This window comes from Leeuwenhoekiella aequorea (assembly GCF_004104375.1).
In the GTDB taxonomy this organism is placed as follows: domain Bacteria; phylum Bacteroidota; class Bacteroidia; order Flavobacteriales; family Flavobacteriaceae; genus Leeuwenhoekiella; species Leeuwenhoekiella aequorea.
This window is the reverse complement of record NZ_QOVM01000005.1, coordinates 1-57,671: the sequence shown is the minus strand read 5'-3', so window position 1 is coordinate 57,671 and position 57,671 is coordinate 1. Positions and strand designations below refer to the sequence as shown.

General features: G+C 35.8%; 56 protein-coding genes, 3 tRNA genes and 1 pseudogene (1 of these 60 running past the window's edge). 38 read left to right on the top strand and 22 right to left on the bottom strand.

Features of this window, described 5'->3' with window-relative positions; genetic code table 11:
- The 3 genes from DSM00_RS11400 to DSM00_RS11390 all read right to left on the bottom strand — a co-directional run.
- On the bottom strand, window positions 1-130 hold the 5' end (the start) of the coding sequence (locus DSM00_RS11400) for an inorganic diphosphatase (RefSeq protein WP_128758147.1). Its footprint begins 398 nt before the window's first position; only the first 130 of its 528 coding nucleotides appear in the window; it begins with the start codon at window positions 128-130; the stop codon falls past the left edge of the window.
- A gap of 161 nt (window positions 131-291) precedes the next feature.
- A complete protein-coding gene (locus tag DSM00_RS11395) occupies window positions 292-2,784 on the bottom strand; it encodes a DUF5686 and carboxypeptidase-like regulatory domain-containing protein (RefSeq protein WP_128758146.1) in 2,493 nt (830 codons plus the stop codon).
- Window positions 2,785-2,962: 178 nt separating this feature from the next.
- A complete protein-coding gene (locus tag DSM00_RS11390; protein WP_128758145.1) occupies window positions 2,963-3,940 on the bottom strand; it encodes a pyruvate dehydrogenase complex E1 component subunit beta in 978 nt (325 codons plus the stop codon).
- 195 nt (window positions 3,941-4,135) lie between these two features.
- On the opposite strand from DSM00_RS11390, the gene DSM00_RS11385 reads away from it, so the two are divergent.
- From DSM00_RS11385 to DSM00_RS11370, 4 genes are all read left to right on the top strand, one after another.
- On the top strand, window positions 4,136-4,882 hold the full coding sequence (locus DSM00_RS11385) for an electron transfer flavoprotein subunit beta/FixA family protein (RefSeq protein WP_128758144.1): 747 nt from the start codon (window positions 4,136-4,138) through the stop codon (window positions 4,880-4,882).
- 56 nt (window positions 4,883-4,938) lie between these two features.
- Window positions 4,939-5,907: an electron transfer flavoprotein subunit alpha/FixB family protein gene (locus tag DSM00_RS11380; protein ID WP_128758143.1), complete on the top strand. Its 969-nt coding sequence runs from the start codon at window positions 4,939-4,941 to the stop codon at window positions 5,905-5,907.
- Window positions 5,908-5,991: 84 nt separating this feature from the next.
- Window positions 5,992-6,600: a bifunctional nuclease family protein gene (locus DSM00_RS11375; protein ID WP_128758142.1), complete on the top strand. Its 609-nt coding sequence runs from the start codon at window positions 5,992-5,994 to the stop codon at window positions 6,598-6,600.
- A 6-nt stretch (window positions 6,601-6,606) separates the two neighbouring features.
- Window positions 6,607-8,022: a NupC/NupG family nucleoside CNT transporter gene (locus DSM00_RS11370; protein WP_128758141.1), complete on the top strand. Its 1,416-nt coding sequence runs from the start codon at window positions 6,607-6,609 to the stop codon at window positions 8,020-8,022.
- Here DSM00_RS11370 and DSM00_RS11365 read toward each other — a convergent pair whose 3' ends face one another.
- On the bottom strand, window positions 8,023-8,418 hold the full coding sequence (locus tag DSM00_RS11365) for a hypothetical protein (RefSeq protein ID WP_128758140.1): 396 nt from the start codon (window positions 8,416-8,418) through the stop codon (window positions 8,023-8,025). It lies immediately after the preceding gene.
- A 102-nt stretch (window positions 8,419-8,520) separates the two neighbouring features.
- Here DSM00_RS11365 and DSM00_RS11360 point away from each other — a divergent pair, with 102 nt between their 5' ends.
- The 5 genes from DSM00_RS11360 to DSM00_RS11340 all read left to right on the top strand — a co-directional run bounded on the left by DSM00_RS11360 (window position 8,521) and on the right by DSM00_RS11340 (window position 12,331).
- The gene (locus tag DSM00_RS11360) at window positions 8,521-9,372 is read left to right on the top strand and encodes a thymidylate synthase (protein WP_128758139.1); all 852 of its coding nucleotides are present in this window, start codon (window positions 8,521-8,523) and stop codon (window positions 9,370-9,372) included.
- Window positions 9,373-9,389: 17 nt separating this feature from the next.
- A complete protein-coding gene (locus DSM00_RS11355; protein WP_128758138.1) occupies window positions 9,390-9,803 on the top strand; it encodes an energy transducer TonB in 414 nt (137 codons plus the stop codon).
- 82 nt (window positions 9,804-9,885) lie between these two features.
- A complete protein-coding gene (gene egtB / locus DSM00_RS11350) occupies window positions 9,886-11,049 on the top strand; it encodes an ergothioneine biosynthesis protein EgtB (RefSeq protein ID WP_128758137.1) in 1,164 nt (387 codons plus the stop codon).
- Between the two features lie 12 nt (window positions 11,050-11,061).
- Entirely contained in the window at window positions 11,062-12,033 is a 972-nt protein-coding gene (gene egtD, locus DSM00_RS11345) for an L-histidine N(alpha)-methyltransferase (RefSeq protein WP_128758136.1), read from the top strand.
- A gap of 16 nt (window positions 12,034-12,049) precedes the next feature.
- Window positions 12,050-12,331 (top strand): DUF427 domain-containing protein, encoded by a 282-nt coding sequence (locus DSM00_RS11340; protein ID WP_128758135.1) that lies wholly within the window; start codon window positions 12,050-12,052, stop codon window positions 12,329-12,331.
- A 23-nt stretch (window positions 12,332-12,354) separates the two neighbouring features.
- On the opposite strand, the gene DSM00_RS11335 is transcribed toward DSM00_RS11340, so the two are convergent.
- Together DSM00_RS11335 and DSM00_RS11330 are read right to left on the bottom strand one after the other, a co-directional pair.
- Window positions 12,355-12,645 (bottom strand): isoamylase early set domain-containing protein, encoded by a 291-nt coding sequence (locus DSM00_RS11335; protein WP_128758134.1) that lies wholly within the window; start codon window positions 12,643-12,645, stop codon window positions 12,355-12,357.
- Between the two features lie 197 nt (window positions 12,646-12,842).
- Window positions 12,843-13,913: an aminotransferase class V-fold PLP-dependent enzyme gene (locus DSM00_RS11330; protein WP_128758133.1), complete on the bottom strand. Its 1,071-nt coding sequence runs from the start codon at window positions 13,911-13,913 to the stop codon at window positions 12,843-12,845.
- A gap of 58 nt (window positions 13,914-13,971) precedes the next feature.
- Here DSM00_RS11330 and DSM00_RS11325 point away from each other — a divergent pair, with 58 nt between their 5' ends.
- The 4 genes from DSM00_RS11325 to fabD all read left to right on the top strand — a co-directional run bounded on the left by DSM00_RS11325 (window position 13,972) and on the right by fabD (window position 16,570).
- Complete coding sequence (locus tag DSM00_RS11325; RefSeq protein WP_128758132.1) at window positions 13,972-14,397, top strand: 2TM domain-containing protein; 426 nt, start codon at window positions 13,972-13,974, stop codon at window positions 14,395-14,397.
- Window positions 14,398-14,401: 4 nt separating this feature from the next.
- On the top strand, window positions 14,402-14,893 hold the full coding sequence (locus DSM00_RS11320; RefSeq protein WP_128758131.1) for a dihydrofolate reductase: 492 nt from the start codon (window positions 14,402-14,404) through the stop codon (window positions 14,891-14,893).
- A gap of 129 nt (window positions 14,894-15,022) precedes the next feature.
- Window positions 15,023-15,523 (top strand): pyridoxamine 5'-phosphate oxidase family protein, encoded by a 501-nt coding sequence (locus tag DSM00_RS11315; protein WP_128758130.1) that lies wholly within the window; start codon window positions 15,023-15,025, stop codon window positions 15,521-15,523.
- Between the two features lie 165 nt (window positions 15,524-15,688).
- Window positions 15,689-16,570: an ACP S-malonyltransferase gene (gene fabD, locus DSM00_RS11310; RefSeq protein WP_128758129.1), complete on the top strand. Its 882-nt coding sequence runs from the start codon at window positions 15,689-15,691 to the stop codon at window positions 16,568-16,570.
- 64 nt (window positions 16,571-16,634) lie between these two features.
- On the opposite strand, the gene DSM00_RS11305 is transcribed toward fabD, so the two are convergent.
- The 4 genes from DSM00_RS11305 to DSM00_RS11290 all read right to left on the bottom strand — a co-directional run bounded on the left by DSM00_RS11305 (window position 16,635) and on the right by DSM00_RS11290 (window position 19,383).
- Window positions 16,635-16,871, bottom strand: a complete 237-nt coding sequence (locus DSM00_RS11305; protein ID WP_128758128.1) for a hypothetical protein — start codon at window positions 16,869-16,871, stop codon at window positions 16,635-16,637.
- A 235-nt stretch (window positions 16,872-17,106) separates the two neighbouring features.
- On the bottom strand, window positions 17,107-17,325 hold the full coding sequence (locus DSM00_RS11300) for a hypothetical protein (RefSeq protein ID WP_128758127.1): 219 nt from the start codon (window positions 17,323-17,325) through the stop codon (window positions 17,107-17,109).
- Window positions 17,326-17,370: 45 nt separating this feature from the next.
- Window positions 17,371-18,120: a TIGR03915 family putative DNA repair protein gene (locus DSM00_RS11295; RefSeq protein WP_128758126.1), complete on the bottom strand. Its 750-nt coding sequence runs from the start codon at window positions 18,118-18,120 to the stop codon at window positions 17,371-17,373.
- Window positions 18,121-19,383, bottom strand: coding sequence for a putative DNA modification/repair radical SAM protein (locus DSM00_RS11290; RefSeq protein WP_128758125.1), 1,263 nt, complete (start codon window positions 19,381-19,383; stop codon window positions 18,121-18,123).
- A gap of 98 nt (window positions 19,384-19,481) precedes the next feature.
- Between DSM00_RS11290 and DSM00_RS11285 the strand changes: the two genes are divergently transcribed.
- Window positions 19,482-20,249, top strand: a complete 768-nt coding sequence (locus DSM00_RS11285) for a LexA family transcriptional regulator (RefSeq protein ID WP_128758124.1) — start codon at window positions 19,482-19,484, stop codon at window positions 20,247-20,249.
- A 51-nt stretch (window positions 20,250-20,300) separates the two neighbouring features.
- Here the strand turns inward: DSM00_RS11285 and DSM00_RS11280 are convergent, their stop codons facing one another.
- Together DSM00_RS11280 and DSM00_RS11275 are read right to left on the bottom strand one after the other, a co-directional pair.
- A complete protein-coding gene (locus DSM00_RS11280; RefSeq protein WP_128758123.1) occupies window positions 20,301-20,540 on the bottom strand; it encodes a hypothetical protein in 240 nt (79 codons plus the stop codon).
- Window positions 20,541-20,550: 10 nt separating this feature from the next.
- On the bottom strand, window positions 20,551-20,766 hold the full coding sequence (locus DSM00_RS11275; RefSeq protein ID WP_128758122.1) for a hypothetical protein: 216 nt from the start codon (window positions 20,764-20,766) through the stop codon (window positions 20,551-20,553).
- A 153-nt stretch (window positions 20,767-20,919) separates the two neighbouring features.
- On the opposite strand from DSM00_RS11275, the gene DSM00_RS11270 reads away from it, so the two are divergent.
- The gene (locus DSM00_RS11270; RefSeq protein WP_128758121.1) at window positions 20,920-21,576 is read left to right on the top strand and encodes a DUF2461 domain-containing protein; all 657 of its coding nucleotides are present in this window, start codon (window positions 20,920-20,922) and stop codon (window positions 21,574-21,576) included.
- Here the strand turns inward: DSM00_RS11270 and DSM00_RS11265 are convergent.
- On the bottom strand, window positions 21,558-22,799 hold the full coding sequence (locus DSM00_RS11265) for a 3-deoxy-D-manno-octulosonic acid transferase (protein WP_128758120.1): 1,242 nt from the start codon (window positions 22,797-22,799) through the stop codon (window positions 21,558-21,560). The genes DSM00_RS11270 and DSM00_RS11265 overlap by 19 nt on opposite strands.
- Window positions 22,800-22,985: 186 nt before the next feature.
- Here DSM00_RS11265 and DSM00_RS11260 point away from each other — a divergent pair, with 186 nt between their 5' ends.
- A complete protein-coding gene (locus tag DSM00_RS11260) occupies window positions 22,986-24,116 on the top strand; it encodes a DegT/DnrJ/EryC1/StrS family aminotransferase (RefSeq protein WP_128758119.1) in 1,131 nt (376 codons plus the stop codon).
- 70 nt (window positions 24,117-24,186) lie between these two features.
- Here the strand turns inward: DSM00_RS11260 and DSM00_RS11255 are convergent, their stop codons facing one another.
- On the bottom strand, window positions 24,187-24,744 hold the full coding sequence (locus DSM00_RS11255) for a nitroreductase family protein (RefSeq protein WP_128758118.1): 558 nt from the start codon (window positions 24,742-24,744) through the stop codon (window positions 24,187-24,189).
- Window positions 24,745-24,994: 250 nt separating this feature from the next.
- On the opposite strand from DSM00_RS11255, the gene DSM00_RS11250 reads away from it, so the two are divergent.
- Window positions 24,995-26,956 carry an OmpA family protein gene (locus tag DSM00_RS11250; protein WP_128758117.1) on the top strand — a complete coding sequence of 654 codons (1,962 nt, stop codon included), beginning with the start codon at window positions 24,995-24,997 and terminating at the stop codon, window positions 26,954-26,956.
- Between the two features lie 65 nt (window positions 26,957-27,021).
- Here the strand turns inward: DSM00_RS11250 and DSM00_RS11245 are convergent, their stop codons facing one another.
- Complete coding sequence (locus tag DSM00_RS11245) at window positions 27,022-29,688, bottom strand: AsmA family protein (protein WP_128758116.1); 2,667 nt, start codon at window positions 29,686-29,688, stop codon at window positions 27,022-27,024.
- Window positions 29,689-29,705: 17 nt separating this feature from the next.
- The gene (locus DSM00_RS11240) at window positions 29,706-30,398 is read right to left on the bottom strand and encodes a queuosine precursor transporter (RefSeq protein WP_128758298.1); all 693 of its coding nucleotides are present in this window, start codon (window positions 30,396-30,398) and stop codon (window positions 29,706-29,708) included.
- Between the two features lie 127 nt (window positions 30,399-30,525).
- Here DSM00_RS11240 and folK point away from each other — a divergent pair.
- Window positions 30,526-30,918 (top strand): annotated as a pseudogene (gene folK, locus DSM00_RS15760) (2-amino-4-hydroxy-6-hydroxymethyldihydropteridine diphosphokinase); the annotation flags it as partial.
- Between the two features lie 57 nt (window positions 30,919-30,975).
- Window positions 30,976-31,653, top strand: coding sequence for a deoxynucleoside kinase (locus tag DSM00_RS15755; RefSeq protein WP_317127841.1), 678 nt, complete (start codon window positions 30,976-30,978; stop codon window positions 31,651-31,653).
- 8 nt (window positions 31,654-31,661) lie between these two features.
- On the opposite strand, the gene DSM00_RS15605 is transcribed toward DSM00_RS15755, so the two are convergent.
- Both DSM00_RS15605 and DSM00_RS11230 read right to left on the bottom strand, forming a co-directional pair.
- Entirely contained in the window at window positions 31,662-31,793 is a 132-nt protein-coding gene (locus DSM00_RS15605) for a tetrahydromethanopterin S-methyltransferase subunit G (protein ID WP_206633804.1), read from the bottom strand.
- Between the two features lie 124 nt (window positions 31,794-31,917).
- Window positions 31,918-32,457: a TrmH family RNA methyltransferase gene (locus tag DSM00_RS11230; protein WP_128758114.1), complete on the bottom strand. Its 540-nt coding sequence runs from the start codon at window positions 32,455-32,457 to the stop codon at window positions 31,918-31,920.
- Between the two features lie 170 nt (window positions 32,458-32,627).
- On the opposite strand from DSM00_RS11230, the gene mutS reads away from it, so the two are divergent.
- The 19 genes from mutS to DSM00_RS11135 all read left to right on the top strand — a co-directional run bounded on the left by mutS (window position 32,628) and on the right by DSM00_RS11135 (window position 53,791).
- The gene (gene mutS, locus DSM00_RS11225) at window positions 32,628-35,249 is read left to right on the top strand and encodes a DNA mismatch repair protein MutS (protein WP_128758113.1); all 2,622 of its coding nucleotides are present in this window, start codon (window positions 32,628-32,630) and stop codon (window positions 35,247-35,249) included.
- A gap of 91 nt (window positions 35,250-35,340) precedes the next feature.
- Window positions 35,341-35,412: transfer RNA gene (locus DSM00_RS11220), tRNA-Gly, on the top strand.
- A 44-nt stretch (window positions 35,413-35,456) separates the two neighbouring features.
- A tRNA-Leu gene (locus tag DSM00_RS11215) sits at window positions 35,457-35,540 on the top strand.
- Window positions 35,541-35,664: 124 nt separating this feature from the next.
- Complete coding sequence (locus DSM00_RS11210; RefSeq protein ID WP_128758112.1) at window positions 35,665-36,264, top strand: hypothetical protein; 600 nt, start codon at window positions 35,665-35,667, stop codon at window positions 36,262-36,264.
- A gap of 78 nt (window positions 36,265-36,342) precedes the next feature.
- Window positions 36,343-38,781 carry a zinc-dependent metalloprotease gene (locus DSM00_RS11205; RefSeq protein ID WP_128758111.1) on the top strand — a complete coding sequence of 813 codons (2,439 nt, stop codon included), beginning with the start codon at window positions 36,343-36,345 and terminating at the stop codon, window positions 38,779-38,781.
- A 208-nt stretch (window positions 38,782-38,989) separates the two neighbouring features.
- On the top strand, window positions 38,990-39,436 hold the full coding sequence (locus DSM00_RS11200) for a ferritin-like domain-containing protein (protein ID WP_128758110.1): 447 nt from the start codon (window positions 38,990-38,992) through the stop codon (window positions 39,434-39,436).
- A 136-nt stretch (window positions 39,437-39,572) separates the two neighbouring features.
- A complete protein-coding gene (locus DSM00_RS11195) occupies window positions 39,573-40,019 on the top strand; it encodes a ferritin-like domain-containing protein (RefSeq protein WP_128758109.1) in 447 nt (148 codons plus the stop codon).
- A gap of 200 nt (window positions 40,020-40,219) precedes the next feature.
- On the top strand, window positions 40,220-44,602 hold the full coding sequence (gene dnaE, locus DSM00_RS11190) for a DNA polymerase III subunit alpha (protein WP_128758108.1): 4,383 nt from the start codon (window positions 40,220-40,222) through the stop codon (window positions 44,600-44,602).
- A 1,009-nt stretch (window positions 44,603-45,611) separates the two neighbouring features.
- Entirely contained in the window at window positions 45,612-45,962 is a 351-nt protein-coding gene (trxA, locus tag DSM00_RS11185) for a thioredoxin (RefSeq protein WP_371457763.1), read from the top strand.
- Window positions 45,963-46,170: 208 nt separating this feature from the next.
- The gene (locus tag DSM00_RS11180; protein ID WP_128758107.1) at window positions 46,171-46,716 is read left to right on the top strand and encodes a ClpP family protease; all 546 of its coding nucleotides are present in this window, start codon (window positions 46,171-46,173) and stop codon (window positions 46,714-46,716) included.
- Between the two features lie 64 nt (window positions 46,717-46,780).
- Window positions 46,781-47,710 carry a DUF58 domain-containing protein gene (locus DSM00_RS11175; RefSeq protein WP_128758106.1) on the top strand — a complete coding sequence of 310 codons (930 nt, stop codon included), beginning with the start codon at window positions 46,781-46,783 and terminating at the stop codon, window positions 47,708-47,710.
- A gap of 114 nt (window positions 47,711-47,824) precedes the next feature.
- Window positions 47,825-47,898 (top strand) — tRNA-Asp (locus DSM00_RS11170).
- Between the two features lie 250 nt (window positions 47,899-48,148).
- Window positions 48,149-49,369 (top strand): site-specific integrase, encoded by a 1,221-nt coding sequence (locus DSM00_RS11165; RefSeq protein WP_317127840.1) that lies wholly within the window; start codon window positions 48,149-48,151, stop codon window positions 49,367-49,369.
- A 304-nt stretch (window positions 49,370-49,673) separates the two neighbouring features.
- Window positions 49,674-49,961: a helix-turn-helix transcriptional regulator gene (locus DSM00_RS11160; RefSeq protein ID WP_128758105.1), complete on the top strand. Its 288-nt coding sequence runs from the start codon at window positions 49,674-49,676 to the stop codon at window positions 49,959-49,961.
- A gap of 145 nt (window positions 49,962-50,106) precedes the next feature.
- Complete coding sequence (locus DSM00_RS11155; RefSeq protein WP_317127839.1) at window positions 50,107-51,156, top strand: VapE domain-containing protein; 1,050 nt, start codon at window positions 50,107-50,109, stop codon at window positions 51,154-51,156.
- A 254-nt stretch (window positions 51,157-51,410) separates the two neighbouring features.
- Window positions 51,411-52,265 (top strand): toprim domain-containing protein, encoded by an 855-nt coding sequence (locus DSM00_RS11150; protein ID WP_128758103.1) that lies wholly within the window; start codon window positions 51,411-51,413, stop codon window positions 52,263-52,265.
- Window positions 52,266-52,353: 88 nt separating this feature from the next.
- Window positions 52,354-52,650 carry a mobilization protein MbpA gene (gene mbpA / locus DSM00_RS11145; protein ID WP_128758102.1) on the top strand — a complete coding sequence of 99 codons (297 nt, stop codon included), beginning with the start codon at window positions 52,354-52,356 and terminating at the stop codon, window positions 52,648-52,650.
- Window positions 52,647-53,474, top strand: a complete 828-nt coding sequence (locus tag DSM00_RS11140) for a relaxase/mobilization nuclease domain-containing protein (RefSeq protein ID WP_128758101.1) — start codon at window positions 52,647-52,649, stop codon at window positions 53,472-53,474. The genes mbpA and DSM00_RS11140 overlap by 4 nt, the downstream gene beginning before the upstream one ends.
- The gene (locus DSM00_RS11135) at window positions 53,471-53,791 is read left to right on the top strand and encodes a DUF6730 family protein (RefSeq protein ID WP_028376708.1); all 321 of its coding nucleotides are present in this window, start codon (window positions 53,471-53,473) and stop codon (window positions 53,789-53,791) included. The genes DSM00_RS11140 and DSM00_RS11135 overlap by 4 nt, the downstream gene beginning before the upstream one ends.
- A 307-nt stretch (window positions 53,792-54,098) precedes the next feature.
- On the opposite strand, the gene DSM00_RS11130 is transcribed toward DSM00_RS11135, so the two are convergent.
- The 4 genes from DSM00_RS11130 to DSM00_RS11115 all read right to left on the bottom strand — a co-directional run.
- Window positions 54,099-54,359, bottom strand: a complete 261-nt coding sequence (locus tag DSM00_RS11130; protein WP_206633803.1) for a hypothetical protein — start codon at window positions 54,357-54,359, stop codon at window positions 54,099-54,101.
- Window positions 54,360-54,410: 51 nt separating this feature from the next.
- Window positions 54,411-54,686, bottom strand: a complete 276-nt coding sequence (locus DSM00_RS15775; RefSeq protein WP_394365802.1) for a HipA N-terminal domain-containing protein — start codon at window positions 54,684-54,686, stop codon at window positions 54,411-54,413.
- A gap of 394 nt (window positions 54,687-55,080) precedes the next feature.
- Window positions 55,081-55,920 (bottom strand): outer membrane beta-barrel protein, encoded by an 840-nt coding sequence (locus tag DSM00_RS11120; RefSeq protein WP_164916325.1) that lies wholly within the window; start codon window positions 55,918-55,920, stop codon window positions 55,081-55,083.
- Between the two features lie 44 nt (window positions 55,921-55,964).
- On the bottom strand, window positions 55,965-57,671 hold a 1,707-nt coding region (locus DSM00_RS11115; protein WP_128758099.1), incomplete at its 5' end, for a T9SS type A sorting domain-containing protein.

Here is a 57,671-nt window from a genome sequence, read left to right as displayed (position 1 = left end):
ACATCATTGAAGAAAAAATCATACGGTCATATCGTATTTTTTTCAACTTAAAATCATACTCATACTTATTACGACTACCCTTCGGTATTTCGATAAGAACGTCAAATGCTGAAATTTGCTCTGTTGTCATGCTATTATATATTTTTTCTATTGTTTTTTTACGTAAAATAGGCTGCAAAAATAGACCAAATGAGAAGCTACGACAAACAAATCTTCTAAAAGTAACATCTAGTTAACCAGCAAACTACTTTTTACATCAAACTAATACTCTCACTATCACATTGCTTAATTTTAGAACGAAAATTCAAGTGCTCCAGTTACCCCAAACTTACGTGCATCTGGCACTTCTAAATAGTTTCCTCTAAAATTAAAATCAATTCGAAGTATTTTTAAAATATTACCCACTCCAAAGCTATATTCATAGTACGGTTTAGAATCTGGCGCGATATATCTTATATTAGAAGCATTGATAAGTTGGTTTTCATTTGAAATTTCTCCCCAAGCACCTCTAAAACCAATTATCTCACGTAGATTTAATTTCTTAAGTAGCGGAATTTTACCAAATAATCTTCCTCCAAAGTTATGCTCCAGGTGAAGCGTAGCATACGTATCTGTTACAAATTCATAATAATTCAACTGCGGAAATGTCCCGTATATTGAAAATAGATTTTGATTACCAGGAATAACACTCAACAAGCCTAATGGCACTTCACCAAAGGTTTTACCGGCCTCGATTGTAGAACTAAACGTACCTAAACCACCCATTCTCCACGGTTGACGATACGAGAACTGAAGCTTCTCGTAATCAAAATCACTATTAAAGAGACCTTCAACTCCTTTAGTATAACCTAAAAATAGGGTTGGAAACCATTCATTACTGGTAGTGCGCTCAACCCCGTATCCTGAGGTACGTTTACCCGGTTCAAATATTGCACTCAGTACAAGTTCTGTTTGCTTTACTTCAGAGGCAATTTCTGTTTGTGAAAAGTCTGTAAAATAATCTAAGTTAAATGTTGGTGATGCAGATTTTAAAGTTCTGTATGACATATCAGACCGTATAATCAAATTCTTTAAAAATTCTGCCTCAATTGCAAAATTGGCAAGTTTGAGACTCGTAAGTTGGTCGTTGTTTCCTACAGTAACTAAAGATGATGAAGCTAGATTTCTTCCTAATACATCTGTTGAGGTTGTTAGACTTGCGGCTATCTGCTCAATATCTTGTCTATATCCTCCAGAAACTATAAGTCTTGCCTTATTGTCTAGTAGGATTTTACCCGAAATACCGAATTTAAATTTGTCATCTTTAAAACCATATGCGCCAAAACCTTCTAGCCTCCAAGGATCATTTTGGTCAAAATATGTTCTTGCACCTAATCGCACTCGTAATCCTTCTACATCATTAAAGCCAAGGGCAGAAAATACAGGGCCAATATCTAGATTTGCTTTATCCCATTCATAATATCCACTTACCAGAACGGCTCCCGCATCATATAAACGCTGAAATTTAGGAACCTTCTTAAGCGAATCGAGCATAACGTATACCCCTTTTTCATCTTTGCTTAAAGGTTCAAGACGTTTTTCTTCCCAAAAATCATCTCCTTTAGTATATACATCCTCGTCATATTTAGAAACTCGCTCATCATAAACTTTTTCATCTAGTTTCTTATCAAATGTATAGTTGTCATAAAGTGTAGTACGCTTTCCATAGATTCCACGACTTCCTTCTTTTTTCCGAAGTGAGAAATCTGAAAGAAAATAATCACGCGTTATTAAGAATACCGAGTCATTAAGCACATCATACTCCTGCTCAATGTAGATCTCTTTTACCCAATTGATATTGGCACTTTTATTAACCTGCAGGTTTATTTCTTTAATTGCCCAGGTTGTATCATTTACCCAAAAATCTCCTTTAAATGTGAGTTCGTTAGAGCGTCTTGGATAATATATAATATTATAGCACCACTTGTCTTTTATAAATGTACTGTCTGCAAGTACATAGTTATAGGTGTCGATACCTGTTGTTGACAAAGGACTCACAAAACTCTTATCAAAAAACTTAAGGTAGTTGTCATATATATTAAACTCATTATAGAGCTCTTGAATAAAAGCTATTAAAGTTTGATTTGTACTAAAACCACTATTTCTATTGCCTTCTAATTCCTCTTTTTCTTTCCCCAGAATATTGTCTCCGTAAACTTTACTGCTACGTTCATTTATAAAAATGGGCAAATAGGTCTTTCCAGTAATTCTAGAAGTATCCATCTGATCAAAAATAAACTCCATCTTGTTAAAGATTTTGCTATTTATCAATGCACTATCAATAGTGTTGAGATCAAATTCTACCTTCTCATATTTATCATACTGGTATTGTTTGACATTGCTCAAGCCGTTAGATCGTTTATTTTCCCAGATCTTTCTCAAGATATCTATCGCCGGGTTGTTCTTTTTAGATTGTTTACCTGTATAAATTACAACCTCACTAAGACTTTCGGTTTCTTCACCAAGAGTGATTTTTAAATCATAATTAACCTTTTGCGGCAACGCTACTTCTTTAGACTGAAAACCTACAAAAGACACCTTTAAACCTGTATAGGTAGCATCTGATTGAATATAAAAACGTCCATCCTCATTAGTAATTGTTCCTTCTGTAGAACCTGCAAACACAACATTTGCAAAAGGTATAGGGCTACCGGCATCATCATAAACTATCCCTCCTGCCTTAGTCTGACCTATAGTTAGTACAGGAAGAAGGACAAGTAATAATAAGATTAAAATTCTCTTCATAAATGGTATAAGTAGGTCTCTCTTGGGGAGCGTCTAGCACTTTTTACAGGGCTAATTAGTACTATATATACGGCAATTTTACCGCACGAGTTTTATTTGTCGCAAAATGGAACTTTTATTAACAAAAAAAGCTTCATTAATCAGAGATTAATGAAGCTTCAAAGATAATTGTAACAGTCTATCTGTAAAGTACTTTTTTCACAGCTTTAACAACGTCATTACTATTAGGAATCCATTCTTTTAAAAGTCCCGGTGAGTAAGGCGCAGGAGTATCTGCCGTGTTTATTTTTACAATAGGAGCATCCAGATAATCAAATGCTTGCTCTTGTACTTGATAAGTAATTTCTGTAGAAACATTCCCAAAAGGCCAAGCTTCTTCAAGAATTACTAATCTATTTGTTTTTTTCACAGATTCAAGAACTGTGTTAATATCTAAAGGTCTTACCGTACGTAAATCGATAATTTCACAAGATATTCCTTCTTTTTCTAATTCGTCTGCGGCAGTATAAGCCTCTTTGATAATTTTACCAAAAGATACTATAGTAACGTCCTTACCCGCTCTTTTGATATCTGCAACACCTATAGGAATAAGGTAATCACCTTCTGGAACTTCTCCTTTATCACCATACATCTGCTCACTCTCCATAAAAATAACTGGATCATCATCACGTATAGCCGCTTTAAGTAGACCTTTTGCATCTGCTGGGTTTGAAGGCACAATAACCTTAAGTCCCGGAGTATTTGCAAACCAACTTTCAAATGCTTGTGAGTGTGTTGCTCCTAATTGCCCTGCTGAAGCAGTAGGACCTCTAAAAACGATAGGACAATTAAATTGACCTCCAGACATCTGGCGTATTTTTGCCGCATTGTTTATAATCTGATCAATTCCTACTAGTGAGAAATTAAATGTCATATATTCTACAATAGGACGGTTACCGTTCATAGCACTACCTATGGCAATACCGGCAAAACCAAGCTCAGAGATAGGAGTATCAATCACGCGGTCTGGACCAAACTCGTCTAGCATACCTTTTGATGCTTTATATGCACCATTATATTCTGCTACTTCTTCACCCATAAGGTAAATGGTGTCATCCCGACGCATCTCTTCACTCATGGCCTCGCAAATGGCTTCCCTAAATTGTATTGTTTTCATATATTAAAGTGGATGTAATAATACAGTTAAATCAAGTAAATTCCCCAAATTTGAAGGGGTAGCAAAAATAGCAATTAAATCAACCTAAAAGAATTTGATTTAACTAAAATTTGTTATGCGCGCATAGTAAATTTCAAATATTAATGCTTATTTTCGTATCGCAAACGAAATAGTTACTCTAAAAAGAAATAATATATGAAAATATTAGTGTGCATCAGCCACGTACCTGATACGACTTCCAAGATCAACTTTACAGACAATGACACGCAATTTGACACTAATGGTGTTCAATTTGTAATAAATCCTAATGATGAATTTGGGTTAACCCGAGCAATGTGGTTTAAAGAAAAACAAAATGCTACAGTAGATATCGTAAATGTTGGGGGCGCAGAAACAGAACCTACACTTCGTAAAGCCCTAGCAATAGGTGCAGATTCTGCTATACGTATAAATACAGAAGCACTAGATGGTTTTCAAGTAGCAAAAGAACTAAGTGTAATTGCTAAAGAAGGTAATTACGATTTAATAATTGCCGGTCGTGAATCTATAGATTACAATGGAGGTATGGTACCGGGAATGCTTGCCAGTTTAATAGGCGCAAGTTTTATAAATACTTGCATTAGTCTGGAGATAGAAGGCGATTCTGCGACTGCCATACGAGAAATTGATGGTGGTAAAGAGACTGTAACTGCAAAGCTTCCTCTGGTAATAGGTGGTCAAAAAGGTCTTGTAGAAGAAAGTGATCTGCGTATTCCAAATATGCGTGGAATTATGATGGCTCGTAAAAAACCTCTAGATGTAAAAGAACCACAAGGAGCTTCTACAGAAACTAAAGCGGTTTCATTTGAAAAGCCGGCTCCTAAAGGTGCTGTAAAATTAATTTCTCCAGACAATTTAGATGAGCTTATAGATCTCCTTCATAACGAAGCAAAAGCTATTTAAAAATCGAGATGAATTAAAAACTACTTTTCATTAACCGGAAAGAAAAAATTAAAAATATGTCAGTTTTAGTATATACAGAAGCAGAAGAAGGAAAGTTTAAGAAGACCTCCTATGAGGTTGTGAGTTATGCGCGAGGCATAGCAGATATGATGAATACTACAGTTACAGCAATCGCTGTTAACGCAGATAATATATCAGAATTAGGTGCATATGGCGCAGACAAAGTATTGCATATCAAAAACGATAAATTAAATGCTTTTAATGCAAATGCCTACGCCAAAGCAATTGCACAAGCAGCTAACCAGGAAAGTTCTAAGGTGATTGTAATAAGCAGCAGTGCTAATGCAAAATATCTTGCACCATTGCTTGCTATGGATTTAAATGCAGGATACGCTTCTAATGTTGTTGCTCTTCCTGAAAGCGCATCACCATTTACCGTTAAACGTACTGCGTTTACAAATAAAGCATTTAATCACACCAAAATTACTACCGACATTAAAATTGTAGGTCTTTCAAAAAATAGCTTCGGAATCAAAGAATCGCAGAAAGATGCTTCAGAAGAATCTTTTGAACCTAGTTTAAAAGATGCACAATTTGATGTTGAAGTTAAATCGGTAGACAAAGCAAAGGATAAGGTTACCATCGCAGATGCAGAAATTGTTGTGAGTGGTGGCCGCGGATTAAAAGGTCCAGAAAACTGGTCTATGGTTGAAGAAATGGCAGATATATTAGGAGCAGCGACAGCTTGTTCTAAGCCGGTTTCTGATATGGGATGGAGACCACATAGCGAGCACGTAGGACAAACTGGGAAACCCGTTGCGTCTAATTTATATATAGCTATTGGAATTTCCGGAGCTATTCAACATTTGGCAGGAATTAACTCTTCGAAAGTTAAAGTGGTTATCAATTCGGATCCTGAAGCGCCGTTTTTTAAGGCAGCAGACTACGGTATTGTAGGTGATGCATTTGATATTGTACCCCGACTTAACGAAAAACTAAAAGAGTTTAAAGCTAATAACTCATAATTTAGTACTTTCGGCAATTCAAAGGGCTGTTTAAATTTGGATACTTGTCCTCTTTTAAACAGCCTTTTTATATTTTTGCAACTTATGAGTTTAGTGCGTTTAAATATTAAGGGAATATCGTATAGCCAGACACAGAATGGCGCGTACGCTTTAATTCTAAGTGAAGTTGACGGCGACCGGAAACTACCCATAGTTATAGGTGCTTTTGAAGCACAATCAATTGCAATTGCACTTGAAAAAGAAATCTTGCCTCCACGCCCACTCACCCATGATTTATTCAAAAACTTCGCAGATCGATTTGAAATCAATGTGAAGCAGGTAATTATCCACAAACTAGTGGATGGTGTATTTTACAGTAGTATTATATGTGAGCGTGATACTATTGAAGAAGTTATAGATGCAAGAACCAGCGATGCGATTTCATTAGCATTGCGATTTAATGCGCCCATATTTACTTATAAGAATATTTTAGACAAAGCTGGTATTTTCCTCAAAGGTTCAGAATCAGAGCAAGATGGATTTGAGGATGATTTACTGGTAGATCAACTTATCATTGAGGATGATCCTGTAGAAAGTAATAATTATAAAAAAATGTCACTGAGTGAACTCAACACGTCACTTGATGAAGCAGTAGCTGCAGAAGACTATGAAGCAGCAGCAAAAATACGTGATGAGATTTCTAAACGCAATTAACTATAGATGCGAAAATTACTTTCTTACCTCTTTATTTCTTTGATTTCTATTTACGGCGCGATTGGCCAGACAGTTGAAGAAATCTTACCCGTTGCTGAAGCTAAAACCCTTATACCCAATTCAGGATTTTCATTTGATAGTTTGTGGCGAGGTGTTTTAGGAATGGTTTCTTTATTATTAATTTCTTACCTGCTAAGCGCTAATAGAAAAGCTATAAACTGGAAAACCATTGGAGTTGGACTTACCGCTCAACTTTTACTCGCGTACGGTGTATTAAAAGTTGAATTTGTTCAAAATCTTTTTGAGTTCGTAGGTAAAATCTTTGTCAAAATCTTAGAGTTTACTGCTGCTGGAAGTGAATTTCTTTTAGGCGGAATGATGGACACTGAAAGCTATGGATTTATATTTATATTTCAAGTTCTTCCCACAATCATCTTCTTTTCAGCCCTTACATCTGTATTATTCTATTTAGGTGTTATACAAATAGTGGTAAAAGGAATGGCCTGGGTACTTACGAAGTTAATGAATATTTCTGGAGCTGAAAGCTTATCGGTTGCAGGTAATATTTTTCTAGGTCAAACTGAAGCTCCATTAATGATTAAGGCCTATTTAGAGCGAATGACCCGTTCTGAAATACTATTAGTTATGATAGGCGGTATGGCCACTGTTGCGGGAGGTGTTCTTGCTGCATATATAGGATTTCTTGGAGGGGATGACCCTATTGCCCGATTAGAATTTGCACGTCATTTATTAGCTGCTTCTGTTATGGCAGCACCAGGCGCTATTGTTATTTCAAAATTACTTTACCCGCAGCAACAACCTATTGATGCGCGAGTAGAAGTATCTTCAGATAAAATAGGTTCAAATATTCTGGACGCAATTGCAACAGGAACAACAGAAGGACTTAAGCTTGCTGCTAACGTAGGTGCGATGTTACTTGTTTTTGTTGCTTTTATTGCAATGATAAATTACGGATTCAACAAAATAGGTGAAGTAACCACTCTTAATAGCTTCTTAGCAGCATATACTCCTTATGAGAGCTTCTCTATCGAAGCGATTTTAGGAACTATTTTCGCTCCTCTAATGTGGCTTATAGGTGTTGCCACAGAAGATGTTATGCTCATGGGGCAACTTCTAGGAATTAAACTTGCTGCCAGTGAATTTGTAGGATATATACAATTAGCAGATCTTAAAAACCCTATAAACGATATTAGCTTTACCTATCAAAAGTCTGTTATAATGGCAACTTATATGTTATGCGGTTTTGCAAATTTCGCATCAATAGGTATACAGATTGGAGGAATAGGATCGTTAGCACCGGGACAACGCAAAACGCTTTCAGAATTTGGTCTAAAAGCGGTTATAGGTGGAACGATAGCATCATTATTGTCTGCTACGTTAGCCGGAATGCTTATTGGATAATTAAAAGGTTAATGCCCATTCTTTAGCTGCATCAAAAGTTTCAAAGAATGCGAACGACCCTTCAAAATAACTTTGCTCTTTAATGAGCTGCTGTCTTCTCTCATCACCGTTAGGAGAAACAATAGCCAGACCCTTCATTTTATGAAGATCTAGAGATTCCATTATTTCAGAATCAAATTGTGTATTTAATCCGCGTTCAGATATCAGAACATACTTCTGATTGCCATAAAACTTATTAACTGCATTTACGATCTCTAAAGCCTTTTCTTTAGAAACTAGTTCGAGATCTTCATTGAAAAGACAATGCACAAAAGTGTCATAAAATGTAACCTGTGCAAATGAGTACGTCTTTGTATTATTAATAGTCATATGATACGAATAAGTTATCAAGCTCAAAAGTACTTATTTTACTTAATTAAATTTTAGAAAATTTTAACTTATTAACGATTTTTCAAATTTGCTATTCCTATTTTTGAAAACTGATAAAATTTAGACTCCATGAAGCAGTATCATGCGCTTGCAAAACACATTCTTGAAAATGGCATCCAAAAAGGTGATCGTACTGGTACAGGTACTTTGAGCGTATTTGGTTATCAAATGAGATTTGATTTAAGTGAAGGATTTCCAATGGTTACAACCAAGAAATTACACCTCAAATCTATCATATACGAGCTATTATGGTTCTTAAAAGGAGAGACTAACGTGGGTTATCTTCAAGAAAATGGGGTACGCATCTGGAATGAGTGGGCAGATGAGAATGGCGATTTAGGACCTGTCTATGGTCATCAGTGGCGTAATTGGGCTAGCGAAGAGATCGATCAAATTAAAGAAGTCATTGAGACGCTTAAAACAAATCCTAACAGCAGACGTATGCTTGTAAGTGCCTGGAATCCTAGTGTACTTCCAGATACTTCAAAGTCATTTTCAGAAAACGTAGCAGCTGGGAAAGCAGCATTACCTCCTTGTCACGCCTTTTTTCAGTTTTATGTTGCACCAGCAGACTCCAATAGCGAGGATAAGCGACCACGACTATCCTGCCAATTATATCAACGCAGTGCAGATGTATTTCTTGGGGTTCCTTTTAATATAGCATCTTACGCATTATTTACGATGATGATTGCTCAGGTTTGCAATTACGCACCGGGTGATTTTGTACATACCTTTGGTGACGCGCACATCTACAATAATCATATTGAGCAACTAAACTTGCAATTGAGCCGAGAAATACGCACCTTACCGACAATAAAGCTTAATCCTACTATCAAGGATATCTTTGATTTCAAGTTTGAAGACTTCACACTCGAAAATTATGATCCACATCCTCACATAAAAGGAGCGGTTGCCATCTAAACATATAATTAATAATTATGAAAGCTATTTTTTTTACGCTATTCCTCACTATTTGTTCAATTTCATATGCTCAGGAGGGAATTACCGTGTCGGGTAATTCGATCTCTATCACAGAAATACCTCCAATTTGGCCAGGTTGTACCGGGAACGCAATTGAGAAAAAAGCTTGTTTCAAGAAAGAGTTAGTCAATCACGTGATTAGTAATTTTCAATTTCCAGAAGGTTATAAGAAAGGAAGCGTAAAGGAGAAAGTAATTGTGGATTTTGTAATAAATGAAGAAGGCAAGCCACAAATACTTGGGGTAAAAGGCGGAACAAAAATGTTACAAGAAGAAGCTAAACGCAATATCTTAGCTATTCCTCAAATGACACCCGGTCAAGCTGGAGGAAGTCCTCGAGCCATTAAATATTCTATGCCCTTTACGTTTTAACGCCCTGTTAACGCAAGTCTAAAAAACAGCAACACAATATTATTGTAACTTTGAGAATAACCAAAAGTTATCCCTCATTGCTATGATTACCAGTTCTATTGCGCTTTTAGACTTTTTACTAGAAACACGTGAGCACACAGAAACAATTTGCAAACCTCTACAAATTGAAGATTATGTTGTGCAGCCTATTGAAGATGTTTCTCCACCTAAATGGCATTTAGGACACACCACCTGGTTCTTTGAAGATTTTATTCTGAAAAAATTTAAAGATGATTATCAGGTCTATGATGATCATTTTGCTTTTGTATTTAACAGCTATTATGAGAGTATGGGAGCTCGAGTGGTACGCACAGATCGTGGCAATTTATCACGCCCAACGGTTGATCAGGTTTATGCATATCGCAAATATGTTACCAATGCTTTAACAGCATTGCTTGAGGAAAATGACACCGATGAACTTGCACAACTTATTGAGATAGGAATTCACCATGAAAAGCAGCATCAAGAATTACTACTCACAGACATTAAATACATTCTAGGGAATAATCCATTACTCCCAACATATTCAAGCGAATTTCAAGAATTTAAGCTGAATCCCAATCCTGCCGAATGGCTTTCTATACCCGAAGGCATATATGAAATAGGTCACAAGGGTGATGGCTTCAGCTATGATAACGAATTAGGTTTGCATAAGGTATATCTTAATTCTTTTGAAATTAGCAGTAGATTAGTTACTAATTCAGAATATATACAATTCATAGAAGCTGGAGGATATGAAAGTGTTCTGTTATGGCATAGTGAAGGATGGGCTTGGATTAATGATAATGCTATAAAAGCTCCTTTATATTGGCACAAGAATGACAATTATTATGAATACTACGGATTGAATGGCTTACAGAAATTAAATCTCGAGGCTCCCGTTACTCATATTTCTTATTATGAAGCTTTTGCATATGCGCAGTGGAAAGGACTGCGACTACCTACAGAATTTGAATGGGAAGTTGCACAATCGCAATTTGACTGGGGAGAGCGCTGGGAATGGACAGAAAGTGCCTACCTACCCTACCCTAACTATACTAAAGCTCCAGGAGCATTAGGAGAATATAATGGCAAATTTATGGTTAGCCAGAAAACATTGAGAGGCGGCTCTGTAGCCACTTCAAATTACCATACCAGACCTACTTATCGTAACTTTTTTCACCCTCAATTAAGATGGCAATTTACCGGCCTGCGACTTGCTCGTTAATTCTATAAAAAGATGAAATCAAACCAAGAGACAAAGTTTAAAAACACTTTTGAAGAAGAAGTGTACGAAGGATTAACAGCATTCCCTAAATACTTATCCTCAAAGTATTTTTATGACAAAAAGGGTGATAAACTCTTTCAAAAAATAATGGCTCTACCTGAGTATTATTTAACTGAATGTGAACGCACAATTATCGAAGAAAATAAAGCCGATATATCTAACCTATTTTCTGGAGATGCAGGTTTTGATCTTGTTGAATTAGGTGCAGGAGATGGTAAAAAAACTAAAATTTTATTACAAGAATTAATTGAGACCAAGAGAAATTTCACTTATAAGCCTATTGACATTAGTCAAAATGTTCTTGATGAGTTAGAAGAAGATGTTTTAAACAGATGGCCTTCAATAAATATTGAGACCGAGCAGGGAACTTACTTTAATATTTTAAAGAAATTAAGTGAACAACAAAAAGACCGTAAAATGGTCATCGTTGTACTTGGCTCAAACATTGGCAATTTACCTCACAAATATGCCGTCGAATTTTTGACTACCATTAGAAAGTCTATGCAACCGGAAGATCTTTTATTTATGGGTTTTGATCAAAAAAAAGATCCTCAGGTAATTTTAAATGCTTACAATGATTCTCAAGGGGTTACTGAAGAATTTAATAAAAATCTTCTTTCTCGAATTAATGAAGAAATGAACGCAAATTTTGACTTGCAAAAATTTAATCACTGGCCCGTATATGATCCTGAAAATGGAACCACAAAAAGTTACTTAGTAAGTACCGAAGATCAAACTGTAACCCTGCAAAATCTAGATCTTGATATTCATTTTTCAGCCTGGGAAAGTATACACACAGAAATTTCTCAAAAGTATGATGATGTGATTGTAAACTGGCTGGCGCAAGAGGCCGGACTCGTAGTAGAAAAGCAATATTCTGATCCAAAAAATTATTTTACCGATTACATATTCCGAATAAAATAAATAAAAACAATAGCGTATGAAAGCAACATGGAAAGACGTTATTCTAGCAGAAAGCGCTGAGACGATACTTGTAGAGGGTAATCACTACTTTCCTGTTAAAGATGTCTATAAAGAGTTTTTAATAAACTCAGAGACGCATACCATTTGCCCTTGGAAAGGCATTGCAAGCTACTACTCGATAAAAATTGAAGGCGAAATTCTCAAGGACGCCGCCTGGTATTATCCTAAACCAAATATGAAAGCAAAAAATATAGCCAATCATATAGCTTTCTGGAAAGATGTTAGTGTTCACCCTTAGGTAAACACTAACATTTAAAAAATCTATAAAGATAAAATACTGTTCTCTGCACCAGCAAAATCATTCCATCGTGCTCCATCAGCTTCAGGCTCTGTCATCCAATTTTGATCTACAGCATACTTGAACTCATAAGAAGCATCTACTGGTATATTTAATGATCCCTTAAAGGAACCGTTTTTTAATTTTTTAAGTTCAGCCTTTTCCCAATTATTGAAATCTCCTGCCACAGCAACTGTCTTAGCATCTACATTCTCTACCACAAATGTTACCTTACATTCTGGTTTTGATTTTAAGAATTGTTTTGTAATTGACATAACTATTAGTTTTAAGTTTCTTCAAATTTATAAATGATAACTGATAATTTTCCAAGAATCAGACTTTTAGACATATTTTTCCGAATTATAGACGCAATTAAAGTGTTGTTTTTTAATTACTTAATTCGCAAACGTTATCTAAAGAGAATATACTATTATTTTATATAAATATAATTATTAAAAATAAGTCGCGCGTGCTAAATTAACCGTGAAAGCTTCGTTAAATCGTCTTCAGAATTAAAATAATGGAAGCTAACCCGAATACCCGTTCCTCGTTGCGAACAGATTATATTATTCTCAATAAGCTTATTAAAGAGTTTCTGATCTCCTTTAATATTAAAAATTGAAGAATGTTGCGCTCTTTTAGAAATTATAGGATCTACTAGTTTTTTTTCAGAAAACACTTCTATTGCCTTTTGTTTAAGAAGATCAATTTGATTTGTAATTTGATCTTGACCTATACGTTTGATTAATTTAATAGAAGCCTGCAAACTCCCTTGAGCAAGAGTATCAAGATGACCCGGTTCGAGACCGCCAATAAACGAGTCATCTTCTTCTTTAAATGCACCCCTTACAGAGTTGAAGCCAGTTGTTTTCAATTTTAAATTGGAAGCCACCTCGTTTTTTATTAGAAAGAAGCCATTACCATATCCTGCATTCATCCATTTATAGGCGCTGGCTCCTAAAATATCGATACCGCTTTCTTTGAAATTAAAGCTCTCGACACCACAGTACTGTGTACCATCTGCAATAATTATAAGATTAGGATGTGCTTGTTTTAATTCTTTTAAAAAATCAAAATTAACCTGAATACCACTAATGTATTGAACGAGACTAAGACATAGAAAATCTGGTTTTTCCTTTGTCACACATTCAAGTATATTGTTTTCCAAATTTTCATCAATAATCGCATAGCAGGTTTTGAAACCTCGTGATAGCACCGGCCAATTAATTGATGGATAATCTTCTTTAAGCAGCGCAATTTTAGAATTCTTTGGAAGCGCTTCTAACACCGCATTAAAACCTAAAGAAAAGTTGGGGACTAATCCTACCAGAGAGGCGTCACAATTAAAATAGCTCCCCACATCCTTACGTACGCCATCTAAAAATTTATCTTGATCATTTTTCAGCAAGCTTCCCTTTACTAAATAATCAAGATCATGATTTTGTCTAAAGTCGAGCAAAGTTTCTGATAGCAAACCAGATGCTGCCGTATTTAAATGAATGTAATTTGTAGTAACCGGAAACTCTTTTTTTAAGTTTTTCATAGGTGAGATCTGCAATTAAATCTTGTAAATTTGATTTGTAAACAATTTACCTCATCTTATGTTCTCAAAAAAGCAGGAAACAACTAAAATTGATCGTGATCAACGTGAGCTTATAGAATACGCTCAACTACGTGTAAAAGAGAAAAAAAATCTTTTTAGACATTTTGTTATTTTTCTTGCCGGGGCTATACTCTTAATCATCCTAAATTTAATTTTAGATTTTGGAGCAGATTTTAGACCTCTTGAGATAGATTGGTTTGTATGGGCAACATTGATTTGGTTCTTCTTTTTTCTAATTCATTTTTTGAATGTATTTCTTTTTAAATCCTTCATGAATAAAAAATGGGAAAATGACCAACTTGACAAACTTGTCGCTAAGCAAAAAAATAAAATTGCTAAACTTCAAACCAAAGTTGATCAAGAACACCCTATTATAGAACCTACCACAACCTATACTAGACCTAACACCCCGTTAAACTCGTAGCTCTATGATTACAATGATTGCTGCTGCTGCAGAAAATAATGCATTAGGTAAAGACAATGATCTTGTATGGCATCTTCCTGATGACTTTAAAAGATTTAAGCAATTAACTTCCCATCATCACATTATAATGGGTAGAAAAACTTTTGAGACCTTTCCCAAACCACTGCCAAACAGAACTCATATAGTTATCACAAGAGAAGAAAATTATCAAGCCGGAGCAGATATTATAGTGGTAAATAGTATAGAGGCTGCTTTAGATTATGCTAAAAATGATGACAATCTATTTATTATAGGTGGCGGTGAAATTTATAAACTAGGTTTGCCCTACGCTACTCATATAGAATTAACACGAGTGCATCATACTTTTGAAGCAGATGCCTTTTTCCCTGAACTTAATCCTGCAAACTGGAACCTTGTAAACACTCAGTTTCACGGTAAAGACGAGCGGCATAAGTACTCTTTCTCGTATTTAACTTACGAGAGAAAGACCTACTAGCATACTCTTCTTCCGATCATAAATAACTAAATTCGGTTAACAAACTTTATCGTATTACACAGAATTATTGGCATATTGTTATCAATATGATAAGGTTCACAATCTTAACTTTAATAAAAAAATAAAGTTATGAGTACTGAAAATTTATCAAACACCGATGCAATTAATAAACTCAAGGATTTAGCAACTTCCATAGACTTTGCTATGATGGTTACTAATCTTTCAAATAAACCACTTGACGCAATACCTATGTCAACAAAAAAAGTAGATGAGGTAGGTAATATTTGGTTTCTAAGTGGAGCAGATAGTGATCATAATGCAAATATTGCTAAAGATGCAGATATGCAATTACTGTACGCTAAGCCATCAGATATGCAATTTCTAAGTGTATTTGGAAAAGCATTTGTAACTCGCGATAAAGCAATTCTTGAAGAACTGTATTCAACTACAGATGATTCATGGTTTGATGGCGTTGAAGATCCTAACCTCACTGCCATAAAATTTACTCCATCTCAAGCTCAATATTGGGATACTAAAAACAACAAATTTGTATCCTTACTCAAAATGGGATATGCAGCAGTTACAGGAGATAAAGTGGATGTAGGAGAAACGGGATCTCTAAATTTATAATAACAAAAGGAGCTTCAATAGCTTTTTTTTTATTGGTTATCCATACAATCACTTGCGTAAATCAAATCTTGAAAATACAGTCTGAGTAGAATCGTAGTATTAAAATTGTATTTGTACTTAGTCATTACTTATTTTTACAATTCTAATTTTTTGAAAAATATAATTATGAAAGCTTATATATTCCCTGGACAAGGGGCTCAATTTACAGGAATGGGCAAAGATGTTTATGACAATTCAGAACTTGCACGCTCTTTATTTAATAGAGCTAATGAAATTCTAGGTTTTGACATTACTAAAATTATGTTTGAAGGCTCTGCAGAAGAGTTAAAGCAGACAAATGTTACCCAGCCAGCTATATTCATTCATTCTGTAGCATTGTTTAAATCTTTAGGAGAAAGTGCCAAGCCAGAAATGGTAGCTGGTCATTCACTTGGAGAAATTTCGGCATTAGTTGCCAACGAAGTTTTAAGTTTTGAAGATGCACTTCAACTTGTTTCTAAACGTGCACAAGCAATGCAAAAAGCCTGTGAAAGTACTCCTTCTACAATGGCTGCAATTTTAGGTCTGGAAGATGAACTTGTAGAAGCAGTTTGTGCTGATGTTGATGGAGTTGTTGTTGCTGCCAATTATAATTGCCCTGGTCAATTGATTATATCTGGTGAGTTAAGTGCTGTTGAAGAAGCTTGCGAACGACTTAAAGAAAGGGGTGCAAAGCGCGCTTTAATCTTACCGGTAGGAGGTGCTTTTCACTCTCCGCTAATGGAGCCTGCGCGAGAAGAACTTGCTACCGCTATTGAGAATACAACATTCAATACTCCTTCTTGCCCTATTTATCAAAATGTAAGTACTACAGCGGTGTCTGACCCAGCTGAAATAAAGAAAAATTTACTCTTTCAACTTACAGCTCCCGTTAAATGGACGCAAAGTGTTCAAAATATGCTAGCAGATGGAGCTACCGAGTTTATTGAAGTAGGTCCCGGTAAAGTTTTACAAGGATTAGTAAAGAAAGTAAGCCGTGATGCAGTTACGAGTAGTGCTACAGTTTAAGAAACTAAAATATTAGACATAAAAAAAGCCCCTAAAAGGGGCTTTTTCTTATCTTGAGAAGATATTACATGTCGTCGTTTCCTTCAACTTCGTCTTCTACTTCTTGAGCTCCGTCTTCGATAGCATCACCTGTATCTTCAGCAGCGTCTTCTATAGCGTCACCAGCATCATCCATAGAATCACCCATGTCATCAGCAGCGTTTTCCATTGCATCTTCAGTTTTCTCTTCAGTAGTTTCGCGACAAGCAGAAACAGAAACCATTAGTAAAAGTGCGAAAGCACTAAAAATTAATTTTTTCATAATTGGTAATATTTTAATTAGCGTTAATTGCTCGCAAAAGTATATAATTTAAAATCACAATATCATAAAAAATATTAAATTTTTTATCGAATTATAGTTTTGATAAAAATATCGCAAGGAATACAACAATTCAATTAACATAATTGCAGCAAATTCTCAACTTTTCAAAGCGACAACGTTTACGTTAGTGGTTAAAGAAATATTTTAGAGAATCAGATTTTGTATTAAGATATAATTAAGCATCATCATCCATAACATCATCATTTCTTTGAATCTCATCATTTAGTTCGTCTGCTCCTTCCTGTATAGCATCCCCGGCGTTTTCTGCACCGTTTTCAATATCTTCTCCTATTGACTCTAGAGCGTCTTCAGTTTTTTCTTGAGTAGTTTCTCTGCAAGAATAGGTTGTACTTAATAAAGCGACAAACAACAAGCTTAATAATAATCGTTTCATAGTGTATATAATTTAGAAATCTATACTAAAGTAATCAAATTCGTTTTAAAGCGGATTTTTCTCATTTAAGTATTTCCAATAGCGCTTAGGTACATGTTGCTTATGAAGTCGCATATTAACTCTGCTTTTAATATTTGTACTGCTAAAATAGTTTTGCCACAATAAATTGTAATTAGTTTCTTCTTCGTGCATTGCTTTTTCTAAATCTTCTTTCGAATTAAAGTCTAACTCAATAAATGCTATTGAATCTAAATTGTAAAAAAGACCATACCCTCTCTTAGTATCATATATTACAAATTGCTGATCTGCATATCTATTTTTAAAGTGTTTAGCTATTAAAGGAAGGACGTTAAAATCTGGACTTATAATAGAAACATATAAATCCTCTCTAGTTCTTTTAAAACGCACGAAGGCTTCCATTCTGTGCTTTTCTCTTCCTACTTTTTTGGTAAGTTGCGAAAGCATTAATACAGCAGGGTGCCCATAATCATTTTCATTTTGAGTTTTTAAAACATAGTGTAATGCTTCAAGTATATATCGCTCACGCTCATCAAACTCGCTTAGAAATGACCAATAAATCAACTTACTAAGATTTTTATAGTCCTTAAGTTTGTCCCATACTCTATTTGCCTTACCATCATCTGTATATACAGTAACTGGTTCAGAAAAAAAATCGGGTTCGTAGTGAACCTCGTCAACTATAAATACATCATTTAAGCGCTCCTCATAAACTTGAAAAATAGCAGTTAGCAAGCCTTCAAAACTCCCATCATATATTAATGTCTGCTTTTTCATTTAATTGAATAAAGACAATTGCTGATTATAGAATTTCTGATATTTACTTTGTGAGGATTGTAATATCATACTCTTAATACGCTCGGGTTCTAAATCTCTACTTTCAAAATTTGATGAATTACAAACCATAAAATATTTAGCTCTACTCATCGCTATGCCTATAGCTTTTAAATTCTCCCAATTAAGACGTCTGTATTTTCTGGCATTTATAATTTTATGCACAGACTTCATTCCTAAACCAGGAATACGCGCTAAAAGTTGTTTATCTGCTGTATTCACATCTACCGGAAACATATGCATATTACGTAAAGCCCAACTCAATTTAGGATCAATATCAATATCAAGATTAGGATGATTATGATTTAGCAATTCCCGTACATCAAATCCATAAAAGCGCAATAACCAATCTGTTTGATACAATCTGTTTTCGCGTAGCATAGGCACCTCAGTCCCTAGAGCAGGTAATCTATTATCCTCTAAAACCGGTACGTATCCAGAATAGTATACCCGCTTCATATTATAAGTGCTGTAATAATGCACAGCAGAATACATAATATCTTTGTCACTTTCTCCCGTTGCGCCTACAATCATTTGAGTGCTTTGTCCTGCGGGAGCATATACCGGAGTATTTTTGATGATCTTTTTCTCTGCTTTATACTGAATGATCTCATTTTTCACCTTTTCCATAGGTTTAATAAAATCCTTATGATCTTTTTCTGGAGCAAGTAATTTAAGACCTGAAACAGTTGGAATTTCAATATTTATAGAAAGTCGGTCTGCATATAAACCAGCTTCGCGCATTAATTCATCGCTACATCCTGGTATAGATTTTAGATGAATATAGCCATTGAAATTTTCTTCTAAACGCAGTTTTTTTGCTATGGAAACTAATCGCTCCATAGTATAATCAGGATTATGAAATATACCACTGCTTAAAAACAGCCCTTCAATATAGTTGCGCCTGTAAAAATTTATGGTGAGATCTACAACCTCTTGAATTTTAAATGCAGCACGTTTTATATCATTGTTTTTACGACTTACACAGTATGCACAATCAAAAATACAATGATTTGTAAGTAGTATTTTTAATAAGGAAACACAACGTCCATCTTCGGTATAACTATGGCAAATACCCATACCAGAACTATCACCTAATCCCTTATTTGTGTTTGTACGTTTGCTACCACTACTGGAGCACGATACGTCATACTTTGCCGCATCTGCAAGTATGGATAATTTTTCTTTTATTCTTTCAAAATTCATAGCGTGGAATTTTTACGAATTTAAAGAAAATTTCCTATTTAAAGGATTTTTTCCGAACTTTAATTAGGATTTTTTCCAAATAATAGTACATTTACAATATGGGAATCAATGATGTAACAGGCGATGTTCGCCGCTTCAAACAAATACGTGAAGAACAGAATCTAACGCAAACCGAATTTGCGGAAGCGTTAGGTATTAAAAATTCTACAGCAGATATAGAGCGAGGACGCACCAAACTTTCTGGTCATATTGTAACCGAACTTTTACGATTATACAACATTAATCCGCTCTGGCTTTTTGGGTATAGTAATCAGAAGTTGCTTCACGCCGGCAAAGGTGATGTAAGTCCTAAAGTAGTTACCGTAGATATCAATGACAATGAAAATCTGGTAATGGTTAATCAAAAAGCCGCTGCCGGTTATCCTCACAATGTTCAAGATGTAGATTGGTATCAACAATTGCCCGCTTTTGACCTACCACTTCCACAATACCGAAATGCTACATATAGAGGTTTTCAAATAGAAGGAGATAGTATGATGCCTAATTTTATGCCTGAAGATTGGGTATTAGGAAAAGCTACTGTAAATATGGGTGAAGCAACCAATAATAAAGTATATGTTGTTGTATTGCCTGATGCTGTAGTTGTAAAAAAACTTCAAAAACTTCCAGATCCTTCAAAAGTCTTATTGATATCACTTAATCAGGAATATCACCCCTTTGAAGTACAGGTAAGTGATATACAAGAACTTTGGCAGGTAAATAGTAAGCTTACTTTTCATTTAGATGCACCATCAGAAAGCAATCTTCTTAGAGAATTACAACAAGGAATGCTAGATTTAAAAAATCAAATGCGCACTTTAAAATAAAAAAAGCCACACATTATATGTGTGGCTTTTTTTATTTTAAGCATTTAAGATTTAGTTATCGTTGTCAACTTTAATCTTTGAGTCGCCGTCCGCGTCTTCTTTTATTTTAACCTCTTTTGTGTCTGATTCCATTTTCAATTTGTAGTCACCATCATCATCGACAGTTTCTTCGATAACCGCACCATCTTCTTTCATCTCTTCTACAAGTTTCTCTTTTTCTGTCTTCTCACGACAAGAAGTGAATGTAAGGGTTGCTACTAAAAGAATTGATAATAATCCTAGATTTTTCATAGTATATAAATTAATTATCGTCACCGATTGTTTCTATTTTTTGGTCAATCTCTTTATTTACTTCGTTATCCACCTTTTTTGCTGTACGCTCTAATATGCCTTCACGGTCGCTAGATGTATTTTCTACCTGCACTTCTTTTACAACTACTGTTTCTTTTTCTTCTCTACAAGAAACCGAATTGAAAGCTATAAAACTTAAAGCAAAAATTGTGATCACATTTTTCATAATATACTCATTTGGTTGAACTAACAAATCTACTCTCTTTAACGACAAGCAGTTTTTTATTTCACTTAAATGATTGCCAACATCTGTAAATTTTCAGTTAAATGTTAATAAATAACAACGCGAAATTTCTGGCTCCTTTATATTTACCAAAAAATGAACTTCAACAAACTATATACATTTTTAAGAGAGCTTCAAAAAAACAATTCTAAAGAATGGATGGATGCAAATCGTAATTATTATTATGAGGTACGTGATTCTTACATAAGTTGGCTCGATAAAATGGACATCAGATTAGCAGAAGTTGATCCCAACTACACCCACACAACCGGAAAACAAGCCATCAATCGTATTAATAATAATTTACTTTATCATCCCAATAAACCCATTTACAAAGATCATTTTGGTGCGGGATTAGATCAAGAGACTAAACAGAATGATTTTTATATTCATCTAGGCACTTCTGAAAGTTTTATAGCAGGTGGTTTCTATAAACCAAAATCCTCTATCCTAAAAAGTATAAGGCAAGCAATAGATTATAATGGGGATGAATTTCTAGAAATCATAAACAAACCTAGCTTTGAAAAATTATTTGGCAACTTAGTAGATTATGGAGATAGTTTAAAGACTTCACCAAAAGGATATGGTCAGGAGCATAGATATATAAAACTTTTACGTAAAAAGACATTTGCTGTACAACACAATCTCACCCAGAAAATCGTAACAGCACCCGATTTTGAAGATAAAGTAATTGAAATATACAAAGAAATGCTCCCCTTTAGATCTTACTTAAATCAAGCAGTAAGTGTTTGATCTAAATAACTCATAATAATCTCAGTCGCACCTGTGTTTTTTGACACATATTCTCCTGCTATAGCTCCAGTTTTAATTCTAAACTGAGAGTCAAATACAAGCTTATTTAAAATAATTTGGACATCTGTCTTATTTTTGACCGTAGAAAGACCAGACAAATGTTGTAGTTGGATAGCCTCAGGGAAATTATTTATATAGGTTCCTGTAACTATGGGTAAATTAAAAGTAGCAGGCTCAAGGACATTATGCATTCCTGTTGTCCCTACTGCACCACCCACATATGCAATATCTGCATAACTGTAAATTTTATTTAGCAACCCTATAGTATCTATAATTATAACATCTATATCTTTTAAATCGTACAATTCCTTTTCAGAGTAATTGACTACAGACACTTCTAATTGTTTTTTTAACTCTTCAATCTTTTCAGAATTAATCTTATGAGGAGCTATTACAATTTTTATATCGTGCTTCTCATTTATAAAGTCAATTAATAAATCTTCATCATCTTTCCATGTGCTTCCACACACTAACATTAATTTATCTTGTTTAAAATCTTCAATAAATTTTAAACTATTATCATATTTAAGCTGTCTACTTACACGGTCAAATCGTGTATCTCCACTTACAATTGCGTTAGTAAAACCTAGTTGACCCAGATTCTTAAGTGACTCAACATTTTGCAAAAAGAAATAATTAAAAGCATTAAGTGACTTCTGCATCCATTTTCCATAAGATTTAAAAAAAGGTTGACTTAATCTAAAAACACCAGAAACCAACACGGTATAAATCTTTTGTTTATGAAGCTCCTGAAGAAAATTAGGCCAAAACTCGTATTTCACAAAGATGGCAAGTTTCGGTTTTAAAATTTTCAAAAACTGCTTAGCATTTTGTTTAGTATCTAACGGTAAATAAGTTACATACGCAGCCAAAGAAGTATCTTTTTTTATATTATATCCAGAAGGCGAAAAAAATGTTAGGACTATTTTATAAGTTGGGTATTTCTCCTGAAGCTCTTCTAGTACAGGCACCACTTGTTCATACTCTCCCAAAGATGCCGCATGAACCCATATTAAATCTGCATTTGAATCAATATTCTGGTTCAATTGTGCAAAAACATCTTTTCTAACAGTATAAAATTCTTTTAACTTCGGAATAAACAACCCTATAAAAGGAAGTATCCTCTGAAATACACTAATTAAGAAAGAATAGATATGCTGCATAACGTGCAAAAATAGCGTTTTACGCTAAAAAAGGAATTGCTTAGCGGATTGTTATTTTGTATTTTTGCTAACCAGAAAAGCAACCGATTTTAGATAATAGTCATCTTGATTATTTTATAGTTTTAATGCTAAAGCATTATCTGTAACCTTGATGATCATCGTGCTTTTTTTGCTGAATAAAAATCTATGAGAAAAATTCAAATGGTTGACCTTAAAGGTCAATACGAACCTATAAAAGAGCAAGTAAACCGCTCTATTCAAGAAGTAATTGACACAACTGCATTTATTAATGGTCCCGAAGTTCATTCTTTTCAAAAAGAACTTGAAGAGTACTTAGGCGTAAAACACGTAATCCCTTGTGCAAACGGCACAGATGCACTACAGATTGCGATGATGGGACTTGGCCTAAAACCTGGTGATGAAGTTATTACAGCAGATTTTACATTTGCAGCAACCGTAGAGGTGATCGCGTTATTGCAACTTACCCCAGTACTTGTAGATGTAAATCCACACGGTTTTAATATTGATGTAGATGCAATTCGACGTGCTATTACTCCAAAAACAAAAGCCATCGTGCCAGTCCATCTTTTTGGTCAGGTAGCCGATATGAATGCCATAATGGAAATCGCTAAAGAGTATAATCTATATGTAATAGAGGATAATGCTCAGGCAATTGGTGCAAATTACACTCAAAAAGATGGCACTACCGTAAAAACAGGAGCCATTGGACACGTAGGGAGCACATCATTTTTTCCATCAAAAAATTTAGGTTGTTATGGTGATGGCGGAGCAATTTTCACTAATGATGATGATCTTGCTCATACCATTAGAGGGATTGTAAATCACGGTATGTATGAACGTTACCACCACGACGTGGTAGGTGTTAATTCTAGATTAGATTCTATACAAGCTGCAGTATTACGCGCAAAATTACCCTTACTAGATAGTTATAATTTTAAAAGAAGAGAGGCTGCCAGAAAGTATTCTCAAAAATTATCACATCACGACAAGATCACAGTACCTATGATTTGCGATGTTTGTGACTGTCACGTATTTCATCAATATACATTGAGATTAAAAAATTCTGATCGTGATGCGTTAGTTAAGCATTTAAATGCAAATGATATCCCATGTGGTGTGTATTACCCAATTCCACTTCACAAACAAAAGGCATATGCAGATTCACGTTACAATGAAGCAGATTTTCCTGTAACAAATATGCTTGTTGAAGAAGTTATATCGCTGCCTATGCATACAGAGTTAGATGATGAACAAATAGATTATATCACTAAAACTATTCTAGAGTTTCTAGACTAGTTGATAGAATTTTAAAATGCAAAACCCGGAAAGTACTTTCCGGGTTTTTGCATTTTATCAACACCAAGTTTTACTTCCAGGTGATTTTATCTTCAATAGGAGTACGCACACCTTCATTTGCAGGTCCACTAAAAGAACCCAGATAGAAAAATCCAAGGCAACGCTCCCCTGCACTTAATTGTAGTTCATCTGATAGTTCTGAGATAAATCCTGGAGAACTCCAGTAACCACCAAGACCTAATTCTCCTGCAGTTAACCACATATTTTGAACAGCCATAGCCACTGCAGCAATTTCTTCCCACTCTGGAATCCTCGCTTTAGGATCACGTTGCATGCAAATTGCGATTACTGCTCCACTTTGCATCACCTTCTCAATACTCTTATTCAATTTTAATTCTGAAAAATTTTCTGGAGTAGTTGTTTTTGTATAACCAGATCTTAATATTTCAGTAAGTAGCTCCAGAGCATCATCTTTAAAAATTTTAAATCTCCAAGGTTCTGTTTTAGCATGATTGGGCGCCCAATTTGCAGCCTCAAGTAATGTTGCGATTTTATCTTTCGAAATAGGTTCTGCATTAAACTGATTAGGAAACACAGATCTCCGACTTTTTATTTTATCTAGTATCATAATTTAATTTTTAAGCAAATATAAGATAGATATTAAACGAGAAATTAATCTGTTTATTTATTAATTATATTTATAAAAAGTTGATTTTTTTAACTCTTTTACTACTAAACTACTAATGCATTAAATATCTGAAAAACAGTTAAAACACCCCGATTAAAATAGCTTTGTAATAGTATATTTGACTGGTATAATTTTAGCTATATTTAACCCCTCCTACGTCCCCCGATTAAATTTTAAAAAACTCAGTCATATGCGAGTTAGAATGAAACAGTTATTTACCCTGGTGGTACTTTTTGCAATGCCCTTTTGTTTTTTTGGGCAGGATAAGGAATTGAACAAAGCAGACAAAAAATTTGAGAGCTACGCCTTTATAGATGCTCAAAAAATTTATTTGAGACTAGCTAATGAGGGCTATGAGTCTGAAGAGTTGTTTCAAAAACTCGGAGATTCATATTATTTCAATGCTAAATACGAGGAAAGTGCTAAATGGTTTGATAAGTTATTTAATAAATATCCTGAAACTATAACTCCTGAGTATGTTTTTAGATATGCTCAATCATTAAAAGCACTTCAGCAGTACGATAAATCTGATGAGATGATGAAAGAATTTCGTCGCCTCAAAGGAGGTGATTCACGTGCTGAACTTTTTAATAAAGAACCCGACTATCTTGAAGAGATAAGCTACAGTGATAGTGAATATGAGGTTGAAAATCTAAGAAGAACAAATTCGCGCTATTCAGATTTTGGACCTATGATTTATGAGAATAAACTTATTTTCTCGTCTTCAAGAGATACCGGAACGGGAAAAAAATATATTCACACCTGGAATAACGAACCCTTTTTAGATTTTTATCAAGCACCTATAGATATTGAAACCGGTGATCTTGGAAAAGTAGAAAAGTTTGCTGAAAATATAAATACACGCTTTCATGAGTCTTCACCATCATTTACCGCAGATGGAAATACAATGTATTTTACACGTAATAACTTTAGTCAAGGCGTAAAGCGAGCAGATAAAAGCGGAACTATACGATTGAAGATTTTCAAATCTGTAAAGCAAAATGGCTCTTGGGGCACTCCCAAAGAATTGCCATTTAACGATGACAATTATTCGGTATCACATCCATCGCTTAGTCCAGATAATAAAAAACTATATTTTGCTTCAGATATGCCAGGTAGCGAAGGATTATCTGATATCTGGGTAGTTGACATTTTAGGAGATAATGAATACAGCGAACCTAAAAACCTCGGACCTATCATTAATACGGAAGGCCGAGAAAATTTTCCATATATCAGTAAAAAAGGAAATCTTTATTTCTCATCAGATGGCCGTCCTGGCTTAGGGGGTTTAGATATTTATGTAGTTGCTACTAAAAAAAATGGTGATGTTGCGTATGTAATTAATTTAGGGAAGCCTATTAATAGTCCGCAGGATGATTTTGGATTTATCGTTGATGAATATAACAACACTGGATATTTTTCTACCAATAGATATTTTGGAATGGGAAGTGACGATATTTTCAAATTTTCAAGAACACCGGTACCTCTACCCGTTTGTGAAGTTGCAGTTACTGGTACAGTAAAAGACAAGTTAACTTTATTACCTATTCCTACGGCAACCGTGAGTGTGGTAGATCTAAATGGGAAGACAATAGAGACGACGACAGTAGATGCACAAGGTAGATATTCCTTAAATCCATTGTGTGATCAGGAAATACTTATTAGAGCAGAAGAACCTAATTATTATGCTGCAGAACAGTTGATAACAACTCCTAAAGCAAATGGAGATTCTATGGTGGTTGATTTATTATTGGAGCCTAGAATTACAAAAATTAATCAAGGAGATGATTTAGCCAAATTGCTGAAACTTAATCCTATTTATTTTGATTTTGACCGCTTCAACATACGTCCTGATGCTGCAATAGAGCTCGTTAAAGTTCTTGCCGTAATGGAAACCAATCCTAGCCTTGTAATTGAAGTAAGATCCCATACAGACAGCCGCGGAAACGACAGTTACAACCTAAGCCTGTCTGATAAACGCGCACGTTCTACCGCAGAATATATTATAAGTAGAGGAATTGATGCCAGTAGAATTTCAGGTAAAGGCTTCGGAGAAACCGAATTGATAAATGACTGTGGTAATAATTCTGATTGTACCGAAGAGCAACACCAATTAAATAGAAGGTCAGAATTTATAGTGATAAGCTTCTAACCTTATTAATAAGTACATATAAAAAAAGCACCCAATGGGTGCTTTTTTATGCAATATAAAATCACTTAATTATTTCCGGTTTTAGTAGTATCTGCAGCTTTAGACTTTTTACCAAATAAACCTCCCAGAACATCTTTGACTACCGTTGTGGTAGAGGGTTTAGTCACAACTGAATCTTTTGGTTTATTGACAGTCGCTGATGTATCTTGAGCTGTCTTTTTACCACCTAGCAAACCTCCTAGAACATCTTTAATTTTATCTTCACCCTGCTGTTGAAGTTTTCCTTTTTGAGTAGCTACAATTTGCTGAGTAAGGTTTGTAACTGCTTGTTGCATGTTTACATTTACTTGCGGACTTGTAAAACTTCCCGATAAGTTTACCGGTAAATCTACTGTGTACTTATCTAAATCGGTATTGCTTAGACTTGACAACGTACTTCCGATTTTTGAACCTAAGAAAGTACCTGGCACTTTCAAATTTAATACGTAATTAATAGTATTCTCAAGACTATGTGTTCCGCTAACACCCACGTTGATGCCCTTCACATTAAAATCAAATGGCTTTACGGTTACCAGACCCTCATTAAAACTCAGTTGGGTTTTTAAATTACTAAGGTCTATACTTTGAAGATTAATAAAATCTAATTTTCCATCGAGCGCATTTAGTAATTTCATTTTTTCAGGATCAACTTTCACCGTAAGTAATTGAGCAAGGGCATTACCTCCTAAAGAAGAAAGAACGGGAGTTAAATCATCAGACAAGTTTCCTTTTAGACTTATTGTTGTATTCAATGCACCCTGTAGTGCCTTTGCAATAGGCGCAAATTGCTGAAGCATTTCTAAACCTTCAAAAGATTTACTTATATCTACACTTTTGAGATTGAGATCCATCCCAAAGGTTGGCGTTGCAGTTTTTGTACTTACATTTCCTTGTAATGCGATTGCTCCTCCAAAAATATCTGACTGAACATTATTTAAGCTAGCTGTCTCATCTTTAATGGTAATATTTCCTTTTACATTAGAAAGAGTAATATTATCATAAAGAACTTTTCCGGCAGAAAAATCAATTCCAGCATCTAAAAATGATGGGATTTTTATTGATGCCTGTTTAGAAGTTGCTGTTTTAGTTTTAGCTTCTGTAGAAGTAGTAGTTTGGGCTTCTATCACGCTAAAATCACTTAAACTAATTGTTTGAGAATTGACTGAAAAACGCCCTTTTAAATCTTGCTTAGAAAGCAAAAATGGGATTAAATTTTCAATGGTACCTTTTGCAGACAGATCTGTCTTACCTGTTTGTGCAGTCAGGTTCTCGATGGTAATTGTTCCCGGATTAAACTTCACATTAGCCGCTGCAATATTAAGCGGATTAGGCAACTCTGGAGATACGTATTTAAAATCTTTTAAATTAGCCGTACCGCTACTTTTTATATTTTGATACTGCTCTTTATCTACACTTTCCATATCAAAATTGGCGGTCATATCTACGGTAAGCATTCCGTTAAGGTCTTGATCGAGTTCCAGTGGATAAGCCTTTTCAAGGTTGGCCAGATTTAACCTTCCTTTTAAAGCCAAATCAATTAACGGATTTGTGGTTAAACGATCTATTCGCCCTTTTGCATTAAAGACATCCTCATCTATTCTAAGATTTAAATTCCCCAAACTTAAGTAAGTGTCTTCAACAATTCCGGTTTCATTTAAAATCTGCATATCAATTACAATATCTTCTACCGTCTTAGGCAAATCAGGATATTTAAAAGAGGCATTGTTTGATTTTACCTGAATATCTAATTGAGGAATATGTGTTTCATCAACAATACCATTAATTTTTCCGTTTACAGTAAAATCACCGGTAGTGATTACACCATCAAGATTTTTTGCATAGACTTCAGGAATTACAGCCAAGAAATTTTTAAAATCACTTGAGGGTGTCTCAAAAGCAAGAGCCAGCTCATTATTGGTTTCATTTATTTGTACAAAACCAGCAAAAACCAGGGGTAATTGATTCACAAGCAATTCGTTTTCTTTAAACGTATATCGCTGCTCTGGTAAATTCATCTCGATAAGCGCATCTAATTTTATTTTATTATTATTTAGATAATTAACGCCATCAAAATTGAATGAAGCTAAGGCTTCCGTTTTAGTATCTAAATTTGAGACAGCTGCAGAAAAGTCACCCGTCCCCTCGTGATTTACTTCACTAAGCCTTAAATAAGTTTTAGTGCTTTCATCTAAATAATTTATCCGAGAATCATTCAGCTCATAATGCTGAATATCAAACTTAAAACTCCCGCTATTGTCTGCTATAGTATCTTGTTCTGGCGTGTCGCTTTCTTTAGCAATGTCATAATTAGCGTTACCTAAACTATCTATCTTAATATTTATAAGAGCTCTGTTCAATTTTATCGCATCTAATGCAATAGGATTTCCTGATGAAGTTTTGAATAGCTGCATAACTCCCATATCAAGTTGAAGTAACTCACCGCTGGCTAAAGTATCTCCTGCAAAAGGCTCTTTATTTACAATGCTGAAATTTTTTACCTGCACCGCAGCATCTGGAAAACTTGAAAATAATGTGAGATCAAAATCTTCCCAGGCCACAGTGGCATTAATATTTTCGTTTATAGATCTTTTTAATAAATCTTCTAACTGGCTCTTAAATAAAAAAGGAGCTGCAATGAGAGCCACGATCAAAACGACCAATGTGATTCCCACAATTTTAAATATCTTTTTCATAATGTGTTCTAAATTTTTTATTCTTGTTGAAACGTAACAATTTCTGAACCTAATTCTTGATTAGGCGCAAGATTAAATCGCTTTCTAAATATATAAACGCCTAAATACATAAATGGCGTATCACAAAGTGCAATAAGAACTTTAAATAAAAAACCACTCAATAACAAAGCACTAAATCGCTCCCATTCAATTTTTCCAAAACTACATAGTAACAGTAGTACTGTTATCGTATCTAAAAACTGACTAAAAAAAGTTGAAAAATTATTACGTAGCCATAAATGTTTACCTCGAGTCAAGCGCTTCCAAAAATGGTAAAGTTGAATATCTATATACTGAGCAAATAAATAAGCCAGCATAGAGGCAAGAACTGCAACGGCTGTAGCTCCAAACACCGTATTAAACAAAGCGTCATTTACCGGAGACCAGTCGGTTGCCGGTACCGCAGCAGAAGTATATATAATAAGTAATGAAAAAAGCGAAGCGAAAATACCTGCTGTCACGACTTGGTTAGCCTTCTTTTTACCATAAATCTCACTCAACAAATCGGTTATTAGAAATGTAATGGGATACGGCAAAATACCTACAGAAATTTCAAAACGATATAATCCAAAAAAATCCCAATAAAAAAACTTTTGAAAAATAAGATTAGAAACCACCAGAGAACAAATAAATAAGGCTCCCAAAATAAAATAAATACGGTAAGCTGCCATTGCATCTCTTTGGCTTATTGAGGCTTGCGTCAAACTCTTGAATTTATTAGGTTCTAGTGGTCAAAATTAGCAGAATGTACATCGCTTTTACTTAAATTGCTCTTAAATTATTTAACATTACAGACTCATTAAAGCGCTACAAAACATACTCTTATCTCTAGGAAGCAATCAAGGAAATTCATTTGAGAATCTCCAAAATGCCATTGATGAGATATTTCTAAAAATTGGAAGTGTTTCCCAAATATCTCCAGTTTATAAAACGAAGTCCTGGGGATTTGAAGGTGAAGATTTTCACAATTGTGTTATTGCTATTCAAACCCGTCTAGCAGGTGAGACTGTTATTGACCTTATCTTAGAAATTGAAGCAGCTCTTGGACGCACGCGTTCTACAGACTCAAACTACACAAATCGTATAATAGACATCGATATTCTATTCTATGGCGATAAGATTTACAATTCTCAAAAGCTAGAAGTACCGCACCCCAGATTACATCTTCGCAATTTTGTATTATTTCCTCTTAATGATGTAGCGACATCATACGAACATCCTATCTTAAAAAAAGAAATAGGCCAGTTATTGAAAGAAACTACAGATAAAGAATCACCCGAAAAGCAACAGAGGTGGCTTAAGAATCCGCAAGAAGTCTACAATTTGAGCGCTTACAATTATATTGCAATTGAAGGTAATATAGGAGCTGGTAAAACCACATTGGCAACAATGATTTCTGAAGATTTTAATGCTAAACTTATTCTGGAACGTTTTAAAGACAATCCCTTTCTTCCTAAATTTTACGAAGATCAATCTCGCTACGCATTTCCATTAGAAATGTCATTTTTAGCAGATCGCTATCAACAACTACTGGATGATATAGGCCAATATGATTTGTTTAAAGATTTTATGATAGGAGATTATGATTGCTATAAATCGCTAATCTTCGCAAACATAACCCTTACAGAAGAAGAATATAGCCTTTATAAAAAATTGCACGGCATTATGTACAGAGAGATCGCCAGACCTGATCTGTATGTATATCTATATCAAAATCCGGAGCGTTTACTAGAAAACATTAAAAAGAGAGGAAGAACTTTTGAGCGGGATATTTCAGAAAATTATCTTTTGAAAATAAATAAGGGCTATCTGAATATGATGAAAAACAGTAGCCCTGATAAAATTAAAATAATTGATATTTCTGAGCTCGATTTTGTTCAAAACAGAGCGGATTATTTATCGATTTTAAATCTGATAAATAGCTAGTTTATTTATTAGTAATAAATAAAGCTTAACAAGGCGATCATAAAGGCCAGACCAATTACTATTCCTAGCATTACTCCTAGCTTGCGCCCATCTTTTGCACCTTTTTCGTAGGATGCATAATCAAAATTTTTAACGTTCATTATGTTGGGATTTTATTAAGTCGGTAACGCAAAAATGACATAATAAATTTCAAACATCGACGAGTTTAGGAAAGTATTAATATAATTTTATATTCTTTAACAATTTGTATTTTTAATAATAATACTAATTACTTTTATTCATCTTTGACCACAGATCCCATAAAACGATACCCGCACTTACTGAAATATTAAAAGAGTGCTTTGTTCCTACCTGCGGAATTTCAATAACCACATCAGATACATCGATCACGCTCTGTTTCACCCCTTTAACTTCATTACCAAAAATTATTGCAAGTTTAGAAGCGGCTACATACTCAAACTTGTCAAGCATAACTGAGTTCTCGGCTTGCTCAATTGAGGCTATTTTAAAATCCATCGATTTTAACTCTGCTATTGCGTCTAGTGTATTCTCAAAATATTTCCAGCTTACGGTTTCGGTAGCTCCTAGTGCAGTTTTTGTGATTTCTTTATTGGGTGGTTGTGCACAAATACCACACAAATAAACAGCTTCAATAAGAAAAGCATCAGACGTTCTAAAAACGGAACCAATATTATTGAGACTTCTAATATTATCCAAAACAATAATTATGGGAGTTTTCTCAGCCTTAATAAATTCGTCAACAGACTTACGATCCAGTTCGCTATTCTTCAATTTTCTATTCATTCAGCAAAAATACATTTTCAACAAATTTATGATTTAAACTATCTTATAAAGTTTGAGAATTGAATGTAATTGTTGAAAAAAACAAATAACATTTAGTCTGCATATAGGCACATCGAGCTGATATTCTATAAATTTATCCTCGCTAAGATTTAACACGGCAAATACGCTATATGGCTAAGAAAAAAGAGAAAACTGTCACTCCTTTAATGAAGCAATACAATGGGATAAAGACAAAATATCCTGATGCTTTATTATTGTTTAGAGTAGGTGATTTTTATGAAACCTTTGGGGAAGATGCAGTTAAAGCTGCTGGAATTCTTGGCATAATTCTCACAAACAGAAATAATGGCGGCGAGCGTACAGAGCTAGCTGGTTTCCCACATCATTCTTTAAATACGTATTTACCAAAACTTGTCAAAGCAGGTTGTAGGGTTGCCATTTGCGATCAATTAGAAGATCCTAAAACAACCAAAACCATAGTTAAAAGAGGAGTTACAGAATTAGTAACTCCGGGAGTTGCTTTAAACGACGAAGTTTTAAATGCTAAAACTAACAATTTTTTAGGTGCTTTACATTTTGGAAAGCGACTTATCGGTCTTTCATTTTTAGATGTTTCTACCGGCGAGTTTTTAACAACCCAAGGAGATATCGCTTATATTGATAAGTTGCTTCAGAATTTTAATCCTAGTGAGTTATTAATTAGTAAAAGCAATAAAACTGATTTCAAAAACAGCTTCGGTACCGATTTTCATATTTTCTACCAAGAAGATTGGGTTTTTAAAATTGACTTTGCCAGAGAAAGTCTTAATAAACATTTCAACACTAAGTCTCTAAAAGGTTTTGGTATAGAAGATATAGATGAAGGAATTATCGCTGCAGGTGCTGCCCTTCACTACTTGAGTGAAACGCAACATCATAAATTACAGCATATTTCAAGAATAGGTCGTATTGCAGAGGATGCATATGTCTGGATGGATCGTTTTACCATTCGTAACCTAGAGCTCTATCAAGGAACCTCAGCAAAGTCGATAACTTTATTAGACGTAATCGACAAAACGATATCGCCTATGGGCGGTCGTTTACTTAAACGTTGGCTGGCACTACCATTAAAATCAATTGCGCCTATACAAGAGCGGCATGAGATTGTAGAATACATCTTAAAAAACCCTGATTTTTATAATAAGCTTTCTCAACACATTAAGAAAATAGGCGACGTTGAGCGTTTAATTTCAAAAGTAGCCACAGGGAAAGTTACACCACGAGAGATAATTCAGCTTAAGAATTCACTTGAAGCTATGGTTCCTATAAAAACATTAGCTCAAAATTCAGAAAATGAAGCTCTTCAGATTTTAGCTGAAAAAATAAATAATTTAGACCATTTAAGAGCTAAGATTAAAGAGACTCTCACCGAGGAAGCACCTGTGAATGTTCTTAAAGGAAATACGATCGCAACAGGTTTTCACGAAGAATTAGATGAACTAAGAGGTCTTGCAACTTCAGGTAAAAATTATCTAGATAAAATGCTCGCCAGAGAAACCGAGCAAACCGGGATTACCTCTTTAAAGATAGCTTCAAATAATGTTTTTGGTTATTATATTGAAGTTCGTAATACGCATAAAGATAAAGTTCCTAATACCTGGATACGCAAACAAACATTAGTTAATGCAGAACGCTACATAACAGAAGAACTTAAAGAATATGAAGCAAAAATTCTAGGAGCAGAAGAGCGTATTTTAGCTATTGAACAGCAACTTTTTAACCAACTAGTTACGTGGATCACACAGTTCATAGATCCCGTGCAAACAAATGCTACTACTATTGCGCAATTGGATTGTCTTAGATCATTTACTTGTCTTGCTAAAGAAAATGATTACGCAAGACCTACGATCGACGAGACTTTTGAGTTAGAAATAACTAATGGGCGACATCCGGTTATAGAAAAGCAATTGCCACTGGGAGAAGCGTATATAGCAAATGACACCTACTTAGATCGCGATAAGCAGCAAATGATAATGATTACCGGTCCCAATATGTCTGGTAAATCTGCAATATTAAGGCAAACCGCACTTATTGTTTTACTGGCTCAAATAGGAAGTTTTGTTCCGGCCAGCGCGGCACGCATAGGTCTAGTAGATCGAATTTTTACGCGTGTGGGAGCAAGTGATAACATCTCGATGGGCGAATCTACTTTTATGGTAGAGATGAATGAAACAGCGAGTATTCTAAATAATATTTCAGACAGAAGTTTAGTCTTACTAGATGAGATAGGTCGCGGTACCAGCACCTATGATGGAATCTCGATTGCCTGGGCGATAAGTGAATACCTTCACGAGCATCCTGCAAGACCAAAAACATTATTTGCCACCCATTATCACGAACTTAACGATATGGGCGAAACATTTCTACGTATAAAGAACTTCAATGTTTCAGTTAAGGAGTTAAAGGATAATGTTTTATTTCTTAGAAAATTAATCCCAGGAGGTAGTGCGCATAGTTTTGGTATACACGTTGCTAAAATGGCAGGAATGCCTCAGCAGGTATTACATCGAGCAAACAAAATGCTTCAGAAATTAGAAAATTCTAGCCGCAAGGAAGAAAACCAAAAAGTTTTAATTGAAAATAGTGAAGACGAAATGCAGTTAAGCTTTTTTAACCTTGACGATCCGTTACTTGAAGAAATTAAAGAGGAAATACTTCATATTGACATAGATACGCTCACTCCTGTAGAAGCTTTGATGAAATTAAATGAGATTAAAAGAATGCTTGTAAGAAGTAAAAAAAATAAGGCTTGATAAAAGTTTTATTTTTTTTTGAAAATTGCTTTGTAGATTGAAGAATTCTTGTAAATTTGCATCCGCATTAAGCGAGACAGTTTAATGAATTGCGAAAGTAGCTCAGGGGTAGAGCATCACCTTGCCAAGGTGAGGGTCGCGGGTTCAAATCCCGTCTTTCGCTCTAAAACCGCACTATTTTTGAATAGTGTTTAATTGAAAGCCCACGCTCGGGTGGTGGAATTGGTAGACACGTTGGACTTAAAATCCAATGAACATTAGTTCGTACGGGTTCAAGTCCCGTCCCGAGTACAAAGCCTCCCAAAAGGGAGGCTTTTTTATTAAAAGCCAATGCTATATTGGCTAATTTTGAAGTAACTTCAAAACTCCCCTACATAATAGCGCTATTTTTTTATTTTGAAAAATTGACTCCATTATGCTTTCTAAGTTTTTTAAAAGATCAAAATCTAATGATAACGGTCTTAAACATAACGTTTTATTCGCTCCTAACTATCTTGTAAAATCTCAAAAATTTAAAGATAGAACCGAGTATACTATGGGCGGTCATTCTATAATTAGTATTGATCAAACAGATGGTGAGAATACGGGCCTCTATTTTAATGCTACGCGTACTTATAGCGCCAATAAAATAAGCCTCACAGATGATAATTCTCTGCGCCTTGGATTTCAATCTATTTTAAAAGATCATTTTTTAACTTTGGGCACACGCAAAGATCTTGTTCAAACACAAGTAGGCGACACCCTTAAAATAGATTTTAAAGATGGCACTACTCTAACATTTGTTCTGGAAAATTGTTCTGAAATTGCAAAACAAAATAAAGGATATGCTTGTAATCTACGAACGCGTATCTCTGAAGATGAAATAGCTTTTTTCACCACAAAACTTATAAACTCATATACTTTTGGCTTTGCAGAAACTGGAAAAGAATATAAAAAGTCATTAAACCCAGATTCTAAAAGAAAATTTAGAGAAGCAGCGCAATCGTTTTTGTTTATTCTGAAAAACTACTATTAATAAGAATTCAAATTTTCAATAATTTTTTGAGTTAAGATTTAGTAATGATTCTGTAAATTATGCATCTAAAATTAAACGATGCTAAAAAAACTCGCACTACTACCCTTACTCTGTGTTTTACTCTATGGCTGCAAATCTCAAAAGCTTACTAATAAAGCTTCCGCAGGTACCGAAACCACAGAGAAAAAAGACTCAAAAATTAAGCCTTATGATAAGGTAATTACAAAAGAAGCACTTACAGATAAAGGGCTTTTCACAACTCATACTATTGATGAAAAGCTCTATTTTGAAATCCCAGATTCTTTACTGGGTAAAGATTTACTTCTGGTAAGTCGCATTGCTAAAGTTCCTTCGGGATTTGGTGGTGGATATGTAAATGCAGGCTCTAAAGTAAATGAGCAGGTAATTCGCTGGTCTAAACGTGGAAATTTTGTTGACCTAAAAGTTATCAGTTTTGAAAATCAAAGTGATGAAAGCAATCCTATTTCGAAGTCTGTAGAAGCAAATAATTTCTTCCCTATACTTTTTAGTGCTCCTATTGCGACAAGAAGTAAAGATTCTGTAAGCACTGTTATTGAAGTAACCGACCTTTTCACAAAGGACATCGATGCTATCAACGGGGTATCATCAAGATTACGCAAAGAATACAAAATCAAAAAACTAGATGCATCCCGTACTTATATAGAATCTGCAGCATCTTTTCCTAATAATGTTGAGGTGAAGCACGTGATGACCTATGACGCAGAAGAGCCGCCAGAACGTGATCAAGCCGGAACATTAACATTATTGATGAATCAATCAATGGTTTTATTACCAGAAGATAAAATGCTTCCAAGATTAGCAGACGAGCGCGTTGGCTGGTTTACTTCTAAAAAATATAATTATGACTCCGAGCAGTTAAAGGCAGATGATTATAGAATTATACGTCGCTGGAAACTTGTACCTAAAGATATTGAGGCTTATAAAAGAGGAGAACTGGTAGAACCGGTAAAACCTATTATTTATTACCTGGATCCTGCTACTCCACTTAAATGGAGACCTTATTTTAAACAAGGTATAGAAGACTGGAACAAAGCTTTTGAAGTTGCCGGTTTTAAAAATGCTGTGATTGCAAAAGACCCACCTACTAAAGAAGAAGACCCAGAATTTAGCCCTGAAGACGTACGTTACTCGGTAATTCGTTACGTAGCAAGCACTACCCGTAATGCTGTAGGACCTTCTGTTTCAGACCCACGAACTGGAGAAATTATAGAAAGTGATGTAATATGGTATCACAATCATTTGCGCTCTTATCGCAATCGTTTCATGATAGAGGCTGGAGCACAAAACCCTGCTGCACGTACGCTAGAAACGCCAGAGAAAGAGATAGGAGAAATGATGCGTATGGTTATTGCTCATGAAGTAGGGCACGCATTAGGCCTACCTCATAATATGAAAGCTAGTTCGGCGTATCCTACAGATTCACTACGTGTAGCCTCATTTACTCAGAAATACGGTCTAACTCCGTCAATTATGGATTATGCTCGTGTTAACTATGTAGCTCAACCAGGAGATGATGGCGTAAGGTATATACGTATGATGGGACCTTATGACCTGTACGCAATTAACTGGGGTTACAGATATATCCCAGAAGCTAAAACTTCTATTGAGGAGAAACCTACTCTTGATAAGTGGATTCTGGAAAAAGCAGGAAATCCTTGGTATGAATTCGGAAGCTCTAATGGTGTAGACCCACATTCTCAAACTGAGAGTTTAGGAGATGACAATATTAAAGCAAGTACTTACGGACTAGCTAATTTGAAAAAAGTTGTTCCTAATCTAATAGACTGGACGACTAAGGATGGTTATGGTTATGCAGATCTTCAAGAAGTTTACAAAGAACTTAACTACCTGTGGCGCGGCTATATTAATCATGTGATAACTAATGTAGGTGGTGTGTATGAAACCATCAAGACCGCAGATCAGGATGGAGTTGTTTACACACAAGTACCGAAGGCCATTCAAAAAGAAGCTGTAACCTTTTTAAATGAAAATGCATTTACTACACCAGAATGGTTGCTAGACGCTAATATATTAGACCGAATAGAATCAGACGGCGCCATCGACCAAGTAAAAAGTGTTCAAACCTATGCCCTTAGTAACTTACTATCAGATAAGCGTCTTTCGAGAATGGTTGAACTCGATGAGAAGAATGGTAATGATTCGTATTCTCCGGTTGCATTTATGAGCGACTTGAGAAAAGGAATTTTCAAAGAACTTTATCAAGGAAATCAAACTGATGCCTATCGTAGAAATTTACAGCGCAAATATGTTGACATCGCTACCTCTTATTTAAATGAATTAGAAGATGGAGAACAAGATATTTTAATTTCAGACATTCTACCTTTAATGCGCGGTGAACTAACTCAATTAAGAGCTGATCTTAATTCACGTAAAAACAATTCTAGGGATACATTAACCCGTTATCACTATGCAGATTTAATAGCTCGTATTGACGTTGCATTTAAACGTGATTAAAATATAATTTATACACTATCATAAAGTGAGTATAACGCTTCATCATTGCGATGGAGCGTTATTTTTTTAACAAAAATCTCCATAACTACCGTGTTAAAATCACTTAAATGCGGTTAAAACCTGTTAATTCTAAAAATCCTGAATTATAACTTTTTAAATTGAAGTGTGTTTAGATATAAAATCTACTACATCAACTAAAAAAATCATTATGAGTTATACAGAAGAAATGGGCAAAAAGCTCAACGAATTATTAGAGAAAAATTACGATGCTGAAGCAGGTTACAAAAATGCTGCAGAGAAAGTAGCTAACCCTGCTCTAAAGAACTATTTACTTAGTAGAGCACAGGATCGTTATGATTTTGGCCACGAACTAAAAGAAGAATTAAGACAAATGGGTCAAGAACCAGACAAAGGTACAAGCCTTGCTGGTGATGCACACCGTTTGTGGATGGATTTAAAGACCGCTTTATCATCAGATAAAGATGAAGCAGTTTTAGAGGAAGCAATACGCGGAGAAAAAACAGCTCTTGAGGAATATAATGAGATCATCAAAAATGGTGAATTACCATTATCTACAACAAATATAATTGCAAAGCAACGCGATAGCGTGCAAAATGCACTTGTAGATGCAAAAGGTCTAGAAACACTAGCATAAATTATAATTGTGGTTAATCTGTTTTCAATAGTTTCTAATTAGAAATTAAAATTCAGATTAACCTCATCTTATTTTAGATGTTATCGAAACACATCTAATGAAAATCAAAGTATCGCTAATTTAAAGAAGAAAGAAGATGAAGTTTACTGAAGAAATTACGAAAAAACTAAACGAATTACTTACCAAGAATTATGATGCCGAAGCTGGTTATAAACTAGCCTCTGATGCTGCCGAGAATGGCCCGTTAAAAGAATATTTTAATCGTCAAGCTAAGCAGCGATATGATTTTGGTCATCATATTAAAAATGAAATCAAATCTTACGGTCAAGACCCAGATAAAGGTACGAGCGTAGCTGGAGATATTCACAGAGCGTGGATGAATTTAAAATCTACGGTTTCTAGTAATAGTGATGAAGCAATTTTAAAAGAAGCAATACGTGGTGAAAATAATGCTGTAGAAGAGTATCAAAATATTCTAAGCGAGCCGCACTTACCACCTACTACAGAAGCTATTTTATCGACACAATTAAAAGCTATTAAAAGCGCCATTAAAGAAGTGGAAGCTTTCAAAATAATGGCATAATATAAAATTCTATTTATTTGAATTAGCCAATTTAAAATAAATAATTAAATCCCCTTGAGAATTTCTCAAGGGGATTTTTTTTTGGTACATCAAGGTTATCAACAACCCAAAAGTTAACTTTTGAAAGCCTCTCTTTTTCACTAATTTTAAACTTTTCAGATTTTCCGCTCCCGAGAAAATTAACTCAAAGAGAACCAGAGATGTACCTAATTTTTGACACAGAGACTACCGGTTTACCTAAGAACTGGAATGCACCCATCACCGATTCTGACAATTGGCCCCGTGCAATACAAATTGCGTGGCAGCTACACGATGATATGGGAAACTGTATTGAACATGAGGATTATTTAATACGACCAGATGGTTTTGACATCCCATTTGATGCAGAACGTATACACGGTATTTCTACAGAATTAGCACAACGCGATGGTTTAGCATTAGGAGAGGTTTTAGGGAAATTTAAAGCTGCTTTAAACAAAACAAAATTTGTTGTAGGTCAGAATGTAGGCTTTGATGTAAATATTATGGGAGCAGAATTTCATCGGATAGATGTTACAAATTTGCTTCAGGATTTACCTGTTTTAGATACCTGTACTGAAACCACTGCACAACTGTGTCAAATACCCGGTGGACGTGGAGGAAAATTTAAATTACCTACTCTTACAGAGCTTCATCTTTACTTATTCAATAAGCCATTTTCTGAGGCGCACAATGCAACTGCCGATGTAGAAGCAACTACGCGATGCTTTTTTGAGCTTGTGCGCAGGCGCATATTTACTCAAGAAGAATTAGATGTCCCGGCTGGTTATTTTGAAAATTTTTCGGAGGCAAATCCGCAGCCTATTCAATTTATAGGGCTTAAACATATAAACCTTAAGAAAGCTTCCGAAGAAATACGGAAAACGCTTCAGAAAGTTGATCAGGCAGATATTTCTAAAGAAGAAATTAAAGAAAATAAGAAACAGCTTGCCAAAGTAGATTTTGTGCATTTGCACAATCATTCTCAATTCTCAATTCTTCAATCAACTTCTAGTGTACAAGATCTGGTAAATGCTGCAAAAAAACAGCAAATGCCAGCAGTTGCTATAAGTGATATGGGAAATATGATGGGAGCCTTTCATTTTGTTAAGGCAATAACTAATCATAACAAAGGAGCTCTAGCAAAAAATGAAGAGCTTGTTGCAGCAGGAGAAGAGCCTACAGAAACAGTTATCAAACCTATTGTAGGAATTGAGCTTAATGTATGTCTTGATCACACAAATAAAAGTCAGAAAGATAACGGATACCAGATCGTGTTTTTAGCCAAAAATAAAAACGGCTATCACAATCTTGCAAAAATGGCATCGCTAGCTTATACAGATGGTTTCTATTATGTTCCTCGTATAGACCGCAAAATTGTGGAGCGTTATAAAGAAGATCTTATTGTGCTCACCGGTAATCTATATGGCGAGGTTCCCAGCAAAATTTTAAACGTAGGTGAAAAACAAGCAGAGGAAGCTTTAATCTGGTGGAAAGAAACTTTTACAGACGACCTCTACATTGAAATTATGCGTCACGGTCAAGAAGATGAGGACCGTGTAAACCAGACATTAGTCGAATTTTCAAAAAAACACGATGTAAAATTAGTTGCTACAAACAATACCTTTTATATCGAGAAAGAAGACGCCTCTGCTCACGATATTCTGTTGTGCGTAAAAGACGGTGAGAAGGTTGCAACACCAAAAGGGCGAGGCCGTGGTTATCGCTTTGGTCTGGATAATGAAGAGTATTATTTTAAGACTGCCGAAGAAATGAAGGCGCTTTTTACAGATCTCCCTGAAGCGATAAGTAATGTAAGTGAAGTTGTAGATAAGATTGAAGCCTTTGTATTAGCGCGTGATGTATTATTACCTGCATTTACAATCCCCGAGGAGTTTAGATTTGAAGAAGACAAACTGGACGGTGGTAAACGTGGAGAAAATAAATTTCTAAAGCACATCACATTTGAAGGTGCAAAAAAACGATATCCAGATTTAACTCCTGAAATTGAGGAGCGACTCAATTTTGAGCTTAGTGTAATTGAAAACACAGGATACCCTGGATATTTCTTGATCGTAGAAGATTTTATACGCGAAGCACGAAATATGGATGTTTCTGTGGGACCGGGACGGGGTTCTGCTGCAGGTTCTGCAGTTGCCTATTGCCTGGGAATTACCAATATAGATCCTATAAAATACGATTTGCTTTTTGAGCGTTTCTTAAATCCAGATCGTGTGAGTATGCCTGATATTGATATCGATTTTGATGACGAGGGACGAAGCCGCGTAATGGATTATGTTATCAAAAAATATGGAGCAAATCAAGTAGCGCAGATTATCACCTACGGTACAATGGCAGCTAAATCTTCTATTAGAGACACTGCTCGAGTACTGGATCTTCCGTTAGGGGATGCAGATCGCATTTCTAAACTTATCCCCAATATGTCTAAACTGGCCAAAATTTTTGGTCAAAGTGAAGCAGATCTTAAAAAGAAATTCCGTTCTGAAGATCTCGTCAAAGTAAATGAACTATTAAATCTTGCTGAAGGTGATGATCTCGAAGGTCAGACACTTCGCCGGGCAAGACAGCTAGAAGGCTCGGTACGTAACACAGGTATTCACGCCTGTGGGGTAATCATCACGCCAGATGATATTACAAATTTTGTTCCCGTATCTACAGCAAAAGATTCTGATTTATATGTAACTCAGTTTGATAACTCTGTCGTTGAAGAAGCCGGCCTATTAAAAATGGACTTCTTGGGTCTAAAGACCCTTACCCTTATTAAAGATACCGTTAAGCTTGTAAAGCATAAACATGGGATTGATCTTGATCCAGACAATTTCCCATTAGATGATGCAAAAACCTACGAACTCTTTCAACGAGGCGATACGGTAGGGATATTTCAGTATGAATCTCCCGGAATGCAAAAGCATATGCAAGCTCTTAAACCTACGGTTTTTGAAGATCTTATTGCGATGAATGCACTCTATAGGCCTGGTCCTATGGAGTATATCCCAAGTTTTATTGCCCGTAAACACGGAGACGAGGAAATACAATATGATTTACCTGCTATGCAGGAATATTTAGAAGAAACGTATGGTATTACTGTTTATCAAGAGCAGGTGATGCTCTTGTCACAGAGTCTTGCAGGATTTAGTAAAGGTGATGCCGATGTTTTGCGTAAAGCGATGGGTAAAAAGATATTTGCTCTGCTTGAAAAACTAAAACCTCAATTTCTGGATGGAGGTGAGAAAAACGGTCATCCAAGACCTATATTAGAGAAAATATGGAAAGATTGGGAAGCCTTTGCTGCATATGCATTTAACAAATCGCACTCTACTTGTTATGCATGGATTGCCTACCAGACTGCGTATTGTAAAGCACACTACCCTGCCGAATATATGGCTGCTGTATTGTCAAACAATATGAATGATATTAAGCAAGTAACTTTCTTTATGGAAGAATGTAAGCGGATGGGACTAGAAGTATTAGGACCTGACGTAAACGAATCGTTTAGAAAGTTTACAGTAAATGATCGCGGCGCCGTTCGTTTTGGAATGGGTGCCGTTAAGGGTGTGGGTGCAAATGCCGTACAAACTATTGTAGACAATCGTAAAGATGGACCGTATCGTTCAGTATTTGATCTTGCTAAACGTATAGATTTACGTGCTGCAAACAAAAAAGCTTTTGAAAGTCTTGCTCTCGCTGGTGGTATGGATAGTTTTACGACTACACACCGGGCACAATATTTTAAAGATGAAGGAGATGGTGTCACTTTCTTAGAAAAAGCTGTAAAATATGGCGCTAAATTTCAAGAGAATGAAAACTCTTCGCAGGTGAGTCTTTTTGGCGATGCCAGTGATGTGCAAATTCCGGAACCTGTAGTTCCTCCTTGCGAAGAATGGGGCACTATGGAGAAGTTAAGAAGAGAAAAAGAAGTGGTAGGTATTTACATTAGTGGACATCCCCTTGATGACTTTCAAATGGAAATGACCAACTTCTGTAATGGAAAAATTAAAGATTTTAATAATCTCGACAATCATTTAAACCGCGAATTAACGATAGGTGGTGTCATATCTGATGTGCAACACCGCGTTTCTAAAAACGGAAAAGGCTGGGCGATGTTTACTGTAGAAGATTTTGAAGAGTCTTTTGAGTTTAGAATGTTTGGAGAAGAGTATCTTAAATTTAGACACTTTTTAATCCCCAACTCATTTATACACATGCGTGTTTTTGTAAAAGAAGGTTGGGTAAACCGTGATACAGGTAAAAAAGGCGATCCGCGTTTACAGTTTAATAACTTTATGCAACTGCAAGACGTGATGGAAACCTTTAGTAAAAAGCTCACTATAAATCTGGATCTAAAAGAGGTGCAGAGCAGTCGTATTGATGTGTTACGGGAGACGTTGTTTAATCATCGCGGGGATCACAACCTGCATTTTTACGTTTTTGAGTCTGATGAGAAAATAGCACTACAAATGCCTAGCCGCAAGAAGAAAGTAAAAATAAGTAGCGAGTTATTAAATGAACTCAAAGCACAACGGTTTAATTTTAAACTTAATTAGGTGCCTTTTATGTAATTAGATTTATAAGTTGGGCGTTACCCTGGCAGGTCGGGCTATTCGCTGCAATCTGCTTGTTTGCAAAGGCATTAAGCAGGATTTACGCTGCTATCCCTAACGCAAAACCTTAACTATAAATAGACATCTAGTTAAAAAAAAATTTAAAAATGCTAATAGCCTATTGATACTTATAAAATAACCTAAAGCGCTAAAAAATGAAATCATATTAATTAGTTGGGCGTTACCTTGGCAGGTCGGGCTATTCGCTGCAATCTGCTTGTTTGCATAGGCAACAAGCAGGATTTACGCTGCTATCCCTAACGCTAAACGCTTTTTTGTAAATAGACATCTAGTCAAAAAGATTAAAATGCTAATAGACTATTATTACTTATAAAAATATCCTAAAGCGCTAAAAAATGAAATCATATTAATTAGTTGGGCGTTACCTTGGCAGGTCGGGCTATTCGCTGCAATCTGCTTGTTTGCATAGGCAACAAGCAGGATTTACGCTGCTATCCCTAACGCAAAAACCTTTTCTGTAAATAAACATCTAGTCAAAACTATTAAATGCTAATAGCCCATTTATACCTATAAAATAACCTGAAGCGCTAAAACTAATCCGAATAAAGAAGCGAGAATACCGCGTGAGGGATAGTAATGAAAAGCCCACAGCGAGGAACGAGCGCGGACTTGCAATGCATAGCCCGACCCTTGTGGTCACGCCCTAAAAGATATCATTACTCCTATCTCACTAACGCTCAAAATATTTTCTGAAGCATTTAAAACGAAATCACATTAATAAGTTAGGCGTTACTCTGGCAGGTTGGGCTATTCGCTGTAATCTTTGCTATAAATAGACATCTAGTCAAAAGGATTAAACTAGAAGTCACGCTCAAATATCTAATCTCCGCCTAAGCTGAAATTTAATTATCGAATCGATATTACTGATTAAATCATAGTCAAATCTAATTCGTTGATTGTAAGCTTTAGATAAATAATTGACTAATTTTACATTAATAACCTAAATAAAAATAAAATGGCACTAGAAATAACTGACGCAACATTTGACGAAGCTGTATTACAATCTGATAAACCAGTACTTGTAGATTTTTGGGCAGCTTGGTGCGGACCTTGTAGAATGGTAGGTCCCGTTATTGAGGAAATTAGTAAAGAATACGAAGGCAAAGCCGTAGTAGGTAAAGTCGACGTTGATGCTAATCAAGAATTTGCAGCAAAATATGGTGTGCGTAATATACCTACTGTTTTAATGTTCAAAAATGGTGAAGTTGTAGGTCGCCAAGTAGGAGTTGCTCCTAAAGCTACTTACACAGAAGCTTTAGAAGGTTTATTAAGCGAAGCTTAAAACTACCCGTTCATATAAAATAAAAAGGTTTGGCATTAAGTCAGACCTTTTTATTTTATAGAAATCAAGAAGTAGCTCAATTACCGCAGCCTGTTCTTTTATAAGCATATTTTGAACATATTGTTTATACTTGTTAGGGCGATTAAAAAAATTGTTCCGAAATTTATATGCTTCTTTCTAAAGAAGCTATTGAAACAAAAATTATAAAATGGAAAATAAAAAAGGAAAACCACAGGATCTTATAGATGCAAAATTATTGGAAGAACGTAAAGTTTTTCTTTGGGGACAGGTAGATGACAAAAGTGCAAAACACGTTGTAGACCGTCTTTTATATCTTGATGCGATAAGTCATGATGAAATACAGTTTTACATCAATAGCCCGGGTGGTTATGTAACTTCTGGTTTTGCGATTTATGATACAATCAAATCTATAAAGAGTCCGGTGTCTACTATTTGCACAGGTCTTGCTGCAAGTATGGGTAGTATCTTATTATCTGTAGGCGAAAAAGGTCGTCGCTTTATACAGCCGCACGCTCGCGTAATGATTCACCAGCCTAGTGGTGGTGCTCGCGGTCAAGCTAGTGATATCGAGATTACCGCTCAAGAAATCTTAAAAACTAAAGAGCTTAGCGCAAAAATACTGGCAGATAATTGTGGTCAAGACTTTGACAAGGTTATGAAAGACTTTAATCGCGATCATTGGATGGGAGCAGATGAGTCTGTAGCCTACGGGATTGTAGATGGTGTCATCTAGAACTAGTAAAACTTCAAAACCGGCAATAAATTAATTTTACTGCCGGTTTTTTTATATTCAAAAAATGGATTTACAGGCACATCTTAATGCAATTTCGGGTTTTAATAATCTGGAGCTTCTCGCAGGCCAGGTAGTTGAGGGGTTCATTAGTGGAATGCATAAGAGTCCGTTTCACGGTTTTTCAGCAGAATTTGCAGAACATAAAGTTTATAACTCTGGAGAAAGCACAAAACATATAGATTGGAAACTGTATGCACGTACAGACAAGCTATATACAAAGCGCTACGAGGAAGAAACAAACTTACGCTGCCACTTAATTTTAGATAATAGCAGTAGTATGCATTATCCACTATTAAGTAATTCTGAATTAAATAAACCCAATAAAATTGCTTTTTCAGTATTAGCAGCTGCAGTAATAATGCAGTTAATGAAAAAACAAAGAGATGCGGTAGGATTAAGTGTTTATGCCGAAAAGTTTGAATACTACGCGCCAGAAAAAGGAAGCGAACGGCACCATCATATGCTACTCGACCAACTAAATACAATTCTTTCTACGAAAGATAAAGCTAGCGCCACAGATACGTATGCCAATCTTCATTTTATAGCTGAAAAATTAAAAAGACGCTCGCTGGTTTTTCTATTCAGTGATTTATTTCAAAATGAAATGGAGCAGGATAGAACATTTGAAGCTTTGCAGCATTTGAAGTATAATAAGCATGAAGTGATCTTTTTTCACACGTTTGATAGTGCTACAGAATTAAATTTCAATTTTAACAATTCGCCAAAACGCTTTAAAGATGTGGAGACCGGAAAGCACATTGATGTATACTCAGACAATATAAAGAAAGAATACTCCACGGCGGTAAATGCTTATTTTGAGACTATTAAACTGCGATGCGCACAGTATAAAATAAAATATGTCGCTGCTGATATACAGCAAGGTTTTGCTCCTATCTTGAGTACTTTTCTTGTCGAAAGAAAACAGTTTTTATAGAATTTTAAAAAATTTTCATTTTTTGTTTGCACACTTAAAAAATGGGTGTATATTTGCACCCGCAAGAAAGGAAATGATCACCACTTCTAATCTTCAAAAGTTCTTAAAATATTTGGTCTGGTAGTTCAGTTGGTTAGAATACATGCCTGTCACGCATGGGGTCGCGGGTTCGAGTCCCGTCCAGACCGCTAGGAGTTATTCCAAATTCCTCTAAAAGCCTGTAAATCATATGATTTACAGGCTTTTTCATTTTATTTAATGTCGTTTGATATCAAATAATTCCATCAAAAAGGTGAGTGATTCGGTGAGTCTTTTTAAACTCAAAAAAGACTCACCGCGAAACCGTATAAAGTGTTAAAATAAAAGGACTTACACGTTTTCTTTAACACTTTTTAATTAGGACTTTTGTATTTTAAATCCCTCATTTAAAAGACAAAAATGATGGCAAGTTCTATTTCAATACTTTTCTATCCAACTTCAGCTAAGAAATCATTAAAGGCAGCTACTATTTACGCGCGAATCACTGTAGATTCAAAGCGTAGCGAGTTTTCAACCCAACATAAGGCAACTGAAAAATGGGATCCCAAACTAGGAAAGATGACGGGTACTAGTGCAGAAGCTCGAATGGTGAACCGACACTTAGACGATGTTCGAACTAAAATCTATGAGATTTATGACCGGTTAATTCGAGAAGATAAGCCTGTTTCCGCTCAGATTATCCGGGATATCTATCAAGGTAAAGATGATGAGCAAAGAATGCTTCTAGAGCTATTTAAAGAGCATAATGACCGTATTGAGAGTCTTATCGGCAAAGGATATTCAAATGGCACCCTACAACGTTACAAAGCAGCCCGTACGCATTTAGAGAATTACTTGCTTTTTCTTAAAAAGAAAAATGATATCGCATTACGAGAAATTGACTATCAGTTTATATCTGGTTTTGAACATTATCTAAAATCTCAAAAGAACTGCGCTCACAATACGGCAACAAAATATATTGTCAATTTCAAAAAAATTATGCGCATAGCTTTGGCTAATCAGTTTATAGATAAGGATCCTTTCTTTCATTGGAAATCAAACTGGAAAACTAAAGAGCGTGAGTTTTTAACTTCAACAGAACTAAATACGCTAGCTCAAAAAGAGTTCTCAATAGTGCGCCTGGAACAAGTGCGAGATATTTTTCTTTTTTGCTGCTTTACCGGCCTTGCGTATGCAGATGTAAACAAACTCTCCTCCGATGATATTATACTCGGATTAAATGGAGAACGATGGATTAAAACTAAGAGACAAAAAACGAATACGTTAAGTAGCATTCCCATTCTACCAACAGCCGAGCAGATTTTAAATAAGTATAGTGATCACCCGTGCAGATTGAAGGATAATAAATTATTACCCGTACTCACAAATCAAAAGTCGAATGCGTATTTGAAAGAAATAGCAGATGTCTGCGGAATTAGCAAAACGCTGACCACACATCTGGCTCGCCATACCTTTGCTACAACGGTTACTTTATCTCGTGGTGTACCCATGGAAACAGTAAGCAAAATGCTCGGCCACACCTCTATCAAGACCACACAACTTTATGCTAAAGTACTGGATTCGAAAATTGGAGCAGATATGGATCTTCTTAAAAAGCAAGCTCCAATATTAAAAGAATAAGTGTTTTTTAGCCTTAAATATGAAAACAGATATCACTCAACGTGTTAATAACTCAAGTTTTGACCTATTTCGCCAATTTTATCTGATGTTAATTAGAGTTACTTGAATGATCCACAAATTCAATTCAATAAATTCTGAAACCATTTAAACGTATTTCATTACAAATTATTGGTTTTCAGTTATTTGTGAATAACTATTTATTAAAAATCTCCTATTCCTCTATTCCTATTTCTACTTTTATTTCAGGAATTCTAATAAAACAAACAAAGCGCTTTGTTCACTATTCACTTTCAAATCGAATACGATGAACACAATTAAATTAGACGAAAGGCTTGAGCGAATTGAATCGCTTTTATTAGCCAATAAGAAGGTACTTACTCTTGAAGAAGCTTGTGATTATACAGGTATATCCCGTAGCTATCTTTACAAATTAACTTCAACAGGAATGATTCCCCACAGTAAACCGAGTGGAAAGCTTATTTACTTTGAACGGGAAGAGCTTGAACACTGGTTAATGCAGAACAAGAAGTTCTCAGATTCAGATTTTAAGGAGTCTGCTGCGCATAAATCAAAAGAGGAAAGAAATTCATAGACCTATAAACCATAGCTATGAAAATCACAAACTCTATCAAGTAGCAGATCCTAAGAAAAAGACGGTTTACGATTACACCATTGAGTACCTTTTTGAGAAGTACGACATTCTTTACAATGAAATCTCGCACGATTTTCAAATCTCTTTGAAACAGAAAAAGCAATGGAGCTATCTAAATCTAAATTCACTAATCATTGAACTAACCAAAGCCGGGATAGATATCAGTACTTCTAAATTGGAAATTCTGATCAAATCGGAGCTGATTGATTCCTATAATCCGATAAAAGAATATTTTGAATCTCTGGAGGCTTGGGATGGCAAAGATCACATCGAGAAGCTCGCTTCATTTGTGCCGCTTTATGAACACGAAGTATTCGTTTATCATTTCAAGAAATGGCTGGTTAGAGCTATCAAATGTGCCTTGGAGCCTGCGTATTTCAATAAGCAGGCTCTAATTATCAGTCATAGCGGCCAAAGCTCAGGTAAATCAACCTGGTGCCGATATCTCTGCCCACCGGAATTAGCCGAATATATGGCCGAAGACATCAATAGCGATAAAGATGCGCGTATTCAATTGTGCCGAAATTTTCTTTATAATCTCGATGAGCTGGCTGTACTTTCGAAGAATGATGTGAATGCGCTTAAAGCTTTTTTCTCAAAGACCTTTATCAACGAGCGTTTGCCCTATGACCGCAAGAATACCATACTACCCAGAATTTGCTCCTTTATGGGTTCGACCAATATGTCTTCCTTTTTAAATGATGAAACAGGTTCTGTGCGTTGGTTGTGTTTTGAACTGATGGGAGCAATCGATTTTGATTATAAGAAAGAAGTAGCTATTCGAGAGGTCTGGAGTCAGGCTTATCACTTAGCCTATAAAGATCCCAATTTCAATTCGGAGCTCACCGTAAAAGATGTTAATGAAAATGAGGAGCGCAACCAGCGGTATACCAAAATGACCACCGAGCAGGAACTTATTGCCAAGTACTATGAAAAGTCTACCCACGAAAAAGATTTTGTAACGGCCACAGACATTATGGTGAGCCTGAATTGTCTGAATATACGCATTAGTCAGATCAATCTGGGACGTGCCCTTTCAGGCTTTGGTTTTCAGAAGATCAAACACACGAAACGCAGGATTTACGGGTACTTAGCAAAGCGGAAGTTTATAGAATCGCCTTACGAACTAGGCTGATGAACTAGGCTGATGAAAGAAAAAAGAATAAATCCTCTTACCATTCTACCACAAATCTTCTAAGACCCTATAAACAGTAGGCTCATTTGTGGTAGGATCTTAAGAAGTCATCTTACCACAATCCTACCCATCTTACCCCAAATGTGTGGTAGGATGGGTAGGATGAAAAAAGGACTTACCCATATCATTAAGCCCCGTGTTTACTGGGATGGGTAAGATGGTAGGATGTTTTGGGATTTTTAAACTATTTACAAATGAAAAAAGAAAAACTATCGTGTGAAAATGCCCGAAAAATTCCCATCGAAAAGGCGCTGGAATTTTTAGGACACCTTCCCACTCGCAATTCGGAAAAGGAAGCTTGGTTTCTAAGTCCCCTGCGGTCAGAAACCCAAGCATCCTTTAAAGTTTCCAAAAAACTAAACTTCTGGTACGATCACGGATTGGGGATTGGCGGGAACATCATAGATCTCATTTGTGAGCTTTCAAAAGTATCGGTGAGTCAGGCTCTAGAAATTTTAGCTCAACTTAAAACAGTGAATTACGATCTTTCAAAACAGCAACGTTCTAATTTAAAGGAATCTGGAATTGAAATCAAAGATGTAAAATTCATTCAACATCCAGCTTTATTACAGTATTTGACTAAACGAAAAATCAGCCTGACTATAGCTAATACCTTTTGCAGGGAGGTTCATTATACTATTGGTAATAAATATTGTTTTTCCATTGGACTCAAAAACAATTCTGAAGGATGGGAACTTAGAAACAAATATTTCAAATCTTCAAGCTCACCAAAAGATCTGACTTGGATCAAAAATGAATCCCAGAATTTGATGGTTCTGGAAGGAATGTTTGATCTATTATCACTGATAACAATCTATCCAAATTTAAAACGAGAAGCTGACTTTTTGATTTTAAACTCCATTGCTTTTGCAGACAAAGCACTTCCCATTTTAGATAATTATAAAACGATAGAGCTCTATTTGGATCGGGATGAGGCCGGAAGAAAAACCACAGCTTTCTTCTTGAATTCAACGCCAAAATGCATTGATAAATCTGAGTTCTATTCTGCTGAAAAAGACCTGAATGTCTGGCTGATGAAAAGGAAATAAAACTGATTTCTGGAGAGCAGGGCAAGATGTGTAGCTGTGGCCACAATCTTGCTTTGCTCCCGATGGTTGCAAAGAAAAAATACAAACGATGAAACGAGCACTTATCAAATTCAGATGCAGCGTATATGAGAAAAAACTGCTGCAGGTAAAAGCAAAAGCTGCAGGTAAAAGCCTTAGTGCTTTTTGCCGAAATAGCCTAATGGAACAACAGATCATAGAGCGGATGAATGAAGATCATATCAAGACCTATAAAATGCTGGTGAAGTATCACAACAACTTTAAACGTATTGGAAATATGTATAAAAAAGGGAATCCAAAGCTCAGTGAGGAAGTAGTTCTGGTGGCTGAAGAAATCAAGAAACATCTTAAAAGCATCATCCCATGATAGGCAAAGGAAGTTCCATATCTAGTACACTCGGAGCCTTGAGATACGGTAATAATCCAGATAAAGAAGCGGAGCTGGTATACAGTTACCTAATCATTGGAGATACTGCAGAAGAAATCACCAGAGAGTTTGAAGCGGTACAACACCTGAATCAAAACTGTGAGCGCAATACCTTGAGTTTTATTCTAAGCCCAACAGTTAAAGACGGAGCAAATATGAATAATGAGGATTTAGGCAAACTCACTAAAACCTTTATTCAACACATGAAATTACAAGACCAACAGGCAGTGGGGTATGTGCATCGCGATAAAGAGCATACCCACGTGCATCTATATGTTAATCGTATTGATCTAAATGGAAAAGCGTATAAGGATAGTTTTATTGGCAAACAAAGTCAATTGGCAGCAGAGCGAACTGCAAGGGAACTGGGAATTCAAACGGTAAAAGATGTTCAGTATGAAAAGAATCTAGCGCTCGGGAGCATCCGAAGTGAACTACAGAAGGCACACGAGCAAACTATTGGCAAGGAAGGAGCTAAAGATTTACAAACATACATCAACCGAATGCAGGAAAAACAGATTACAGTAATCCCGGTTATTAATAAATCAAAAGGACTTCAGGGTTTTCGATTTGAATATAACGGGCAAAGTTTGAAAGGAAGCGAAGTGCACCGATCGATGTCAGCAAGCAATTTATTGAAATCAATAGTTCGTCAAAAAAATGTTCTAATTGGTGGAAAAAGTATTCCTATAGCACCAAGTCTGGTTAAAGCAATTGCTAAAAGAGTAATCAAACTAGTAATCAATAAAGGAATTGGAATATGACTAAATTAGAAATCCTATCAGAACTGCTCGTGGAAGAGCTACACAGCTTTAAGGAAGAAGTCAACCGTCTAGAAAAGATTGAAAAAAGCCTAAAGGATACGTCAATAAAAGCAGATAGCACCCAGATAGAAAAGCTGATTGCGGATCATTTTAGAAAACTGGAAGTTGATCAAACTGCTCAACAGGAAAACCGAGAAGAAATATTGAAAATTATTAAGCATTCCCGGACGATTCCCAATTGGCTTATTGTACTAGTTCTAATTCTAATTCTTTTTCTTTCACTAGCATTTGCTATAGCTTACCTCTTGCTGCACTGATTCAAAAATAGAATTAATTTTTTCTTTCAAAAAAACCTGTCTTTAGTGAAGGCCTTTTCGAAAGAAAAAATGATGGGAAAGGTTTGGGGTTTAAATCGAAGAGTTAATTTTTTAAGGGTTTTCTCACGTTACGGAGTTAACTGTATCTAACGTTCCGGGCTCAAACGCTTAAATCGCATTTAATAGGCTTGTAGGTAGTACATTTGGGCAGTTCATTGATAAAAGAAATTTCAATAATAGGCCTGCTCCCCCGTTTTTAAAAATATCAAAGCGTTCTCTGCAGTTTCAATTTGATACACCTGCTGTGCTATTTACATCTTGAGGTGTTCGTTAGCCGGCATTTGATCACTGCGTTTAGCAGCATTGGGAATGGCATTAAAATATAATTTCCCTGCTCCCCTTCTTTAATAAGTCGCAACTTATTCTTTTTTAAAAGAACTGAAAACTTCTCATGAACACCCGATATGGAAATACGCTTTTGATTAATTCTAAAGATTTGATTTTCGTCATATTTACCATTTGGGGAATCGTAAGGAGTGATGAGTGTCGCTTTCCAAATAGTAAACATGCGTTTTAGACAGTTCCAGCTATAAGAGTCTTAGCCTTCGGCAAGAGTTCCCTAATGCATTGTTGGGCAACAACCCAAAATAATCATCTTATCATTATACATTTTTTTACAGATCCCGTGTTTATTAATACCTTTAGGCAACACATTGTTAAAGAAGGGGAATAAATAGAGAGATTGATAGACCTGCTTCGATTTTGGCAGCATTAAACTGATTGCAATTTTATCCTTAGTATTGAGCCAGTTTTCTAAATAGATAAATTCAAAACTTCGATTGGATCTTTGTTCAATTAATTCAGCTTTTTCTATTTTAAAGAAAGCTCTTGACATTCTCATAACTTAATTTGTTTGAGTTTAAGATTAAGCTCTAAACCAAGTATATCAATGTATTTTTCTAAAGAATCTAAATTTGGATTCGCTTAATCTCGCTCAGTTTTGTACAACGTGTTCACGCTTACATATGCCAGATCAGCGATATGTGATTGAGTAATCTTAAGAGGATCCCACGCCGTTCTTTTAATGGATTTCCAATCTCGAAATTTCGGGAGGAGTCTTTTGCTAAATGAAGAGAAATTGAGTGAGTGAATTGAACATTCCTATCACCATTTAAGAGTATAATCGACAGTTTCCTTTTCAAATAAAAATATAAATAATAAATTATTTTCATAATTAAAAGCCTCCTCGTTTTTAAGAAGGCTTTTGATTAATTAATAGTATTGCTTAATTAGAAGGAAAAACCGTATTTGAGTTTAAACCCAAGGGAAAGAGTTTTAATCTCGTCTACATTTCCGACCTGAGTGGTCAGCACACTATTGCCTGTAAAATTTACTTCAGGCTCCGCTTTGTACTCCAGCAAGCGGTTTGATTTGGTATCTTCAAATACATTGGTGAGTCCGTAATCTACATACACGCTTAAATACACCAGACTCCCCGTGCTGATCGGTAATTTCAGCCCGGTTTCTAAACTCAGAATCACATTGGTTTTAAGATCAAGCTCGTCTGCTTCCCAACTGTAGCTGCCAAAGTCTCCAAACCCAGCAAAACGTGGCGCCTCTAGCAAAACATCGTATTGCTCATAATAACCCGAAGTAGTCAGACCTGTAGCTCTTGATTTGTATTGGCTGTCAACAACAATACCTAACTTTACCCCTGCCAAAACAAAAAACCGATTGGTACCGGAAGTCTCGTATTGCCCCAAAATCGGGATTTGAATGTATCTCGCCTTCTGGGTTTCCCGATAATTAGTAAACTGGTAGCGGAACTCAAAAACTTCCGCTTCTGAATCCTGAGTTACATAAGCCGCGTTGATTCTATCAAGCTTTGCATTACCTCGATAGGTTTGCAATGCAAAGCCAGTCCTTAAACTCCATTTCGGTGAAAGGTAATACCCGTATTCCAAGCCAAAACCAATCCCATCATCCAGCGCTGCGCTGTTATCTACCCCTTCATATTCCAATATGGAAACAGGCCCGTTTATGTTTACCAGCACCTCATTGTTTTGCTGCCCCTGCAACGGAAGGGATCCCAGTCCTAAAACAAAGAGTACTCCTTTTAATCTATTCATTTGTATAATTCTAGTTATGAAAAACTTCATCTGTAGAGGTTGATTTAGTTAACAATAAATTGAATGGTTTGGGTTTGTTTCTTGGTCTCACAGACCAATACGTAAACTCCTGCTTGAATACCCGCTGGCATCTGCACAGTTGTGCTAGAGCCACTGGTGTAAAAAGTGTCAACAAGGGTGCCCTGAAGGCTATGGATGGATATTTTCATATCTTTAAGCTCTTCCCTATCAAATTCAGCAAACAAGGTTGCCGAGGAAGTGGCCCGTACCGGGTTTGGGGCCAGGTGTATCTTGCCACTAGCCTGCAATTCAATGTTAAAAGCACAGGTGCTCAGCACATCCCCTCCTGCAGTGATTAGCTCCACGCGGTAGCTCGCAAACGGATCAAGCATATCTGTTGATAAATCTCCTTCTGAAAAATACTGCTCGTTGCCTATTAGTCTTCCGTTTTTATACCATTGGTAGCCGGTAAAGCGATAGCCGCCATTAGTCTGCGAATTGTTATTGACCACCAGGGTATTGTTGAACTTTTGCACCACGATCTCTCCAAATAAGAAACGTTTGTGAATCTCGATGGTATAAGTTCTGCTCACCATCCCATCTTGCGAGGAAACTACCAGCGTGGTGCGGTAGATACCCGGCTGAGGTACCGGTACACTGAAGGTCTTCGGCATATTGCCGGTTGCATTGGCCTCCGTCTCGTAAGTGACGTAGAGCGTCTGCACGTCTTCACCACAATCAATGACATAGGTAATTATTGCATCGGGATTGAGGTATTCAGAGTCTCCAATAGTCAGGCGTGTGATGGATGCATCTGCACTGGTTACAATAAACTCCTGAGATACGGGAGTTGCGGGCTGGTAGTTTTCATTGCCGGCCTGAGTAGCAGTTATGGTAATGGTACCCGATTGTACCAGGCTTACAAAACCAGATTCACTAACCATTGCTGCCGGTACAGTTGAACTATACGTGTAGCTATAACTTACCGGTAACCCGGATGAAGCCGTAACTTGAAGCTGAAAATCAGGATCCGTTTCAAGGCTTACCATAGGAAGTTCATCAAAACTGATGATTTGTGAAGCTTGTTGAATGCTAAGGCTAGCCGTTAGTATTAAGTCAAGATAGTAGGGTCTGGTTACCACAGCCTCCACAGTATAGACACCAGCGTCTATTTTCTCATTATTGGTATAACGTACCGTTGCATCTGTAGGCAGGTTATTTACTGCAAGAGCATGAACCGTCCCATCGTAAGTAAAAGATTCATCCTCAAAAGTAATCCCCTGCTGTGCACAACCAGTTACGGTTACAACTGCAGTAGCTGTGCTTACATTACCATTCGTATCCGTTACTGTTAGTGTTACCGTATTTTCTCCCAAAGTAGAACAAGAAAATTCTGTTTGATCAATTTCAAGTGAAGCTATACTACAGTTATCATACGAACCATTGTCAATATCACCTGCTGTGATTAAAGCCGAACCATTTGCATCAAGATTTACTGAGATGTCCCTGGTTAATGCCAAAGGAGAAGAGCTATCTATAACCTCAATGACAAACGAAGCAGTTGCTGTACAACCATTGGCATCGGTTACCGTAACATCATAAGTACCGGCCGTTAGACCTGATAGATCTTCGGTGGTAGCACCGTTACTCCATAGATAAGTATAAGATGCAGTTCCGCCAACAACAGCTAAATCAATTGATGCGTCGCTGCCTCCATTACAACTTACTGCAGTAGCAACGCCACTGGCTGT

Bases quoted from the DNA above. Each gene is read 5' to 3' on its own strand.
- DSM00_RS11395 (WP_128758146.1), bottom strand. From the start codon at position 2,784: ATGAAGAGAATTTTAATCTTATTATTACTTGTCCTTCTTCCTGTACTA.
- DSM00_RS11390 (WP_128758145.1), bottom strand. From the start codon at position 3,940: ATGAAAACAATACAATTTAGGGAAGCCATTTGCGAGGCCATGAGTGAA.
- DSM00_RS11385 (WP_128758144.1), top strand. From the start codon at position 4,136: ATGAAAATATTAGTGTGCATCAGCCACGTACCTGATACGACTTCCAAG.
- DSM00_RS11380 (WP_128758143.1), top strand. From the start codon at position 4,939: ATGTCAGTTTTAGTATATACAGAAGCAGAAGAAGGAAAGTTTAAGAAG.
- DSM00_RS11375 (WP_128758142.1), top strand. From the start codon at position 5,992: ATGAGTTTAGTGCGTTTAAATATTAAGGGAATATCGTATAGCCAGACA.
- DSM00_RS11370 (WP_128758141.1), top strand. From the start codon at position 6,607: ATGCGAAAATTACTTTCTTACCTCTTTATTTCTTTGATTTCTATTTAC.
- DSM00_RS11360 (WP_128758139.1), top strand. From the start codon at position 8,521: ATGAAGCAGTATCATGCGCTTGCAAAACACATTCTTGAAAATGGCATC.
- DSM00_RS11355 (WP_128758138.1), top strand. From the start codon at position 9,390: ATGAAAGCTATTTTTTTTACGCTATTCCTCACTATTTGTTCAATTTCA.
- egtB (WP_128758137.1), top strand. From the start codon at position 9,886: ATGATTACCAGTTCTATTGCGCTTTTAGACTTTTTACTAGAAACACGT.
- egtD (WP_128758136.1), top strand. From the start codon at position 11,062: ATGAAATCAAACCAAGAGACAAAGTTTAAAAACACTTTTGAAGAAGAA.
- DSM00_RS11340 (WP_128758135.1), top strand. From the start codon at position 12,050: ATGAAAGCAACATGGAAAGACGTTATTCTAGCAGAAAGCGCTGAGACG.
- DSM00_RS11335 (WP_128758134.1), bottom strand. From the start codon at position 12,645: ATGTCAATTACAAAACAATTCTTAAAATCAAAACCAGAATGTAAGGTA.
- DSM00_RS11330 (WP_128758133.1), bottom strand. From the start codon at position 13,913: ATGAAAAACTTAAAAAAAGAGTTTCCGGTTACTACAAATTACATTCAT.
- DSM00_RS11325 (WP_128758132.1), top strand. From the start codon at position 13,972: ATGTTCTCAAAAAAGCAGGAAACAACTAAAATTGATCGTGATCAACGT.
- DSM00_RS11320 (WP_128758131.1), top strand. From the start codon at position 14,402: ATGATTACAATGATTGCTGCTGCTGCAGAAAATAATGCATTAGGTAAA.
- DSM00_RS11315 (WP_128758130.1), top strand. From the start codon at position 15,023: ATGAGTACTGAAAATTTATCAAACACCGATGCAATTAATAAACTCAAG.
- fabD (WP_128758129.1), top strand. From the start codon at position 15,689: ATGAAAGCTTATATATTCCCTGGACAAGGGGCTCAATTTACAGGAATG.
- DSM00_RS11305 (WP_128758128.1), bottom strand. From the start codon at position 16,871: ATGAAAAAATTAATTTTTAGTGCTTTCGCACTTTTACTAATGGTTTCT.
- DSM00_RS11300 (WP_128758127.1), bottom strand. From the start codon at position 17,325: ATGAAACGATTATTATTAAGCTTGTTGTTTGTCGCTTTATTAAGTACA.
- DSM00_RS11295 (WP_128758126.1), bottom strand. From the start codon at position 18,120: ATGAAAAAGCAGACATTAATATATGATGGGAGTTTTGAAGGCTTGCTA.
- DSM00_RS11290 (WP_128758125.1), bottom strand. From the start codon at position 19,383: ATGAATTTTGAAAGAATAAAAGAAAAATTATCCATACTTGCAGATGCG.
- DSM00_RS11285 (WP_128758124.1), top strand. From the start codon at position 19,482: ATGGGAATCAATGATGTAACAGGCGATGTTCGCCGCTTCAAACAAATA.
- DSM00_RS11280 (WP_128758123.1), bottom strand. From the start codon at position 20,540: ATGAAAAATCTAGGATTATTATCAATTCTTTTAGTAGCAACCCTTACA.
- DSM00_RS11275 (WP_128758122.1), bottom strand. From the start codon at position 20,766: ATGAAAAATGTGATCACAATTTTTGCTTTAAGTTTTATAGCTTTCAAT.
- DSM00_RS11270 (WP_128758121.1), top strand. From the start codon at position 20,920: ATGAACTTCAACAAACTATATACATTTTTAAGAGAGCTTCAAAAAAAC.
- DSM00_RS11265 (WP_128758120.1), bottom strand. From the start codon at position 22,799: ATGCAGCATATCTATTCTTTCTTAATTAGTGTATTTCAGAGGATACTT.
- DSM00_RS11260 (WP_128758119.1), top strand. From the start codon at position 22,986: ATGAGAAAAATTCAAATGGTTGACCTTAAAGGTCAATACGAACCTATA.
- DSM00_RS11255 (WP_128758118.1), bottom strand. From the start codon at position 24,744: ATGATACTAGATAAAATAAAAAGTCGGAGATCTGTGTTTCCTAATCAG.
- DSM00_RS11250 (WP_128758117.1), top strand. From the start codon at position 24,995: ATGCGAGTTAGAATGAAACAGTTATTTACCCTGGTGGTACTTTTTGCA.
- DSM00_RS11245 (WP_128758116.1), bottom strand. From the start codon at position 29,688: ATGAAAAAGATATTTAAAATTGTGGGAATCACATTGGTCGTTTTGATC.
- DSM00_RS11240 (WP_128758298.1), bottom strand. From the start codon at position 30,398: ATGGCAGCTTACCGTATTTATTTTATTTTGGGAGCCTTATTTATTTGT.
- DSM00_RS15605 (WP_206633804.1), bottom strand. From the start codon at position 31,793: ATGAACGTTAAAAATTTTGATTATGCATCCTACGAAAAAGGTGCAAAA.
- DSM00_RS11230 (WP_128758114.1), bottom strand. From the start codon at position 32,457: ATGAATAGAAAATTGAAGAATAGCGAACTGGATCGTAAGTCTGTTGAC.
- mutS (WP_128758113.1), top strand. From the start codon at position 32,628: ATGGCTAAGAAAAAAGAGAAAACTGTCACTCCTTTAATGAAGCAATAC.
- DSM00_RS11210 (WP_128758112.1), top strand. From the start codon at position 35,665: ATGCTTTCTAAGTTTTTTAAAAGATCAAAATCTAATGATAACGGTCTT.
- DSM00_RS11205 (WP_128758111.1), top strand. From the start codon at position 36,343: ATGCTAAAAAAACTCGCACTACTACCCTTACTCTGTGTTTTACTCTAT.
- DSM00_RS11200 (WP_128758110.1), top strand. From the start codon at position 38,990: ATGAGTTATACAGAAGAAATGGGCAAAAAGCTCAACGAATTATTAGAG.
- DSM00_RS11195 (WP_128758109.1), top strand. From the start codon at position 39,573: ATGAAGTTTACTGAAGAAATTACGAAAAAACTAAACGAATTACTTACC.
- dnaE (WP_128758108.1), top strand. From the start codon at position 40,220: ATGTACCTAATTTTTGACACAGAGACTACCGGTTTACCTAAGAACTGG.
- DSM00_RS11180 (WP_128758107.1), top strand. From the start codon at position 46,171: ATGGAAAATAAAAAAGGAAAACCACAGGATCTTATAGATGCAAAATTA.
- DSM00_RS11175 (WP_128758106.1), top strand. From the start codon at position 46,781: ATGGATTTACAGGCACATCTTAATGCAATTTCGGGTTTTAATAATCTG.
- DSM00_RS11165 (WP_317127840.1), top strand. From the start codon at position 48,149: ATGATGGCAAGTTCTATTTCAATACTTTTCTATCCAACTTCAGCTAAG.
- DSM00_RS11160 (WP_128758105.1), top strand. From the start codon at position 49,674: ATGAACACAATTAAATTAGACGAAAGGCTTGAGCGAATTGAATCGCTT.
- DSM00_RS11150 (WP_128758103.1), top strand. From the start codon at position 51,411: ATGAAAAAAGAAAAACTATCGTGTGAAAATGCCCGAAAAATTCCCATC.
- mbpA (WP_128758102.1), top strand. From the start codon at position 52,354: ATGAAACGAGCACTTATCAAATTCAGATGCAGCGTATATGAGAAAAAA.
- DSM00_RS11140 (WP_128758101.1), top strand. From the start codon at position 52,647: ATGATAGGCAAAGGAAGTTCCATATCTAGTACACTCGGAGCCTTGAGA.
- DSM00_RS11135 (WP_028376708.1), top strand. From the start codon at position 53,471: ATGACTAAATTAGAAATCCTATCAGAACTGCTCGTGGAAGAGCTACAC.
- DSM00_RS11130 (WP_206633803.1), bottom strand. From the start codon at position 54,359: ATGTTTACTATTTGGAAAGCGACACTCATCACTCCTTACGATTCCCCA.
- DSM00_RS15775 (WP_394365802.1), bottom strand. From the start codon at position 54,686: ATGTCAAGAGCTTTCTTTAAAATAGAAAAAGCTGAATTAATTGAACAA.
- DSM00_RS11120 (WP_164916325.1), bottom strand. From the start codon at position 55,920: ATGAATAGATTAAAAGGAGTACTCTTTGTTTTAGGACTGGGATCCCTT.